At 40.9% G+C, this 57,671-nt stretch carries 41 protein-coding genes, 2 tRNA genes, 3 rRNA genes and 1 riboswitch (2 of these 47 running past the window's edge); of the genes, 19 read left to right on the forward strand and 27 right to left on the reverse strand.

The features are described from left to right. From PMI_RS13525 to uvrA, 3 genes are all read right to left on the reverse strand, one after another. Nucleotides 1-213, reverse strand: the beginning of a protein-coding gene (locus tag PMI_RS13525; RefSeq protein ID WP_012368491.1) for an L-cysteine desulfidase family protein. The gene continues 1,137 nt to the left of window position 1, outside the view; only the first 213 of its 1,350 coding nucleotides appear in the window; the start codon lies at nt 211-213; its stop codon lies beyond the left edge, outside the window. 61 nt (nt 214-274) lie between these two features. Continuing rightward, a complete protein-coding gene (locus tag PMI_RS13530; protein WP_004249166.1) occupies nt 275-1,606 on the reverse strand; it encodes an SLC5/6 family protein in 1,332 nt (443 codons plus the stop codon). A 652-nt stretch (nt 1,607-2,258) separates the two neighbouring features. Further along, nucleotides 2,259-5,093, reverse strand: a complete 2,835-nt coding sequence (gene uvrA / locus PMI_RS13535; RefSeq protein ID WP_004249165.1) for an excinuclease ABC subunit UvrA — start codon at nt 5,091-5,093, stop codon at nt 2,259-2,261. A gap of 252 nt (nt 5,094-5,345) precedes the next feature. Between uvrA and ssb1 the strand changes: the two genes are divergently transcribed. Together ssb1 and zur are read left to right on the forward strand one after the other, a co-directional pair. Beyond that, nucleotides 5,346-5,870, forward strand: coding sequence for a single-stranded DNA-binding protein SSB1 (gene ssb1, locus PMI_RS13540; RefSeq protein WP_004249162.1), 525 nt, complete (start codon nt 5,346-5,348; stop codon nt 5,868-5,870). A 355-nt stretch (nt 5,871-6,225) separates the two neighbouring features. Then, on the forward strand, nt 6,226-6,756 hold the full coding sequence (gene zur, locus PMI_RS13545) for a zinc uptake transcriptional repressor Zur (protein WP_004245904.1): 531 nt from the start codon (nt 6,226-6,228) through the stop codon (nt 6,754-6,756). 188 nt (nt 6,757-6,944) lie between these two features. Here zur and lexA read toward each other — a convergent pair whose 3' ends face one another. Continuing rightward, the gene (gene lexA, locus PMI_RS13550; RefSeq protein ID WP_004245906.1) at nt 6,945-7,556 is read right to left on the reverse strand and encodes a transcriptional repressor LexA; all 612 of its coding nucleotides are present in this window, start codon (nt 7,554-7,556) and stop codon (nt 6,945-6,947) included. A 127-nt stretch (nt 7,557-7,683) separates the two neighbouring features. Further along, nucleotides 7,684-8,055, reverse strand: coding sequence for a diacylglycerol kinase (locus tag PMI_RS13555; RefSeq protein ID WP_004245908.1), 372 nt, complete (start codon nt 8,053-8,055; stop codon nt 7,684-7,686). Nucleotides 8,056-8,185: 130 nt separating this feature from the next. On the opposite strand from PMI_RS13555, the gene plsB reads away from it, so the two are divergent. Next, the gene (gene plsB, locus PMI_RS13560) at nt 8,186-10,669 is read left to right on the forward strand and encodes a glycerol-3-phosphate 1-O-acyltransferase PlsB (protein WP_012368492.1); all 2,484 of its coding nucleotides are present in this window, start codon (nt 8,186-8,188) and stop codon (nt 10,667-10,669) included. A gap of 113 nt (nt 10,670-10,782) precedes the next feature. On the opposite strand, the gene ubiA is transcribed toward plsB, so the two are convergent. The 3 genes from ubiA to pgi all read right to left on the reverse strand — a co-directional run bounded on the left by ubiA (nt 10,783) and on the right by pgi (nt 14,043). Further along, nucleotides 10,783-11,637 carry a 4-hydroxybenzoate octaprenyltransferase gene (ubiA, locus tag PMI_RS13565; protein WP_004250107.1) on the reverse strand — a complete coding sequence of 285 codons (855 nt, stop codon included), beginning with the start codon at nt 11,635-11,637 and terminating at the stop codon, nt 10,783-10,785. A 28-nt stretch (nt 11,638-11,665) separates the two neighbouring features. After that, complete coding sequence (ubiC, locus tag PMI_RS13570; protein ID WP_004245914.1) at nt 11,666-12,175, reverse strand: chorismate lyase; 510 nt, start codon at nt 12,173-12,175, stop codon at nt 11,666-11,668. A 221-nt stretch (nt 12,176-12,396) separates the two neighbouring features. Beyond that, on the reverse strand, nt 12,397-14,043 hold the full coding sequence (gene pgi / locus PMI_RS13575) for a glucose-6-phosphate isomerase (RefSeq protein ID WP_004250104.1): 1,647 nt from the start codon (nt 14,041-14,043) through the stop codon (nt 12,397-12,399). A gap of 264 nt (nt 14,044-14,307) precedes the next feature. Here pgi and lysC point away from each other — a divergent pair, with 264 nt between their 5' ends. Both lysC and PMI_RS13585 read left to right on the forward strand, forming a co-directional pair. Further along, the gene (gene lysC, locus PMI_RS13580) at nt 14,308-15,678 is read left to right on the forward strand and encodes a lysine-sensitive aspartokinase 3 (protein ID WP_012368493.1); all 1,371 of its coding nucleotides are present in this window, start codon (nt 14,308-14,310) and stop codon (nt 15,676-15,678) included. Nucleotides 15,679-15,904: 226 nt separating this feature from the next. Then, nucleotides 15,905-16,588: a hypothetical protein gene (locus PMI_RS13585; RefSeq protein ID WP_012368494.1), complete on the forward strand. Its 684-nt coding sequence runs from the start codon at nt 15,905-15,907 to the stop codon at nt 16,586-16,588. Between the two features lie 84 nt (nt 16,589-16,672). Here PMI_RS13585 and PMI_RS13590 read toward each other — a convergent pair whose 3' ends face one another. Continuing rightward, nucleotides 16,673-17,251 (reverse strand): hypothetical protein, encoded by a 579-nt coding sequence (locus PMI_RS13590; RefSeq protein WP_004249153.1) that lies wholly within the window; start codon nt 17,249-17,251, stop codon nt 16,673-16,675. A gap of 133 nt (nt 17,252-17,384) precedes the next feature. Further along, a complete protein-coding gene (gene metH / locus PMI_RS13595; RefSeq protein ID WP_012368495.1) occupies nt 17,385-21,056 on the reverse strand; it encodes a methionine synthase in 3,672 nt (1,223 codons plus the stop codon). A gap of 263 nt (nt 21,057-21,319) precedes the next feature. On the opposite strand from metH, the gene iclR reads away from it, so the two are divergent. From iclR to PMI_RS13610, 3 genes are all read left to right on the forward strand, one after another. Then, nucleotides 21,320-22,156 carry a glyoxylate bypass operon transcriptional repressor IclR gene (iclR, locus tag PMI_RS13600; protein ID WP_012368496.1) on the forward strand — a complete coding sequence of 279 codons (837 nt, stop codon included), beginning with the start codon at nt 21,320-21,322 and terminating at the stop codon, nt 22,154-22,156. A 305-nt stretch (nt 22,157-22,461) separates the two neighbouring features. Next, on the forward strand, nt 22,462-24,318 hold the full coding sequence (gene edd / locus PMI_RS13605; RefSeq protein ID WP_004249150.1) for a phosphogluconate dehydratase: 1,857 nt from the start codon (nt 22,462-22,464) through the stop codon (nt 24,316-24,318). Between the two features lie 78 nt (nt 24,319-24,396). Beyond that, on the forward strand, nt 24,397-25,038 hold the full coding sequence (locus PMI_RS13610; protein ID WP_004245923.1) for a bifunctional 4-hydroxy-2-oxoglutarate aldolase/2-dehydro-3-deoxy-phosphogluconate aldolase: 642 nt from the start codon (nt 24,397-24,399) through the stop codon (nt 25,036-25,038). Nucleotides 25,039-25,110: 72 nt separating this feature from the next. On the opposite strand, the gene aceK is transcribed toward PMI_RS13610, so the two are convergent. The 3 genes from aceK to aceB form a co-directional block, all read right to left on the reverse strand. After that, nucleotides 25,111-26,829: a bifunctional isocitrate dehydrogenase kinase/phosphatase gene (gene aceK / locus PMI_RS13615; RefSeq protein WP_012368497.1), complete on the reverse strand. Its 1,719-nt coding sequence runs from the start codon at nt 26,827-26,829 to the stop codon at nt 25,111-25,113. Between the two features lie 71 nt (nt 26,830-26,900). Then, complete coding sequence (gene aceA, locus PMI_RS13620) at nt 26,901-28,208, reverse strand: isocitrate lyase (protein ID WP_012368498.1); 1,308 nt, start codon at nt 28,206-28,208, stop codon at nt 26,901-26,903. Nucleotides 28,209-28,283: 75 nt separating this feature from the next. Continuing rightward, nucleotides 28,284-29,876, reverse strand: a complete 1,593-nt coding sequence (aceB, locus tag PMI_RS13625; protein ID WP_012368499.1) for a malate synthase A — start codon at nt 29,874-29,876, stop codon at nt 28,284-28,286. 342 nt (nt 29,877-30,218) lie between these two features. Here aceB and metA point away from each other — a divergent pair, with 342 nt between their 5' ends. Next, the gene (gene metA / locus PMI_RS13630; RefSeq protein WP_004245927.1) at nt 30,219-31,148 is read left to right on the forward strand and encodes a homoserine O-acetyltransferase MetA; all 930 of its coding nucleotides are present in this window, start codon (nt 30,219-30,221) and stop codon (nt 31,146-31,148) included. Nucleotides 31,149-31,205: 57 nt separating this feature from the next. On the opposite strand, the gene PMI_RS13635 is transcribed toward metA, so the two are convergent. Continuing rightward, nucleotides 31,206-32,309, reverse strand: a complete 1,104-nt coding sequence (locus tag PMI_RS13635; protein WP_004245929.1) for a glycerol dehydrogenase — start codon at nt 32,307-32,309, stop codon at nt 31,206-31,208. A 359-nt stretch (nt 32,310-32,668) separates the two neighbouring features. On the opposite strand from PMI_RS13635, the gene idi reads away from it, so the two are divergent. Then, nucleotides 32,669-33,214 carry an isopentenyl-diphosphate Delta-isomerase gene (gene idi, locus PMI_RS13640; RefSeq protein ID WP_012368500.1) on the forward strand — a complete coding sequence of 182 codons (546 nt, stop codon included), beginning with the start codon at nt 32,669-32,671 and terminating at the stop codon, nt 33,212-33,214. Between the two features lie 122 nt (nt 33,215-33,336). On the opposite strand, the gene rrf is transcribed toward idi, so the two are convergent. The 5 genes from rrf to PMI_RS13665 form a co-directional block, all read right to left on the reverse strand. Continuing rightward, nucleotides 33,337-33,452 (reverse strand): 5S ribosomal RNA (gene rrf / locus PMI_RS13645). Between the two features lie 113 nt (nt 33,453-33,565). Next, nucleotides 33,566-36,468, reverse strand: a 23S ribosomal RNA gene (locus PMI_RS13650). Between the two features lie 336 nt (nt 36,469-36,804). Beyond that, nucleotides 36,805-36,880, reverse strand: a tRNA-Ala gene (locus PMI_RS13655). A 133-nt stretch (nt 36,881-37,013) separates the two neighbouring features. Then, a tRNA-Ile gene (locus PMI_RS13660) sits at nt 37,014-37,090 on the reverse strand. A gap of 71 nt (nt 37,091-37,161) precedes the next feature. Beyond that, nucleotides 37,162-38,704, reverse strand: a 16S ribosomal RNA gene (locus PMI_RS13665). Together the 16S, 23S and 5S rRNA genes with 2 tRNA genes alongside form the textbook arrangement of a ribosomal RNA operon. Nucleotides 38,705-39,321: 617 nt before the next feature. Here PMI_RS13665 and purH point away from each other — a divergent pair. Next, the gene (purH, locus tag PMI_RS13670; protein ID WP_012368501.1) at nt 39,322-40,911 is read left to right on the forward strand and encodes a bifunctional phosphoribosylaminoimidazolecarboxamide formyltransferase/IMP cyclohydrolase; all 1,590 of its coding nucleotides are present in this window, start codon (nt 39,322-39,324) and stop codon (nt 40,909-40,911) included. 12 nt (nt 40,912-40,923) lie between these two features. After that, nucleotides 40,924-42,213 (forward strand): phosphoribosylamine--glycine ligase, encoded by a 1,290-nt coding sequence (gene purD, locus PMI_RS13675; protein ID WP_012368502.1) that lies wholly within the window; start codon nt 40,924-40,926, stop codon nt 42,211-42,213. Between the two features lie 23 nt (nt 42,214-42,236). On the opposite strand, the gene PMI_RS13680 is transcribed toward purD, so the two are convergent. The 6 genes from PMI_RS13680 to nudC form a co-directional block, all read right to left on the reverse strand. Further along, entirely contained in the window at nt 42,237-42,929 is a 693-nt protein-coding gene (locus tag PMI_RS13680) for a DUF1481 domain-containing protein (protein ID WP_004246923.1), read from the reverse strand. A 14-nt stretch (nt 42,930-42,943) separates the two neighbouring features. Then, the gene (locus PMI_RS13685; RefSeq protein ID WP_004246922.1) at nt 42,944-43,216 is read right to left on the reverse strand and encodes an HU family DNA-binding protein; all 273 of its coding nucleotides are present in this window, start codon (nt 43,214-43,216) and stop codon (nt 42,944-42,946) included. 190 nt (nt 43,217-43,406) lie between these two features. Further along, the gene (locus PMI_RS13690) at nt 43,407-43,997 is read right to left on the reverse strand and encodes a YjaG family protein (protein ID WP_004246921.1); all 591 of its coding nucleotides are present in this window, start codon (nt 43,995-43,997) and stop codon (nt 43,407-43,409) included. A 74-nt stretch (nt 43,998-44,071) separates the two neighbouring features. Further along, entirely contained in the window at nt 44,072-44,740 is a 669-nt protein-coding gene (gene nfi / locus PMI_RS13695) for a deoxyribonuclease V (protein WP_012368503.1), read from the reverse strand. Further along, nucleotides 44,733-45,806 carry a uroporphyrinogen decarboxylase gene (gene hemE, locus PMI_RS13700; RefSeq protein ID WP_004249140.1) on the reverse strand — a complete coding sequence of 358 codons (1,074 nt, stop codon included), beginning with the start codon at nt 45,804-45,806 and terminating at the stop codon, nt 44,733-44,735. Before hemE ends, nfi begins: the two co-directional genes overlap by 8 nt. A gap of 88 nt (nt 45,807-45,894) precedes the next feature. Then, nucleotides 45,895-46,680 carry an NAD(+) diphosphatase gene (gene nudC, locus PMI_RS13705; protein ID WP_004246918.1) on the reverse strand — a complete coding sequence of 262 codons (786 nt, stop codon included), beginning with the start codon at nt 46,678-46,680 and terminating at the stop codon, nt 45,895-45,897. A gap of 147 nt (nt 46,681-46,827) precedes the next feature. Between nudC and PMI_RS13710 the strand changes: the two genes are divergently transcribed. From PMI_RS13710 to thiH, 7 genes are all read left to right on the forward strand, one after another. Then, nucleotides 46,828-47,508: an HAD family hydrolase gene (locus tag PMI_RS13710; protein ID WP_012368504.1), complete on the forward strand. Its 681-nt coding sequence runs from the start codon at nt 46,828-46,830 to the stop codon at nt 47,506-47,508. A gap of 44 nt (nt 47,509-47,552) precedes the next feature. Next, nucleotides 47,553-47,675, forward strand: a riboswitch (TPP riboswitch). A gap of 131 nt (nt 47,676-47,806) precedes the next feature. Beyond that, nucleotides 47,807-49,759, forward strand: a complete 1,953-nt coding sequence (thiC, locus tag PMI_RS13715) for a phosphomethylpyrimidine synthase ThiC (protein WP_004246916.1) — start codon at nt 47,807-47,809, stop codon at nt 49,757-49,759. Next, the gene (gene thiE / locus PMI_RS13720) at nt 49,743-50,390 is read left to right on the forward strand and encodes a thiamine phosphate synthase (protein ID WP_004249137.1); all 648 of its coding nucleotides are present in this window, start codon (nt 49,743-49,745) and stop codon (nt 50,388-50,390) included. The genes thiC and thiE overlap by 17 nt, the downstream gene beginning before the upstream one ends. Beyond that, nucleotides 50,384-51,133, forward strand: a complete 750-nt coding sequence (locus PMI_RS13725) for a HesA/MoeB/ThiF family protein (RefSeq protein WP_012368505.1) — start codon at nt 50,384-50,386, stop codon at nt 51,131-51,133. Before thiE ends, PMI_RS13725 begins: the two co-directional genes overlap by 7 nt. Then, entirely contained in the window at nt 51,130-51,330 is a 201-nt protein-coding gene (gene thiS, locus PMI_RS13730; RefSeq protein ID WP_004250087.1) for a sulfur carrier protein ThiS, read from the forward strand. Before PMI_RS13725 ends, thiS begins: the two co-directional genes overlap by 4 nt. Nucleotide 51,331: 1 nt before the next feature. Then, on the forward strand, nt 51,332-52,111 hold the full coding sequence (locus tag PMI_RS13735; RefSeq protein WP_012368506.1) for a thiazole synthase: 780 nt from the start codon (nt 51,332-51,334) through the stop codon (nt 52,109-52,111). Further along, nucleotides 52,111-53,229, forward strand: a complete 1,119-nt coding sequence (gene thiH / locus PMI_RS13740; RefSeq protein WP_004246910.1) for a 2-iminoacetate synthase ThiH — start codon at nt 52,111-52,113, stop codon at nt 53,227-53,229. Before PMI_RS13735 ends, thiH begins: the two co-directional genes overlap by 1 nt. Before the next feature lie 158 nt (nt 53,230-53,387). On the opposite strand, the gene PMI_RS13745 is transcribed toward thiH, so the two are convergent. Beyond that, the gene (locus tag PMI_RS13745; protein WP_012368507.1) at nt 53,388-54,356 is read right to left on the reverse strand and encodes an Rpn family recombination-promoting nuclease/putative transposase; all 969 of its coding nucleotides are present in this window, start codon (nt 54,354-54,356) and stop codon (nt 53,388-53,390) included. A gap of 193 nt (nt 54,357-54,549) precedes the next feature. After that, nucleotides 54,550-57,671, reverse strand: the 3' portion of a protein-coding gene (gene rpoC / locus PMI_RS13750; RefSeq protein ID WP_004246908.1) for a DNA-directed RNA polymerase subunit beta'. Its footprint extends 1,108 nt past the window's final position; only the last 3,122 of its 4,230 coding nucleotides appear in the window; its start codon lies off the right edge, out of view; the stop codon is at nt 54,550-54,552.

The following is a 57,671-nucleotide window of genomic DNA, read 5'->3' on the forward strand; positions in this document are numbered from 1 at the left end:
CGTTCCTGGTACTGTTACGCCCATTCCGTTTTTCATTAAATTAGGCGAAACCCACGCTTCAATACCAACAACAGGCTCAGCTAATAACGCGGTTGCTTTTGCCGCAGCTAATGCCAATGAAATCGGCTCAGTGCAACCTACTGCTGGCTTAACACCTTCACGTAATTGACGAATAAACTGCGACCATAAATGAGAATTATTGTTCTGGCTCATAATCTAACACCTTGGATTAATATCGTTTTTAATAACAGCTAACTCGAACCGCAGTTGACGACTATGAGAATGCCAAGAACGGAGAAACACAAAGTAGCAGACCCGTAAAGATAATCAGATAAAGTGATGCGCCTTTGTATTTATGTAACATCGGTACTTTGTACACTAGGTATGCAGGGATAAGACAACCGACCATACCAAAGATAGGACTACAAATTGAGGTAAAGCTCAGTACTGGTGCATTGAGAATAATGGCGCCCCAAGCTAACAGCACAGCAAAGATCATAATGCCGTTTTGTACCCATTTTTCATTGATTTTTTCAACGGGCATCATGCGCTGCAGAATATTCATCACAATCCCTTGTGTGGCTTCACGGAAACCGAGATAGACACCAAAGAATGCGGTCATTACTGCGAAAATATTCAACATTACACTCACTACGGTTACCCAACCGCCAGGGAAGAATTTTGCCGCAATCGCTAATGCAGAGATATTTTGCTCATAAGCTTTTACTGCTTCATCATGTCCCATTGCTAATGTGAAGGAGATTGCATAGAAAAACACCGTACAGAACAACACACCGAAAGCGATATTCATTGCACGTAATGCTTTATGACGCGCTACTTCACGATTTTGGTTACGACTACGATAAGAGATAACCATTGGGCTTAATGTTTGGATAAACAAAATAGAAGTTAATGTAAAAGGTAGTGTGATAATGGCTTCTTTAATTAAACGTCCGGCAGGGGGTAATGCGCCAACATTATACAGATGCCACATACCAATCATTGAAAGACCTAATGCCGCAACAACCAGTAGTTTTGTCATTACCATAAAGCTTGATAGCTTAAACAGTAATTGTTCACCACGAGAAGAAATAGCCACTAACGCACAGATTAAAATCAGACCATAGAATGGATTTTCTGATAATAAACTGTCAGTCACACCAAAAGTTTGTAGATAAGAAGCACTGTCATTCGTGATAGCTGTGGAATAGACAAACATCCAAATCACTAACATCACAAAATAGAGTGCACCTAATAAAATACCCCAGTTTTTACCGAGATAACCGGTGATAACGCTTGGGTAGTCTTTACACTCAGGAGATTCAGCCAACGTATTAATAAATAGGCGTTGGAAAAGGTACATTGCGGGGTAACCAATCACGGAGGAAAGTAAGAAAACCCACAATCCCATTAAGCCAACCTGTACAGGTAAAAAAACAATCCCTGCACCGATAGCCATACCGATACTCATGATAACCCAGCCCACATCATTGCCGTCAAATTTAATTGCTGCACGCCATTGTTCTTCTGTCATACCTGCTCGGCGAGCGCCAGCACTAGTTGCGGGATAGCTTGTTGTCTCTGTTTTTGAGGAAGCCGTTTCCATATTAGTACTCACTTTTTATATTGTAATTGTTAATAGCAAAACGAATTTTGGGGGTAAAAAGAACTATCTAACTTTGCGATGACCTAATAGCCTTACTTTTTGCAGGTATTTTTATTATGGGTAAATGATAGGAAATATTGCGGAGAAAAAAGTTGTTATAAATCGTGATAGCTGAAAACGTTTTGGGAAATAATTCTCTCACAAGGAGAAAAGTAGGATTATCTGTTCAAAGGGAACAGTAAATAATAACCTTCCCCCTACGGCAACCTTTTGATTTACATAACACTTTGAAATATAACAAAATATCACTATTGTTATACAATAATAGTCAAGTATAACAAATGAAACAAATCCATGAATAAACTGTGCTATGCATCACGATATACTATGATAATCCTTTCTATTTAGCTTTGTTATCTCGTATTTAGTTAAAATAATGTAATAAAACAGCAGAATTAACTATTTATTCTTTTTTTTATAAAAAGAGTGTTAATTATATAAAAAGCGGCTATCAGCGTGACTGACGAAAAAAGAATAGTTTTATCTAATAGAATTAATTTCTCTAATAAAATATCAAATTCCTTTTTATAAAGAAAAACGCTACAAACAAAATTTGTAGCGTTTAGACAAGAAGTGCGTAAACCGAGTGCTATTAATAACCGCGCTCTAAAATTGGTTTCAAAAACCTTGCCGTGTGGGAGCCTTCAAAGTCAGCAACTTGCTCTGGCGTACCGGATATCAAGATCTGACCACCCCCACTGCCCCCTTCAGGCCCTAAATCAACGATCCAGTCAGCGGTTTTGATCACATCGAGATTATGCTCAATCACCACAATCGTATTACCCTGATCACGCAACTGATGGAGCACATCAAGAAGTAACTCAATATCGGCAAAGTGTAAACCCGTGGTCGGTTCATCCAAAATATAGAGGGTTTGGCCTGTACCCCGTTTTGACAACTCTTTGGCTAATTTAACCCGTTGTGCTTCACCACCCGATAACGTAGTGGCAGATTGTCCTAAACGAATATAAGAGAGTCCCACATCAATCAATGTTTGTAGCTTACGCGCTAATGCAGGCACCGCATCAAAAAACTCTCTTGCTTCTTCGATTGTCATATCTAGCGCTTCGTGAATATTTTTCCCTTTATATTTAATCTCAAGGGTTTCACGATTATAACGTTGCCCTTTACACTGATCACAAGGCACATACACATCAGGTAAAAAGTGCATTTCAACTTTTAATACACCATCGCCTTGGCAAGCTTCGCAACGCCCCCCCTTCACATTAAAACTAAAGCGCCCCGGCGTATAACCGCGAGTTCGTGATTCTGGTACACCAGCAAAAAGTTCACGGATCGGGGTAAATACTCCGGTATAAGTCGCAGGGTTGGAACGTGGCGTACGACCGATAGGACTTTGGTTAATATCAATCACTTTATCAAAATGCTCTAATCCCTCAACGTCTAAATAAGGTGCTGGCACGCTATTAGTGGCGCCATTTAATTGACGTTGGGCAATGGGGAATAACGTATCATTAATTAAGGTTGATTTACCCGAGCCAGATACACCGGTAATACAAGTAAATAAACCAACAGGTATTTTTAAATTAACGTTTTTTAGGTTATTACCTTTCGCCCCTAAAATAGTGAGCATTTTTTCGCGATCAACAGGAACACGCTTTTCAGGGATAGCAATACGGCGTTCGCCACTTAAGAATTTACCGGTTAATGAGTTGGGATTATTAACAATATCTTCCAGTGTACCCTGAGCGACTATCTCACCACCATGAACGCCAGCACCCGGCCCAATATCAATAATATGATCAGCGGCACGGATAGCGTCTTCATCATGCTCAACGACGATCACCGTGTTACCTAAATCACGCAAGTGGATCAAGGTTTCCAGTAGGCGATCGTTATCGCGTTGATGCAAACCAATTGAAGGCTCATCAAGTACATACATTACCCCAACTAATCCAGCACCAATTTGGCTTGCTAGGCGAATACGCTGCGCTTCGCCGCCTGATAATGTCTCCGCTGAACGAGAAAGAGTGAGGTAATTTAATCCCACATTGACCAAGAATTTTAATCTGTCACCAATCTCTTTTAATACTTTTTCGGCAATCTTCGCTCGCTGACCACTGAGTTTTAGATTTTGGAAAAAGCTCATCGCATGACCAATACTGTAATCCGCAATTTCAGGTAACGTGGTATTTTCAACATACACATGGCGAGCTTCGCGACGTAAGCGAGTACCTCCACAAGAGGCACAAGGACGATTGCTAATATATTTAGCTAACTCTTCACGCACCGCACTCGATTCTGTTTCACGATAGCGGCGCTCCATATTATTTAATACCCCTTCAAAAGGATGATGGCGGACCACAACATCCCCTCGATCATTGGTGTATTTAAATTCAATATTTTCTTTACCTGAACCGGATAAAATCACTTTCTGGATCTTGTCGGGTAATGAGTCAAAGGGGGCTTCAACATCAAAATGATAGTGCTCGCCTAATGAGCGCAACATTTGGAAATAGTAAAAATTGCGCCGATCCCACCCTTTAATCGCACCACCGGCCAGAGAAATTTCTCGATTCTGGATCACCAAATCAGGATCGAAAAATTGTTGAACACCTAAACCATCACAAGTAGGACACGCACCTGCGGGGTTATTAAAAGAGAATAACCGTGGCTCTAGTTCACTCATGCTATAACCACAAATAGGACAGGCAAAGTTTGCAGAAAAAACAATATCTTCAGCACTGCTATCGTCCATATCAGAGATAACAGCAGTACCGCCAGAAAGCTCTAATGCGGTTTCAAAAGATTCCGCTAAACGTTGAGCCAGATCGTCACGAACTTTAAAGCGATCAATGACCACTTCAATGGTGTGCTTTTTCTGTAACTCCAAGGTAGGGGGATCTGATAAATCACACACTTCACCATCGATACGAGCACGAATATAGCCTTGTGCAGCAAGATTATTGAGTAATTTTACATGCTCACCTTTGCGCTCTTTTACGATTGGCGCCAATAACATTAAGCGTTTACCTTCAGGTTGCGCTAAAACATTATCCACCATTTGGCTTACCGTTTGAGCCGCTAAAGGGATATCATGATCAGGACAGCGCGGTTCACCCACACGTGCAAATAATAGACGTAGGTAATCGTGGATCTCGGTAATGGTGCCGACCGTTGAGCGCGGGTTATGTGATGTCGATTTCTGCTCAATCGAAATAGCGGGCGATAACCCTTCAATATGATCAACATCAGGCTTTTCCATTAAGGAAAGGAACTGACGAGCATAAGCTGAAAGCGATTCAACGTAACGCCGTTGGCCTTCCGCATAAAGCGTATCAAAGGCTAAAGAGGATTTACCTGAGCCAGAAAGTCCCGTAATAACAATAAGTTTATCGCGAGGAATGACCAAATTGATATTTTTTAGGTTATGGGTGCGAGCGCCCCGTACTTCGATTTTATCCATGAATATATCCCGGATTAAGTGAGTCGCCGAAAAAGAAAGAATCGGATAATTATGACACAAAACTAGCTGAATGGATATACAGTATATATATTGAAACTGAATGATAATGAAAATTTGCCATATTAAGACAATAAAATGTCGATCCTGTTCTCAATGGAGAAATTCATTACTCATCATATTCAAATTTTAGCTTACGTGATAAACTTCATCGCTTATGATTTCAAAAAATTTACTTTCGCAGGAGTACCTCACATGGCGAGCAGAGGCGTTAACAAAGTTATTCTTATCGGTAATTTAGGGCAGGATCCAGAAATCCGTTATATGCCAAGTGGTGGTGCAGTGGCAAATCTGACACTAGCAACTTCAGAAAGCTGGCGCGACAAACAAACCGGTGAAATGAAAGAGAAAACCGAATGGCACCGTGTGGTCATTTTCGGCAAACTAGCAGAAATTGCTGGCGAGTATCTGCGTAAAGGTTCACAAGTTTATATTGAAGGTCAATTACAAACACGTAAATGGCAAGATCAAAGTGGTCAAGATCGCTACAGCACTGAAGTTGTGGTGAATATCGGTGGCACAATGCAGATGTTAGGTGGCCGTGGTGGTCAAGATAATGCACCTTCACAAGGCCAAGGCGGTTGGGGTCAACCTCAGCAACCACAAGCATCACAACAGTTTAGTGGTGGCGCACCATCTCGCCCAGCACAACAACCCGCAGCGGCACCAGCGCCAAGTAATGAACCACCAATGGACTTTGATGACGATATTCCGTTCTGACGGTTACTTAAGAACTCACCTTATCTTCTAAGTCATATAACATCAAACGCTAAAGCCTGTTATACCATTAACGGGCTTTTCTTTGTTTCATGCTTATCCCGCATTTGCCAATCATATTGTCACACCTTGTCTATTTCCCATTGTCTATTTCCCATTGACTATTACTCGTTCATCATTGGCGTTAAGGTAAGTCTTGTGAATGAGTATTAGCCCCTTTCACCATGGTTAGATTTGATTTACTGATAATGACAATTTATAGCGTTATTTTCTCAAAATCCCACTTTCCACAAAGGTTTGCTCAAAAAAAATATGGTAAGATCATCGCAATTAATCACGTCTGAGAGCATCCTATCCTATGAATGAAGAGAAATTGCTCGCTCAGGCAGAAAAGATCTGCCAGAAACGAGGTGTTCGCCTGACTTCACAACGTCTGGCAGTATTGCGTCTGATCATGCAACAACCTACCGCAATCAGCGCTTATGATTTATTAGATTTATTACGCCAAGTAGAGCCTCAAGCTAAACCACCTACCGTATATCGTGGATTGGAATTTCTACTTGAACAAGGTTTTATTCACAAAATAGAATCCACCAATAGCTATGTGCTTTGTCATCATTTTGATGATGCTGAGCATACATCGGTGATGTTAATTTGTGATCGTTGCTTATCAGTCACAGAAAAAAGTAGCCATAAAATTGAAGGGGCGATCACCACACTCGCTAAAGATAATGGCTTTCATTTACGCCATAGTGTGATTGAAATTCATGGGCTGTGCGCTCAGTGCCATGAAGCCCAAGCCTGTACACATCCGGAAGGTTGTCACCATGATCATAGTATGGATGATAATCTTAAGCAGAAAAAAACCGGTGACTATAAGCCTCGTTAAGCAGATAAAAGATAAAAGTCAGCGGAACATATGTTTTTTTGTATAAATTAAAAACAGAAAATGCAGATGATTTTATGTTTTTACACATCATCTGCATCTTTTTGACGTTCTCCCCGCCCTGATGAACTGGAGGACGAGGTTTCGGCGCATCTGGTACAATAATTTGTATTGAATGAATTAGATACAAATTACAGCCATTCGCCGTTACGGATAACCCCTACTGCTAATCCTTCCACAGTAAAGCTCTGCTCACGTAAATCAACGATAATAGGTGAAAACTCTGGATTTTCTGCGTGCAGTTCTATCTTACTACCGACTTTCTTAAATCGTTTTACAGTTACTTCATCTTCAATACGTGCGACAATCACTTGGCCATTATGGACATCTTGTGTTTTATGCACAGCAAGTAGATCGCCATCCATAATACCGATATCTTTCATCGACATACCATTAACACGCAGTAAAAAATCTGCGCTCGGTTTAAAAAGCATAGGATCAACTTGATAATGGCTTTCGATATGCTCTTGCGCTAAAAGTGGTTCACCGGCTGCAACTCGTCCAATTAATGGTAAGCCTTCAGGCTCTTCTTCAAGTAGCAAACGGATACCTCTAGATGCACCAGAGACAATTTCTATCACGCCTTTGCGAGCAAGTGCTTTTAAATGCTCTTCTGCCGCATTAGGTGAGCGAAAACCAAGTTGGGAAGCGATTTCCGCCCGTGTTGGTGGCATACCCGTTTGCGAAATGTGATCACGAACCAAATCGTAAACCTGCTGCTGCCTTGCAGTTAATGCTTTCATTCCGCCCCCTGTTTGTTTATACAGTCAGACTGTGAGTATATACAGGTATATGCCGATTGGGAACTACAAATGCATATAAAACACGCATCTTTGCATTATTTTTCGACAATTGTCGATTTTTTTTACTTTATGCAAAAAAATGATGCCAAAGAATGGTTCCCCAAGTAAATAATCCCAATATAATAGCGACGAGAACGGCAGCTGATCCCATATCCTTTGCTCGTCCTGATAATTCATGACGTTCTGTACCAATGCGATCGACGACAGCTTCTATAGCACTATTGACCAGTTCTAAAATAACGACAAGGACGACTGAACCAATCAATAAAATGCGCTCTAGAACACTGACATCGATAAAAAATGCAAGGATAATTGCTATTAAGGTCACAATAGCTTCTTGTCTAAAAGCGGCTTCATTGATCCAAGCGGCGCGTAAGCCCTGATATGAATAGCCACCAGCTTTAATGATTCGGGTAAGACCTTTATTTTGATTAGCCATAATAAACTCTATCGAAAACAAACGATTATTTTGCCACTTTTCTCTATTAATATTGTCACAGCACCACAGATCTACGAAAGACTTTCTGTTATGCTTTCGAAGTATTGCTAATAAGAGGCTACAACTATTTATGTCAGCTTGGCGTAAACTATATTATAACACATTGAATTTACCACTGAAATTGTTGGTAAAAAGTAAACGAGTTCCGACTGATCCTATCACTGAGTTAGGCTTAGATACGTCGCGATCTTTCCTTTATGTTCTGCCTTATCACTCTAAAGCAGACTTACTGACATTACGTCAGCAATGTTTATCTCTTGGCTTGCCAGATCCTCTGCAACCCATAGAAATTAACGGAACCAAACTGCCAGCCTACGTCTTTATTGACGATGGTCCTAGAGTATTCCGTTACTACTCTCCCGATCCGCGTAAAGATTCAGTGAAAACATTCCATGCTTATCTTGATGCTCATCGTAACAATCCGCATCTTGATATTGAAATGTTACCTGCTTCAGTGATGTTCGGTCGCTCACCGGGTCGAGAAGGTCATAATGGTGTCCCCCATTTGCGCTTATTAAATGGGATCCAAAAATTTATTGCCATCCTCTGGCTAGGTCGAGATAGTTTTGTCCGTTTCTCGCCGACCGTATCCATGCGCCAAATGGCGAATGAACATGGAACCGATACCAGCATTGCTCGAAAACTTGCGCGTGTGGCACGTATTCACTTTTCACGTCAGCGTTTAGCAGCAGTTGGCCCAAAACTACCTGCACGCCAAGATCTCTTCAATAAACTATTGGCATCCAAAGCCATTGAAAAAGCCATTGAAGATGAAGCAAAAGCGAAAAAAATTACGCTTGATAAAGCACGTAAAAATGCCACTGATATCATGGAAGAGATCGCCGCTAATTTCTCTTATGAAGCGGTACGAATGACTGATCGTGTATTAAGCTGGACATGGAATAAGCTCTATCAAGGTATCAACGTTTTTAATGCAGAACGTGTGCGCCAACTTGCGCAAGATGGACATGAAATTGTCTACGTACCTTGTCACCGTAGTCATATGGACTACTTATTGCTTTCCTATGTACTTTATCATCAAGGATTGGTTCCCCCACATATTGCTGCGGGTATTAACCTTAATTTCTGGCCAGCAGGACCGATTTTCCGCCATTTAGGGGCTTTCTTTATTCGTCGAACCTTTAAAGGAAATAAACTTTATTCAACCATCTTCCGGGAATATTTAGGTGAATTATTCTCTCGAGGCTACTCTATTGAATATTTTGTTGAAGGTGGACGCTCCCGTACAGGTCGACTGTTAGATCCTAAAACAGGGACGCTGTCAATGACCGTGCAAGCCATGTTACGTGGTGAGACACGCCCTATTTCCATCGTTCCCATTTATATTGGCTATGAGCATGTCATGGAAGTTGCCACTTATGCCAAAGAGTTGCGTGGTGCGACAAAAGAGAAAGAAGGTTTTATGCAGATGATCAGAGGATTGCGTAAACTACGTAACCTTGGTCAAGGCTATGTCAATTTTGGTGAACCTATTTCGCTATCACAATACCTTAATCAGGCAGTGCCTGACTGGCGCGATGATATTGATCCCATTGAGCCACAACGTCCAAGCTGGTTAAATCCTGCAGTTAGTGCGTTAGCGGATAATATTATGGTCAATATTAATAATGCCGCTTCGATTAATGCGATTAACCTTGTCTCTACGGCGTTGCTAGCGTCCCGTCAGCGAGCATTAACTAAAGAACAATTATTAGAGCAAATAGATTGTTATCTACAGTTACTGCGTAATGTGCCTTACTCATCAGATATGGTTGTCCCCGATAAAAGCTCAGAAACATTATTAGCACACGCCTTGCAAACAGATAAATTCCAAGTTGAGCAGGATAGTCTTGGTGATATTATTATATTGCCTCGTGAAAGTGCCGTATTGATGACTTATTATCGCAATAACACCATTCACTTAATGGTTACACCATCATTAATTGCGAGCATTGTCTTGCATCACGAGCGTATACACCGTGATGACTTAATGAAACAGGTAGAATTAATTTTCCCTCTTATCAAAGCTGAGTTGTTTATTCGCTATGAAAAAGAGGAGTTACCTGATGTGGTTAATACACTGATTAGTGAGCTTTGTCGCCAACGTCTAATTTGCTGTGCTGATGATGGCATATTACGGATCAATCCAGCACGTATTCGCCCATTACAGCTTTTAGCAGCAAGTGTTAGAGAAACGCTACAGCGTTATGGTATTACGCTCTCTCTACTCAATTTTGCTCCTGAAATTAGCCGTGCACTATTAGAAAGAGAAAGCCGCATTTTGGCGCAACGACTTTCTGTATTGCATGGTATTAACGCACCTGAGTTCTTTGATAAAGCGGTTTTCTCCACTTTAGTTTCTACACTGCGTGAAGAAGGTTATCTCAAAGATAATGAAGATATCCTCAAAGCAGATGCCTCTGCACTTTACCAAGTTATTGCGAAATTAATGTCACCAGAAATTCGTTTAACCATTGAGAGTGTAGGCGTTACTGAAGATAACAATTCAGCACAAGCGATTGAGGAAAACCCTGAATCCAACATGGATAAGTAGTTGCTTAATAGCAAATCGCGCTATAATCAGTAATAGAAAAGGGATAAGCAATTGGCTTATCCCTTTTATTTTTATGCAACTTCAGTGCTCAGCTAGTGCTGGTAATATATTTATTAGAAATAATTAAATAAAATACCTGCGAATAAAACAAAACCGACATAATTATTATTCATAAACGCTTGAAAACAAGGGGCTCTTTCCCGTTCAGCAATTAATTTCTGTTGATAAATAAACAGGGCTGTCACGAGTAACAATGACCAATAATAGATCCCTTTCATATTCAGCAAAACGCCAATCGCCACTAATAATGCCAACATCACTAACTGTAAAATACCAATAATGATTTTATCGTAACGACCAAACAGAATGGCTGTCGATTTCACCCCTATTTTTAAATCATCATTGCGATCGACCATGGCATATTGAGTGTCATACACAACAGACCAGATAATATTGACCAAAAAGAGTAACCAACATACTAAAGGTAGTGTTTCAGAAACTGCAGCAAATCCCATAGGGATAGACCAACCAAAGGCCATACCTAAAATTAATTGAGGCAAATTACTAAAACGTTTTACAAAAGGATAAAACCATGCGAGTGCAAGTGCGGCAATAGATAACCAAATGGTCATGGTATTTAACGTAAGCACTAATCCAAACGAAAACAGCACCAAGACAATAAAGATAATCTTGCTCTCTTTCTCCGTTACAGCACCACTAGGTAATGGTCTATTTTTAGTTCTTTCAACGTTGCCATCAATTTTTCTGTCAGCAAAGTCATTTATTACACACCCAGCGGCACGCATGGAAAACACACCTAGAGTAAATACAATCAGGATATGCCAGTCAGGAAAGCCTTTAGCGGCGATCCATAATGCCCAATACGTTGGCCAAAGTAATAATAGCGCTCCAATAGGCTTATCTATACGCATTAAACGGCTATACGCCTGCCATTTATTGTGCGTCATACTTCCCTCCAATTTTAGCTCCCCCTAACTACTGCTTATATACAGGTGATGCAGGCAAAAACACCTCAGTTAATAATAAAGGTTTATCTGAAAGCTGGAAACGGGAACGACGTAACCAATGTCCATTTTGTTGCCCAATATGAATAAAATCACGACTTAAGGTTGTTTCCTGGAACAGATAACGTCCTAATGGCACCGTACGCAAATTCACTAATTGGCGATCTTCACCCGTTAATGTCTCTTCCGGCACTAATGTTCGCCCTAATAACCAAGGTACATTATCCCCACAAAGGACGATTTCTCTTAGCCAATAGCGTCGGCTATAAGGTAAACACTTTTGTTCATCAGCAGGCTCGATATATTCAATAAAACCTTCTTGATATGGCATTACCGTCACTTGATGGCAATGTTGCTCAAAACGTCGTGTCATTGAACCTAATTCCAGCAGCCAACTTAAGGTATTTTCTGCGACTTCTTCACGCTCTTCATCTGATAACCAGTGAATAGGTGCGTGAGTAATTATGGATTTTTTAAACATTCTTTCATCATCACAACTATGATGATCCTAACTTTATAAATCATTATGCACTAAGGATATCATGATGTAGCGATAGGAAGTTAAAAGCTGATAACATTTCGTATAAATAATCTAAAAAAACGTTAAAAGATAATCAGAATTCACTCAAATTGAGAAAAAACAAAGGAGGTCACCATCAACCTCCTTGGTTATAAGCGCTTAATCACACTTAATTTATTCTCTTAACGCCATGCTTTGTAACGATTAATTAAATTATTTGTTGAACTATCATGACTGTTAACACTTTCCTTACCTTTTAACTCTGGCAATATGCGATTAGCTAATTGTTTGCCCAACTCAACGCCCCATTGGTCAAAGGTGAAGATATTGAAAATTACACCTTGTACAAAGATTTTATGTTCATACATCGCAATTAACGCGCCTAATGAATAGGGAGTGATCTCTTTTAAAAGAATGGAGTTGGTGGGACGATTCCCTTCAAACACTTTAAATGGTGCCACATACCCCATGGTTGCAGGATCTTTTCCTGCTGAGGCAAACTCTGCATCGACTTGCTCACGAGTTTTACCAAATGCTAATGCTTCGGTTTGTGCAAAGAAGTTCGACATTAGTTTTGCATGATGATCAGATAATGGATTATGGCTGATCGCTGGTGCAATAAAATCACAAGGGATCAGTTTGGTTCCTTGATGAATTAATTGATAAAACGCATGCTGGCCATTAGTCCCCGGCTCTCCCCAAATAATAGGTCCGGTTTGGTAACTGACTTTGTTTCCATCACGGTCGATATATTTACCATTGGATTCCATATTACCTTGTTGGAAGTAAGCAGCAAAACGGTGCATATATTGATCGTATGGCAGAATCGCTTCAGTTTCGGTACCAAAAAAATTGTTATACCAAATGCCAATAAGCGCCAATATCATCGGAATATTATTTTCAGCTTCAGTGGTTCTAAAGTGATTATCCATAGCATGAGCACCAGACAGTAACTGCTCAAAGTTGTCATAACCAATAGATAATACAATGGATAAACCAATTGCTGACCATAATGAGTAGCGGCCACCAACCCAATCCCAAAACTCAAACATATTTGCGGTATCAATACCAAATTTTTCTACTTCAGCACTATTAGTTGATAACGCAACAAAGTGTTTCGCGACAAAAGCACTCTCTTTAGCCGCAGATAAGAACCAATCTCTTGCAGAGTGTGCATTAGTCATGGTTTCTTGTGTGGTAAAGGTTTTTGAAGCAATCAAGAATAGCGTTGTTTCTGGATCGCATTTTTTCAAGGTTTCTGCAATATGTGTACCATCAACATTAGAAACAAAATGCATGGTCAAGTGGTTTTTATAAGGGCGCAGTGCTTCTGTCACCATATACGGGCCTAAATCAGAACCACCAATACCGATATTGACCACATCAGTAATCGCTTTACCTGTGTAACCTTTCCATTCACCACTAATCACACGCTCACTAAATACTTTCATTTTATGCAATACAGCATTGACTTCTGGCATCACATCTTTGCCATCGACCATAACCGGTGTATTGCTACGGTTGCGTAATGCGGTGTGGAGTACCGCACGATCTTCCGTACAGTTGATTTTTTCACCGCTAAACATGCTCTTTATCGCACCAGCAACATCACACTCTTTAGCCAGAGCCTGTAATTTATCTAATGTTTCTTGGGTGATACGGTTTTTTGAAAAATCGACTAGAATTTGGTCTGAAAACGTTCTTGAAAAGGTGTTAAAGCGTGATGGATCTTGAGAGAACAGTGTTTTCATTTCTGTATCTTTCATCACGGCAAAATGGTCTTCTAATGCCTTCCAAGCTAAGGTATGAGTTGGGTTTACATTTTTCATTCACAATACTCTCTTAAGATTACAATCCGATACTCTCAGATTGTAGCCTGTCATTTAATAGTTACGGTCAATTCTTTCTTATTTGATGATATTCGTCAAAACCATTCAACAAATCTAGTATTAATTACTTACATAGGCAAAACCGATAATCTTTGAGTGATTATTAATTAAATTGATTATCCTTCACTCTTGATTGACTCTTTTGGCAATAACCGATATTCCTAACTGTGTTTAACATCTCACTGGGACTAAAGGAATACAACAATGAAAGATAATACTGCAACACCTTCATCACCTTTTACTATCGCCAAATTTGGTGGCACTAGCGTGGCAAATTTTGCGGCGATGGAAAAGTGTGCAGATATTATCTTAAAACAGAAATCAGTCCGTGTGGTGGTTCTTTCTGCTTCAGCGGGGATCACCAATTTACTTATCGAACTTGCGACAGGTGTTGACGCAACACAACGAGCCGCTTTATTGGCTCAAGTTCGTGATATTGAATACGCCATCATCAATCAACTATCACAAGCAGAAATTATTTCTCAAGAAATAAACCGCTTATTGGACAATATTGAAATGCTGTCAGAAGCGGCAGCCTTGGCAACTTCTGATGCGTTAACCGATGAGTTAGTCAGCCACGGTGAATTGATGTCAACGTTATTGTTTGTTGAACTGTTACGTGAAAAAGGAATAAGTGCAGATTGGTTTGATGTCAGAAAAGTAATGAAAACCAACGATCTGTTTTGTCATGCTGAGCCAGATATGGCGCAATTAACTGAGTTAACACAAAGTTTAATTCAGCCCCGCTTAACAGAAACCGTGATTGTTACCCAAGGTTTTATCGGACAAGAGCCTAAAGGAAAAACCACCACCTTAGGACGTGGCGGAAGTGATTATACTGCGGCACTGATTGGTGAAGCATTAGGGATGTCACGTGTCGATATTTGGACTGATGTACCTGGTATTTATAGCACTGATCCAAGAATAGTCCCACAAGCACATCGTATTGATCATATTGCCTTTGATGAAGCGGCTGAAATGGCAACCTTTGGTGCTAAAATTCTCCATCCCGCAACGTTATTACCTGCAGTGCGTAGTGGCATTCCTGTGTTTGTCGGCTCAAGCAAAGCACCAGAAGAAGGTGGTACATTGGTTTGTGCACAAACTGATAATCCTCCTGTGTTTCGTGCCATTGCACTACGTAGAAACCAGACACTACTTACCCTGCATAGTTTGAAAATGCTTCATGCCCGTGGTTTTTTGGCAGAAATATTTACCATTTTATCACGCCACCATATTTCGGTTGATGTGATAACCACATCAGAAGTCAGTATTGCTTTAACATTGGATACCACAGGTACCACTAGCTCATCAGGCAGTCTGTTAACTAATGCTTTATTAACAGAATTATCCGCATTATGTCGCGTGGAAGTAGAAGAAGATCTGGCATTGGTCGCTATCATTGGTAATTCACTATCGCAAGTAAATGGCTTAGGAAGCCAGATTTTTGGCACTTTAGAGGATTATAATATTAGAATGATAAGTCATGGTGCGAGTACCCATAACTTATGTTTATTAGTGGATGGCAAAGATGCAGATAATATTGTCAGAAAACTACACGACACCTTATTTTAACTTATTACTTAGTAAATATTTATAGAATAAATATAAACAACATAAGATTAAGATATGGAAATAGAATAACAACATTTCAATGACTTTAGAATTTAACATAGGCTTCTTGCAATAAGGAGCCTATGTTATTTATTTTTACAGTAAAAATGACTTATATTTAAAATTATTATATTTAAAAATAATATAGAGTATTTTTAATTTATTTTATCATCTTTAAGAGGGAGTTATGTCTATAAAATTAAGCTATGATATTTGTAAAACTGTCCAATATATGCATGTGAACGTTATAAATAAGAGTAAAAAATTAAAAGAACTACGAAATGAAATAAAATCACTATATAATCTATCACAACCTTTTCAAAATTCATGTGTTAATACTCATACTTTTTATAAACCACAAAATAGCATCACAGCCTCAATAGCAAATATCAATAATAGAATTAATAAAAATCAACACGCACTTACAGGAATAGAATCAAAATTAAAAGAAAAATACAATGATATAAAATCAATTAATGATTTAATTAAAAATAGATATAAATCAGGTTTAGTTACAAATGAGCATGACTATAAAAACATGAAAAATGTTTTAACAAACAATTTTAAAAGTGAAATAAATGATTTAAATCAACAAAAAGAAATACTAAAAATTAGATTAAATGAAAATGAAAATACACTTGCATATTTTAACAATAAATCAGATTTTCTTTCATATCCTAATCAAGAAACTCTCAATTTTTTGTTCTATACTGAAGTTTTCCCCAACAGAATCGAAAGAGAATCAATACCAAAAGAAAAAATCAATATTGATTGTATCAACAATATGATAAACATCCATAAAAAGAGTTTGTTTATCAGTTCAGAGAACAAAGAAAAAATAAACACATATAAAGAATTTTTAAAAAAATAAATATACCTTTCTAACAATATCCAACCCTATTACAGTATTAACGTAAGCGGATGCCTTTCGATAGAAAGATCCGCTTTTTATTTTTTAATAAACTCGATAACCACCATATTTTTTAGCAAATTGATTAAATTTACCAAAATCAATCAACGCGATTTCTAACGAGCGATAGGCAATATGAGACATCTTAGCCACTTGTTCCACAAATACATGGTTATCTTCAAGAAGCTTAGCTGTAAGTGCTGAGGCAATAATCTCACACTCTTTCGGTGTCACAATCCAACCATCATTTGTAGCAAACTTATAAATTGGAATACACCCTTCTTTTTCACTCTCTTTAGCTAACAATGCCTCTTCTTCTTGCATAGCTTGCTTAAATAGTGTGATCTCTTCTTCTAGGGGGGCTGGATGTGTAGGAATATGATGATAAATATAGTCACCAATTTCTTCCATGCGCGCCGGTGTCATTTCAGCCTTAAGCCAAATCTTATCAAACATTTTTTCATCTAATAATGCATCTGTATCCAAATTCCCTGTTAATTGCATCAGATTTAAAAACGCATTAATGATAACTTCATTTAATGGGTAATTTCCTTTGGCTAAAGAAGGAAAAGGAACTTTAGTGCCAACTGTTGGGGTTTGCTGAAGATACAAAGTATAACTCATCATCATGTCCTTTTTTCTGATACAGGCTTACAGCTTATACATCTTTAATGGGAACTGCGAGAGAAAATAACAAGGGGATATGATTATCACCTTGTTATTTATTACATTATTATAATCTTCAGATACCGTTTAATTAAGGCTCATAGCCTAAATTAGGGGCTAACCAACGTTCCACTTCACTTATACTCATACCACGACGTTTGGCGTAATCTTCTACCTGATCTTTTTGAATTTGAGCGACGGCAAAATATTTACTTTCAGGATGACTAAAATACCAACCCGATACCGAAGCCCCCGGCCACATCGCATAAGCATCAGTAAGCTTCATACCAATGCGATTTTCTACATTTAACAGTTGCCAAATTTTTGCTTTTTCTGTGTGCTCTGGGCAAGCTGGATATCCCGGTGCAGGTCGTGTTCCTTGATATTTTTCTCTAATCAACTCGTCATTAGAGAGCGCTTCGTCAGGACTGTAACCCCAAATCTTGGTTCTCACTTGTTGATGCAAATATTCGGCAAAAGCTTCTGCAAGACGATCGGATAGCGCTTTTACCATAATTTTATTGTAATCATCATGAGCATTATCATACCCATTAGCGAGTGCATCTTCTTCTAGACCGCCGGTAACTGCAAAAGCACCAAAATAGTCAGCAAGACCACTATCCACAGGGGCAATAAAGTCTGCTAAGCAATAGTTAGGGTACTCTTTTTTTTCTGTTTGTTGGCGTAAATGACAACAACGTAATAGCTCATGCTGTCGCGTTTCATCTTGGTAAATAATAATGTCATCACCAAGGCGATTAGCAGGGAATAAACCAACGATACCTTTCGGAGTCAGTAATTTTTCACGACTGAGTTTATCCAACATGGCATTCGCATCTGCAAAAACGCGTCTTGCCTCTTCTCCGACAACCTCATCTTCTAATATACGTGGATATTTCCCCGCCAATGACCAAGTCATAAAGAAAGGTGTCCAGTCGATATACTTACGTAAAGTTTCAATATTGGCTGTAACTTGTTGTACCCCTAATTGGTTCGGCTTAGGTGGCGTATAGTGTTGCCAGTCAAGCTGCAATGCATTGGCACGAGCTGTCGCTAAGGAAACGGGAGGCGTACGCGGTTTTTTTCTCGCATACTGCTGACGTACCACTTCATATTCATGGCGTGTTTTAGCGACAAAATCAGCCTTTTGTGTGGCCGATAATAATGCAGCGACCACCCCGACCGTTCTTGACGCATTCTGCACATAAACGGTTGGGTGGCTGTAATTAGGTTCAATTTTTACTGCCGTGTGCGCTTTCGATGTTGTCGCACCACCAATCATTAAAGGAAGAGAAAAACCGCGTCTTTCCATCTCCTTAGCAACATTCACCATCTCATCCAGTGATGGAGTGATCAATCCAGACAATCCAATAATATCAACATTTTCGTCAATGGCTGTTTGCAAGATTTTATCGCAAGGTACCATGACCCCCAGATCGATAATTTCATAGTTATTACATTGCAACACCACTCCGACAATATTTTTGCCAATGTCGTGGACATCTCCCTTTACTGTCGCCAGTAACACTTTTCCTGCCGAGCTGCCTGCTTTTTTTGTCGCTTGAATATAAGGTTCAAGGTAAGCTACGGCCTGTTTCATCACCCGTGCCGATTTTACTACTTGGGGTAAAAACATTTTACCTTCACCAAACAGATCGCCCACTGTGTTCATGCCATTCATTAATGGCCCTTCTATCACTTCGATAGGACTCGAAGCTTGTTGGCGGCACGCTTCGGTATCTTCAATGATAAATTCGGTGATCCCTTTCACTAACGCGTACTCTAGGCGCTTTTCGACCTCCCATTGTCGCCATTGCGCAAGCGTAGAGTGCTGTTCCTCACTTTTAGTACCACGATAACGCTCTGCGAGTGCCAGTAAATTATCAGTACTCTCTGCATGGCGATTTAAAATAACATCCTCTACCGCATTACGTAGTTCATCCGGTAATGAGTCATAAATAGCGAGCTGCCCAGCATTGACAATCCCCATATCCATACCATTTTTTACAGCGTAATAGAGAAAAACGGAGTGGATAGCTTCCCGAACGGGATCATTGCCCCGAAAAGAGAATGACACATTAGAAACACCGCCAGAAATTAAAGCATAAGGCAGTTGAGATTTAATATCCGCACAAACTTCTATAAAATCAACTGCATAATTATTATGTTCAGCAATACCCGTTGCTACAGCAAAAATATTGGGATCAAAAATAATATCTTCTGGTGGAAATCCAGCTTTTTCAGTTAATAGATAATACGCACGCCGACAAATTTTTATTTTTCGCTCTCGAGTATCTGCTTGCCCTATTTCATCAAACGCCATCACGACAACCGCAGCACCATACTTACGAACTAATTTTGCATGCTCAATAAAAAGGGCTTCCCCTTCTTTCATCGAAATCGAATTGACTATTCCCTTACCCTGAATACATTTCAATCCTTCCTCAATGACTTGCCATTTTGACGAATCAATCATAATCGGGACTTTGGCAATATCGGGTTCACCCGCAATAAGATTAAGAAAACGTGTCATTGCTTCTATCGCATCTAACATGCCTTCATCCATATTGATATCGATGATTTGAGCACCGTTTTCAACTTGCTGACGAGCAACATCAAGGGCTTCTTGGTAATTACCTTCTTTTATTAAACGTTTAAATTTAGCCGAACCTGTCACATTCGTTCGTTCCCCCACATTGACGAACAGCGAATTATCATCAATGACCAAAGGCTCAAGACCTGAGAGTCGACAGGCTTTTTTAATGACAGGTAATGTTCTAGGTGCTATGCCATCAACCGCTTGAGCAATAGCCTGAATATGGGCAGGGGTTGTGCCACAACAACCACCGACAATATTAAGAAACCCAGCTTGCGCCCACTCCTTGATTTGTTCCGCCATCTCATTGGCATCTAAATCATATCCGCCAAAGGCATTAGGTAAGCCAGCATTAGGGTGAGCACTGACATAAGTTTCTGATATTTGGGAGAGAGTTTGAATATATTGGCGTAATTCTTTTGGCCCTAGCGCACAATTTAAACCAAATGATAACGCGTCGGCATGACGTAGTGAGTGATAAAAGGCTTCTGTGGTTTGCCCTGTTAATGTTCTACCTGACGCATCAGTGATAGTCCCTGAGATCATCACCGGTAATTCAATATTAAGATTATCAAACTCACATTTAATCGCAAAAATAGCCGCTTTAGCATTTAGGGTGTCAAAAATGGTTTCCACCATAATTAAATCCACCCCTCCTTTAATGAGTCCGCAGATCGCCTCTCGATAAGCCATCACCAATGTATCAAATGAGATATTACGAAACGCGGGATCGTTAACATCCGGAGAAATGGATGCTGTTCTATTGGTTGGCCCTAATACCCCTGCAACATAACGTGGTTTATCTGGCGTTAATGCACTCCATTTATCAGCACAGGCTCTGGCAAGTTTAGCAGCCTCTTCATTCAATTCTGCACATAACCCTTCCATCTGATAATCAGCCATGGCAATAGAGGTTGCATTAAAGGTGTTTGTTTCCACGATATCTGCACCGGCTTCAAAATAAGCATTATGAATTTCAGTAATGATCTGCGGCTGCGTCAAGACTAAAAGGTCATTATTCCCTTTAACATCACATTGCCAATGGGCAAAACGTTCACCTCGGTAATCTTCTTCTGCCAGCTGATATTGCTGGATCATGGTTCCCATTGCGCCATCAAGGACTAAGATACGTTTGGCTAATGCTTGCGTAAGCTGCTGAGTTATCATGGTCACATTGCTTCCTCTACCAAAGAATATTGTGTTGTTGTTATTTTCGTTATATAGCAAGTTCGTTGTTTTTTTATCCTATCATATCTCTTTGCAAAGATTCCTAAGAGGAATATGAGAGATTTTCACCTAACCATAACCCGATAACATCAATATTTGTTTTCATATGCTTTGTTTTGAAAAATATACAGATCAGAGGAGTTTTATTACGTTATATAGGTCATAATAGAGGATAATATGGACAGTATTTCTGGAGTGTAAGTATGACCGTCTTCCCTACCAATAAAAAAGCTCGTAAGCCAAAAACACCCGCAACTCAAAGTACTGCACAAGGTGGCCCCGTTCAGTCATTAAGCCGTGGCTTAACATTATTGGAATATATTTCCGAATCTCCAGGCGGTATTGCTTTAACTGATTTAGCTTTTCAAGCAGGACTACCCAATTCCACTACTCACCGCTTACTTACTACTTTGCAACAACATGGTTTTGTACGCCAAGTAGGTGATTTAGGTTTATGGGTAGTGGGCACTCATGCCTTTATTGTCGGTAGTAGCTTTCTGCAAACCCGTAACCTACTGGTTATGGTGCACCCTATATTGCGTCAATTAATGGAAGATTCTGGTGAAACCGTTAATTTGGCTATTCTTGATCAAGTTGAATTTGATGCGGTGATTGTCGACCAAGTACAATGTAATGCATTAATGAGAATGTCTGCCCCAATTGGCGGCAAGTTGCCAATGCATGCATCTGGTGCAGGTAAAGCATTTCTATCCACTTTACCGGAAAATAAGTTACTCCCCCTTTTACAGAAAAAAGGTCTGATGGCCTATACCCCTTATACCAAAACCTTACCTTCCGCATTAAAAGAGAATTTAGAACAAGCTCGTAAACAAGGTTTCTCTTTTGATGATGAAGAGCATGCATTAGGTTTACGTTGTATTGGCGCTTGTATCTATGATGAACACCACCAGCCTTTTGCCGCTATTTCACTCTCTGGCCCCGTATCTAGAATGACAGATTCACGCATTACGGAATTAGGTGCACTGGTGATAAAAGCGGCTAAGCAGATCAGCCGTGAATATGGTGGTGTAAAAAGTTAACCCAGCTAGGCCTTTCTATTTATTTATGTACAAATTAGGAAGGCTTCTCCTTAAATAAAACGATTCAGCTTATGCAAAAATCGTTTTTTTTCATTTTTAGCCGTTAAATATTAAAAAACTGTTACTTATCATCTTAAAAAATTGATATCGATCACAGATGTTGTTTAAGCTTGGTTTAAGAGTATTGCAACTGAGCTTGTTACCCGTAACAATGTTACCGGTAACAAGTTATTGCTAAGCGCTTATATTTTTTCTTATAGCAATAAGTAATGCCGTCACCCTGTGTGAATAAAGGAAGCACTATTATGAACCCGAAAAATCATGACCAGTTTCAGAACAACTTCGCCGCATTAAACGAAACCGTACAACAAGTGACTGAACGTATTGTTGCTCGCTCACAAATAACTCGTCGCGCTTATCTGAAAAAAATTGAAGCTGCTAAAAGCCAAACCGTACACCGTGCCCAGTTAGCTTGCGGTAATTTGGCTCATGGTTTTGCCGCCTGTCAAAGTGAAGATAAAAATTTACTTAAGAATATGGTTCATAATGATATCGCCATCATTACTGCGTATAACGATATGTTATCCGCTCATAAACCTTATGAAGATTATCCACAAAAAATTAAAGCGGCATTGCATACTGTTGGTGCTGTAGGTCAAGTCGCTGGTGGTGTGCCTGCGATGTGTGATGGTGTGACACAAGGGCAAGATGGAATGGAGCTATCACTGCTAAGTCGCGATGTTATTGCCATGTCTGCAGCTGTAGGGTTATCTCATAATATGTTTGATGGCGCCCTTTATTTAGGGATCTGCGATAAAATCGTTCCAGGGCTTACTATGGCAGCACTGTCATTCGGTCATCTGCCTGCAATTTTTGTCCCTGCAGGTCCAATGACCAGTGGTTTACCCAATAAAGAAAAGGTGCGTATTCGCCAACTGTATGCAGAAGGCAAGGTCGATCGTAATGCTTTATTAGAAGCAGAAGCAGCCTCTTACCATAGTATGGGAACTTGTACTTTTTATGGTACAGCAAACTCCAATCAAATGGTGATGGAGGCAATGGGCTTACATTTACCTGGCTCCTCTTTTGTTCACCCAGATACTCCATTACGTGAAGCATTAACAGAAGCGGCAGCAAAACAAATTGTACGCTTAACAGAAAACTCGGGGAATTATTTACCTATTGGTCAATTAGTTGACGAAAAGGTGATTGTTAACGGTATTATTGTGCTGTTAGCCACAGGTGGCTCAACAAATCTCACCATGCATTTAGTGGCAATGGCACGGGCGGCGGGCATTATGATTAATTGGGATGATTTTTCTCAATTATCACAAGTTGTGCCATTAATTGCTCGTATTTATCCTAATGGTCCGGCAGATATTAACCAATTCCAAGCGGCAGGTGGTCTTGCTCTTATTATTCGTGAATTACTGAAAAAAGGCTTAATTCATCGCGATGTCAATACGGTGGCAGGATTTGGTATTGAACGCTATACCTTAGAGCCGTGGCTAAATGAAGGTAAACTTGATTGGCGTGAAGGTGCAATACAATCTTTAGATAAAGATGTGATTGCCGATATCAATACGCCATTCTCTTCACACGGCGGAACACAGGTGATGGAAGGTAATTTAGGTCGAGCAGTGATGAAAACGTCGGCGGTGCCTGATGAAAATAAAATTATTGAAGCACCTGCTGTTGTGTTTAATAGCCAACATGATATTGCCGCTAAATTTAGCGCCGGTGAATTGAATAAAGATTGTGTAGTCGTTGTGCGTTATCAAGGTCCCCAAGCCAATGGGATGCCAGAATTACATAAACTCATGCCTCCTTTAGGGGTATTGATGGATAAAGGCTATAAAGTGGCATTAGTCACAGATGGCCGTCTTTCTGGTGCATCAGGTAAAGTTCCTGCCGCTATTCATGTAACACCAGAGGCGGTAAACGGTGGACTATTAGCAAAAGTACAAGATGGTGACATTATTCGTGTTAATGGCAAAACAGGTGAATTAACACTCTTAGTTGATGAACAAACCTTAGAAGCTCGCCAAACCGAAATACCTGATCTCAGCGCAAACAATAGCGGTTGCGGTCGTGAGTTGTTCGTTAATTTACGTCGCCATTTATCAGGTGCTGAACAAGGTGCTTGCTGTATTGATTTTTAATACATAAAGTTTTCATTGCCTAATGAGGAGCAAGCCTATTTATTTGCTCTTCATTATTTCTGATTAGGAAAGATAAAGATGAATCATTGGAATACAAGTGCAGAGTCTGTACTAAAATCAGGGCCCGTTGTTCCTGTTATTGTTATTAATCATATTGAAGAAGCTGTACCTGTCGCAAAAGCGTTAGTCGCCGGTGGCGTAAAAGTTTTAGAAGTGACACTACGTACAGACTGCGCTATTGAAGCTATTCGTCGTATTGCTAAAGAAGTACCAGAAGCCATTGTTGGTGCAGGGACAGTGATCAACCCTCAACAATTAGCCCAAGTCACAGAAGCGGGTGCACAATTTGCCATTAGCCCAGGCTTAACCGATGCGCTATTAAAAGCTGCGGTAGCAGGCTCTATTCCTCTTATCCCTGGTATCTCGACTGTTTCTGAATTAATGCTCGGTATGAGTTACGGTTTAAATGAATTTAAGTTTTTCCCAGCAGAAGCTAATGGTGGCGTTAAAGCATTAAAAGCAATTGCAGGGCCATTCTCACAAGTACGTTTCTGCCCAACTGGCGGTATTTCGCCTGAAAACTACCGTAACTACCTTGCACTGGAAAGTGTACTTTGTATCGGTGGCTCTTGGTTAGTTCCAAGTGATGCCGTGAAAGCAGGAGATTATCAACGTATTACTGAGCTAGCAAAAGAAGCTGTTGCTGGCGCTCAACATTAATTTAATGCTTTAATTATTACCCAATAAAGATAGGTATATCATTCGATTATCTATCTTTATTACTCTGTTTTATTAACAGATATCGTTATCAATAAAACGTTTACTTTGTGGATAGGCGTAAACATCTTCAATATACCCTTGTTTAATTCTTTGCTGCTGTTGTTGCCAGTATTCAGGTGAAAGAAGATCACGATGTTGAGCTTCAAAATAATGACATACTTGCTTATCACAACATAAAAAGTAACGAAACTCTTCAGGAAAAACATCATTTTCAGCAACGCTATACCAAGGCTCACTGGCCAGTTCATCTTCAGGATAGCGAGAGGGAGGAATAGCACGGAAATTCATATCTGTCATATAACTTATTTCATCATAATCATAAAAAATAACTCGATGATGACGTGTCACGCCAAAATTCTTAAATAACATATCACCAGGAAAAATATTTGCGGCAATCAACTCTTTAAGTGCTTGGCCATAATCTTCAACCACGGCTTTTAACTGTTTATCGTCACACTGCTCCATATAGATATTAAGTGGCGTCATACGGCGTTCCATATACAGATGGCTGATCAGTAACTTATCACCTAGATCTTCTAATTTGTTGGGGATCTCCTGTTCTAAGATCGCCATTAAGTCGTTACTGATCCGCTTTTTATCAATAACAAAGTTCTCAAACTCTTGCGTATCCGCCATTCTCCCAACACGATCATGCTCTTTCACCAAGCGATAGCACTCTTTGACACGCTCTGCAGTCATTGTTTTTTGTGGCGCAAACCTATCTTTGATCACTTTAAACACTCTATCGTAAGTAGGCAGTGTGAAAACGAGCATCACCATTCCTTTTACCCCCGGAGCTTCAATAAATTGTTCCGATGAAAAATTCATAAAAGCAAGGTATTCACGGTAATATTCAGTTTTGCCATGTTTCTGACAACCAATCGACATATAGAGCTCAGCAATAGACTTTTCAGGGAGAATATCCCGTAACCATGTTACTAATGCCGCGGGAAATGGCGCATAAACCATAAAATAAGAACGAGCAAAGCCAAATACAATACTGGCTTCATCTGTTGTCGTTAAACAGGTATCAATAACTAAGTGCTGTTCAATATTATGAATAGGTAATAACAGGGGAATGAATTGATTATTTATCGCTATCTTACCAATCATCCATGCCGCTTTATTACGGTAAAATAGCTCATTAGCAATGTGAAATACCGCATTTTGTAATTCCTCATGGCTAAATTGCGCATAGAGCGTTTGGCAAATAAATTGAATATCTCGCGATTTATTTTGCCACGGTAAACGCAAAGGTAGGCGCGATAAAATATCTTGCAATAATGCGGGTAAATCACTTTGTATAACAAACGTTCTTGATAAAGGGCGAGGGGCTTGCGCAAAACGATACGCAGGTTGTGATGAAAAAACGAATAAGTTTTTTTTATTAAGCTCTCGATGATGAAATAGACGACAATAGACTGAATTAAAAAAACTTTCAGCAATTTCAAAACGGGGATAGTTAGGTAATAATTGTGTGTATCGCTCTTTGACTTTTTGTAAGAAAACACTTTCTTTATCAATATCATGTCGGATACATCTAAGTTGTTCCACAACTAATCCAACATGATTATCGTATAAGCGGATGCGCTCTTTCATCGCCAATTGAATACCATGCCAATCTGCTTGCTCAAAACGATATTGAGCACCTGACGTTATCTCAAGAAAACGCCCATATTGTGCATCAAAGCCTTGTAAGATCGTTTGAGCGACTAAGTCTTCAGCTGTCATCAACTGACCTCATGAAAAAGAGGAGCATCCTGCTCCTGAATTATCACCACAAAAGTGCATCACAGTAAGGACTAGAATTGTTGCTCTTCAGTAGAGCCAGTTAATGCCGTAACAGATGACATACCACCTTGAATAATCGTCGTCACTTTATCAAAATAGCCGGTGCCCACTTCTTGTTGATGAGATGAGAAGGTGTAGCCTTTCGATAGTGCAGCAAATTCTTTTTCTTGTACCTTTTCAACATAGTGTTTCATACCTTCACCTTTAGCGTAATCATGCGCTAAATCGAACATATTGAACCACATACTATGAATACCCGCTAAAGTGATAAACTGGAATTTATACCCCATCGCAGAAAGCTCATCTTGGAAATGGGCGATCGTGCTATCGTCAAGATTCTTTTTCCAGTTAAAAGATGGAGAGCAATTATACGCTAACATTTTACCGGGATATTTATCATGGATCGCTTCGGCAAATTTAGCCGCCATTTTCAGATCTGGCGTGGAAGTCTCACACCAGACCAAATCGGCATAAGGGGCATAAGCAAGCCCTCGACTAATGGCTTGCTCAATTCCTGCATGAGTACAGAAAAAACCTTCAGCGGTACGCTCACCAGTTAAAAATGAACTATCGTAAGGATCGCAATCTGAAGTTAAGAGATCGGCCGCATCCGCATCAGTTCTGGCAACCAATAAGGTAGGAACATCCGAAACATCTGCCGCTAAACGTGCTGCCACCAGCTTTTGCACAGCCTCTTGCGTAGGTACTAAGACTTTTCCGCCCATATGACCGCATTTTTTCACTGCGGCTAACTGATCTTCAAAGTGAACGCCTGCTGCACCCGCCTCAATCATTGCTTTCATTAATTCAAATGCGTTAAGTACACCACCAAAACCCGCTTCTGCATCAGCAACAATAGGAAGGAAAAAATCAATATAATCTTTATGCTGAGGGCCGATACCATTTGACCACTGAATTTGATCAGCTCGTCTAAACGTATTATTAATACGCTGAACAACATTGGGTACAGAGTCCACCGGGTATAAAGATTGATCAGGGTACATACTGGCAGCAGTATTCGCATCAGCCGCCACTTGCCAACCAGATAGATAAATGGCTTCTAATCCCGCTTTAGCTTGCTGTAATGCTTGCCCTCCTGTTAAAGCACCTAATGCATTGACATATCCCTTCTTCGACTTACCATTTAATGATGACCAAAGCCGTTGCGCACCACGTCTTGCTAAGGTATGTTCAGGGTTAACGGAACCTCGTAATTTAATGACATCTTCTGCGCTATAAGGACGTTTGATCCCTTTCCAGCGAGGTTGTTCCCACTCTTTTTCTAATTGGGCAATCTGCTCTGATCTACTCATAGACATAAAATAACTCCTATAAATCTGGTAGTGATGATGTTTTATATTTGCAGTTTATAAATACGTTATGACGTATCTTTTTTAATTTAAAAGTTGATAACCCGGTAAAGTCAGAAAATCGACTAATTCATCTTGGGTAGTAATGTTATCCATTAAGGTCGCTGCTTCTTTAAAACGACCTTGCTCAAAGCGGGTATCACCCACTTCTTGGCGAATTACCTCCAGCTCTTCTTTCAACATGTTGCGAAAAAGCGCTTTTGTTACAATCTGTCCATCCGATAATGGTTTTTGATGACGGATCCATTGCCAAATAGAGGTTCGAGATATCTCTGCCGTGGCGGCATCTTCCATTAGCCCATAAATAGGCACACAACCATTACCTGAGATCCACGCTTCAATATATTGCACAGCAACACGGATATTCGCTCTCATTCCTGTTGCTGTTCTTTCACCTTCACAAGGGGCCAATAACATTTCTGCGGTGATCTTTTCATGACGTTGTACATCAAGTTGGTTTGCTCGCTCTCCTAATACCGCATCAAACGCAGATAACACCGTTTCGGCTAATCCAGGGTGAGCTATCCAAGTACCATCATGACCATTAGTTGCTTCAAGCTCTTTATCCTCAAATACCTTTTGTAAAATGACACCATTTTGCTCCGCAGAGCGACTGGGGATAAAAGCAGACATTCCTCCCATCGCAAATGCACCACGTTTATGACAAGTTTGAATAAGTAGTCGGGAATAAGCACTTAAGAAAGGTTGAGTCATAGTAATACCCTGTCTATCCGGTAACACACGATCAGGGTAATTCTTCAACGTTTTGATATAGCTAAAGATATAATCCCAACGTCCACAATTAAGGCCCACAATATGCTCTTTCATATGGAATAAGATCTCTTCCATTTGAAATACCGCAGGTAAAGTTTCAATTAATACTGTGGCTTTAATAGTTCCGCTGGCTAAACCGAAGCGTTTTTCAGTGAAATGAAAAACATCACTCCACCATTTTGCCTCTTGCCAAGTTTGTAATTTAGGAATGTAAAAATAAGGCCCGCTGCCCTTTGCCTGTAATGTTTTATAGTTATGGTAAAAATATAAGGCAAAATCAAACAAGCACCCAGGAATAGGTTTTCCCTGCCATAGCACATGCTTCTCTGGCAAGTGTAATCCCCTGACTCGAGCAATTAACACCGCAGGCGATGCTTTTAGTTGATAGCACTTACCTTGTTCATTGGTGTAGGAAATTGTTCCTTTGACAGCATCACGTAAATTAATTTGGCCATCAATAACCTTATCCCATGTCGGGGCAAGTGAATCCTCAAAATCTGCCATAAATACTTTTACATTAGCATTTAATGCATTGATCACCATTTTACGATCTACGGGGCCTGTAATTTCGACCCGACGATCTTGCAAGTCTTTAGGAATTGGATTCACTTTCCATTCTGAGTTTATAATGGAATCTGATTCTGAAATAAAATCAGGAAGCATTCCATTATCCACTTTTTGTTTCCAAATTTCTCTTTCTGCTAATAAGGTGTCACGACGTTCTGAAAACTGACTGACCAAATTAGTCAAAAATGACTCAACATCATGATTTAATATCTCTTTTTCAGCTATCCCAAAAGGTTTTGTGAAGCTTAATGCTTCTGTAGTTAATGATTGTGACATTCTGCATTCCCCTAAAATCTTTTACACACCTGATTAAGATTAATGCAGTTTTTACAAAAATCAAAAATGAATTCCATTTTTATTTAAACATTTTTTAACAATGTGATTACACCAATGTTTTTTGGCTGAATAAAAATGGCTATTTCAAAAATAACTCGAGTGATCTTGGTTTGTTGAATGATTAAACAAACTAAGATCATGCGAAGATCACATAAAGCTCGGCTTATAACATTTACTTATATGAATATTCTTCATATACAGCATCTACACCTCGACTTTTAGATCTGAATTGGCTAAATTCAGGCTTCTAGATGTCTAGATGTTTTTTTAGAGGTTATTGAGATGCCAATCAGAGTACCAGACGAACTACCCGCAGTGAGTTGTTTACGCAATGAGAATGTCTTTGTCATGACATCAAGTAGAGCGAGTATTCAAGATATTCGTCCTTTAAAAGTACTGTTACTCAATCTGATGCCCAAAAAAATAGAAACAGAAAATCAATTTCTACGATTGCTCTCTAATAGTCCATTACAAATTGATATCCAATTATTGCGTATTGATTCTCGTGTTCCCAAAAATACACCTGTTGAGCATCTTGATACTTTTTATTGTGATTTTGCCCAAATTAAAGAACAGAATTTTGATGGCTTGATTGTAACGGGAGCACCATTAGGTTTAGTTGAATTTGAAGATGTGGCTTATTGGGAGGAAATAAAAGAAATCATTACATGGGCAAAAGAGCATGTTACTTCAACACTTTTTATTTGCTGGGCCGCTCAAGCGGGCCTAAATATTTTATATGACTTACCTAAATATACCTTAAAACAAAAAATTTCTGGGGTATATCGTCATACAACATGTGATCCTTTCGCGTTACTGACTCGTGGGTTTGATGAAACATTCTTTGCCCCTCATTCACGTTATGCTGGTTTTCCTGTTGAGTTTATTCAACAAAATACAGATTTAGAAATATTAGCAACATCAGAGCAAGCAGGGGCTTACCTATTCGCATCTAAAGATAAACGTGTTGTCTTTGCCACAGGTCACCCAGAATACGATCCCAATACATTAGCTGACGAATATCATCGTGATGTTAAAGCTGGATTAGCACCACAACTACCTGAAAATTATTTTCCCGATAATAATCCTAATAAAAAACCTCTTGTATCTTGGCGTAGTCATGGCCATTTACTCTTTGCAAATTGGCTAAATTATTATGTTTATCAAATTACACCATTTGATCTGGCACAGATGAACCCAACTTTAGATTAAAATAAAACCCCAAATTCAATTTATTTGGGGTTTTATATTCAAAAAAAATACTTGAGATTATTTATAGCGATGCGCTAATGCATTCGCTGCAATCATTGCGTTGTAGACATCTTCTTCAGTCACTTTCATAGGCATATTGCCCATGGTATCACCTTCTGCACAAGCAATTTTCGCTACATTACGCCATTCACTTTCAATAAACTCTTTCATTCCCATATCTTCAAGCGTTAATGGCAATTCAGCCGCTTTGATAATACGAATAACTTCATCAATTTCTTCTTGTGGCGCATTTTCTAACACTAATTGTGTTAATAATCCAAATACCACTTTTTCACCATGTTGCACATGATGTAAGGAAGCAACTGCAGACATACCATTATTGACCGCATGAGCGGCTGCTAAACCACCTGCTTCAGCCCCCACACCACTTAAATAAATAGTCGCTTCAATAGTTTGCTCTAAAGCTTGTGTGGTAATTTTATGGCGCACAGCATCCATTGCTTTATCAATATTTTCACTCAATATTTCAAAACACAATTGTGCTAGACCTAAACCTGTACGTGATGGACGTTGATTAACTAAATTAAGTCCATCAGCTTGATAGCAAGCACGTGCTTCAAAATAAGTGGCTAAAGCATCACCGACACCTGCAGAGAAGAAGCGTTGTGGTGCAGAAGCAATAATCGCGGTATCCGCAATCACCATATCAGGGTTCTGAGGTAAAAATAAGTATTTATCAAATTCACCATTTTCTTTATAAAGAACAGAAAGAGCCGTACAAGGCGCATCTGTAGAAGCAATCGTTGGGAATAAAATAACAGGGAGGTGATGATAATAAGCAACCGCTTTAGATACGTCTAATGTTTTACCGCCACCGATACCGATAATAACATTCGCTTTATTTTCAACAACAATTTTACCCAAGCGATCCACTTCAGCTTCTGTACATTCGTAATTAAATTTTTCAACGAAACCAGATAGCCCATTTTCTTTAATTGACGACAAAGCTTCTTTATTTACTTTTTCTAGGAAAAATTCATCGCTGATAATAAAAGCATTATCTCCGAAATCTTTCATATAATTACCAACAGAAGCAAGTAATTGACTACCAATAAAGAATTTTTTAGGGGATGTTACAGAGCGAGGTAATATAGAAGACATAACTAAATTCCTTTATTTAGATTTTGCTACAGTAAGTAGCAGAATTAACATTTATCTTACCCCTCATCAGAATTCGAATCTAGTAAACTCTGTAATAGATATTATCAATATATTCTATTTAGTTTAAAGAAAACAACATGTTAATAAAATAATAAATTTTATAGAATGGCAAGATAGCTTATCGTAAAGAAGATAATTTCCCTTAAAACTTCAATTAAACCTAGAAAACTAAACAACTATATTATGATGTTATCAGTAGCGTTACCCACTAATACCATTAAAGGAACAACACAATTAACCATTATTTGATATACATGCATGGTATATTCGCGTTATAACTCTCTTTTATTTTTACCAAGGTGATTTTTGTGAAAGACGCCGTGATCCTCGTTGATAAAAATGACAATGAGCTAGGAACCATGCCCAAGCTGGAGGCACATATTGCTGGTGCCTTACATAGAGCCTTTTCATTATTTATTTTCAATTCTAAGCAACAAATGTTGATCCAGCAACGAGCACTGACTAAATATCACTCTGGTGGTCTATGGGCGAATACTTGTTGTAGCCATCCTTTACCCAATGAACCTCTATCACAAGCAATACATCGGCGTTTAAATGAAGAATTAGGTATGCAGTGTGATATGCAACCTATTGGTACGATTTTATATAATGAGAAAGTCACGGATGATCTTATTGAGCATGAGTTTGATCATCTTTTTTTAGGCTTTAGTGATAAAACACCACAGTGTCATCCCGATGAAGTTATGGATCATCGTTGGATTTCATTAAACGAGCTTTATCATGATGTAGAAAAACATCCTGAAAACTATAGTGCATGGTTCTGCCATATATTAATGGCTCTTGGTATAGAGCAGTTTACTCGATGGAGTAAAAATATTACTTAGTTGCTCTCTTATTGAAATTGATACTTAACTATAAAAAAGTGTTAGCATGACTCAAGGTAAAATACGATCTTCTAAACGCAAAAAAGCCAACCCATTGGGTTGGCTTTCTCGTCTTATTTAATGCTTGGCAGTTCCCTACTCTCACATGGGGAGACCCCACACTACCATCGGCGCTACGGCGTTTCACTTCTGAGTTCGGCATGGGATCAGGTGGGACCACCGCGCTATGGCCGCCAAGCAAATTCTGTTTTAATCACTCGCTTCTTTCCTTTCGGTAAGTCGCCAGTAATTCAATCTTAAACAAGCTGACTTTATCGTTTCGTCTCTCTGACAAAACACTTTCGGTGTTGTCAGGTTAAGCCTCACGGTTCATTAGTACTGGTTAGCTCAACGTATCGCTACGCTTACACACCCAGCCTATCAACGTCTTAGTCTTAAACGTTCCTTTAGGTCACTTAAAGTGACAGGGAAGACTCATCTCGAGGCAAGTTTCCCGCTTAGATGCTTTCAGCGGTTATCTCTTCCGCACTTAGCTACCGGGCAATGCCATTGGCATGACAACCCGAACACCAGTGGTGCGTTCACTCCGGTCCTCTCGTACTAGGAGCAACCCCTCTCAATCTTCCAACGCCCACGGCAGATAGGGACCGAACTGTCTCACGACGTTCTAAACCCAGCTCGCGTACCACTTTAAATGGCGAACAGCCATACCCTTGGGACCTACTTCAGCCCCAGGATGTGATGAGCCGACATCGAGGTGCCAAACACCGCCGTCGATATGAACTCTTGGGCGGTATCAGCCTGTTATCCCCGGAGTACCTTTTATCCGTTGAGCGATGGCCCTTCCATTCAGAACCACCGGATCACTAAGACCTACTTTCGTACCTGCTCGAGCCGTCACTCTCGCAGTCAAGCTGGCTTATGCCTTTGCACTAACCGCATGATGTCCGACCATGCTTAGCCAACCTTCGTGCTCCTCCGTTACTCTTTAGGAGGAGACCGCCCCAGTCAAACTACCCACCAGACACGGTCCCCGACCCAGTTTATGGGCCTAGGTTAGAACATCAAACGTTAAAGGGTGGTATTTCAAGGTTGGCTCCATGCAGACTGGCGTCCACACTTCAAAGCCTCCCACCTATCCTACACATCAAGGCTCAATGTTCAGTGTCAAGCTATAGTAAAGGTTCACGGGGTCTTTCCGTCTTGCCGCGGGTACACTGCATCTTCACAGCGAGTTCAATTTCACTGAGTCTCGGGTGGAGACAGCCTGGCCATCATTACGCCATTCGTGCAGGTCGGAACTTACCCGACAAGGAATTTCGCTACCTTAGGACCGTTATAGTTACGGCCGCCGTTTACTGGGGCTTCGATCAGGAGCTTCGCCTTGCGGCTGACCCCATCAATTAACCTTCCAGCACCGGGCAGGCGTCACACCGTATACGTCCACTTTCGTGTTTGCACAGTGCTGTGTTTTTAATAAACAGTTGCAGCCAGCTGGTATCTTCGACTGGCTTCAGCGCCGTCCGCGAGGGACTTTACCTACCGCCAGCGTGCCTTCTCCCGAAGTTACGGCACCATTTTGCCTAGTTCCTTCACCCGAGTTCTCTCAAGCGCCTGAGTATTCTCTACCTGACCACCTGTGTCGGTTTGGGGTACGATTGTTGGTAACCTGAAGCTTAGAGGCTTTTCCTGGAAGCGGGGCATCAATTGCTTCACCACCTTAGTGGTTCGTCATCACATCTCAGCATTAAGTGACCGGATTTGCCTAATCACTCTGCCTACCTGCTTGAACCGGGACGACCGTCGCCCGGACAACCTAGCCTTCTCCGTTCCCCCATCGCAGTTACCACCAGTACGGGAATATTAACCCGTTTCCCATCGACTACGCTTTTCAGCCTCGCCTTAGGGGTCGACTCACCCTGCCCCGATTAACGTTGGACAGGAACCCTTGGTCTTCCGGCGTGCGGGTTTTTCACCCGCATTATCGTTACTTATGTCAGCATTCGCACTTCTGATACCTCCAGCATACCTCACAGTACACCTTCGCAGGCTTACAGAACGCTCCCCTACCCAACAACACTATGTGTCGCTGCCGCAGCTTCGGTGCATGGTTTAGCCCCGTTACATCTTCCGCGCGGGCCGACTCGACCAGTGAGCTATTACGCTTTCTTTAAATGATGGCTGCTTCTAAGCCAACATCCTGGCTGTCTGAGCCTTCCCACTTCGTTTCCCACTTAACCATGACTTTGGGACCTTAGCTGGCGGTCTGGGTTGTTTCCCTCTTCACGACGGACGTTAGCACCCGCCGTGTGTCTCCCGTGATAACATTCTTCGGTATTCGCAGTTTGCATCGAGTTGGTAAGTCGGGATGACCCCCTAGTCGAAACAGTGCTCTACCCCCGAAGATGAGTTCACGAGGCGCTACCTAAATAGCTTTCGGGGAGAACCAGCTATCTCCCGGTTTGATTGGCCTTTCACCCCCATCCACAAGTCATCCGCTAATTTTTCAACATTAGTCGGTTCGGTCCTCCAGTTAGTGTTACCCAACCTTCAACCTGCCCATGGATAGATCACCGGGTTTCGGGTCTATACCCTGCAACTCATTCGCCCAGTTAAGACTCGGTTTCCCTACGGCTCCCCTATGCGGTTAACCTTGCTACAGAATATAAGTCGCTGACCCATTATACAAAAGGTACGCAGTCACCCCATAAAGAGGCTCCTACTGCTTGTACGTACACGGTTTCAGGTTCTTTTTCACTCCCCTCGCCGGGGTTCTTTTCGCCTTTCCCTCACGGTACTGGTTCACTATCGGTCAATCAGGAGTATTTAGCCTTGGAGGATGGTCCCCCCATATTCAGACAGGATAACACGTGTCCCGCCCTACTCGTCGAGTTCACAATAACAGCATCTTCAGATACGGGGCTATCACCCTTTACTGCCGGACTTTCCAGACCGTTCTCCTGACACTGCTATTGATTAAGACTCTGGGCTGCTCCCCGTTCGCTCGCCGCTACTAGGGGAATCTCGGTTGATTTCTTTTCCTCGGGGTACTGAGATGTTTCAGTTCTCCCGGTTCGCCTCATTAACCTATGGATTCAGTTAATGATAGTATCCATTGGATACTGGGTTTCCCCATTCGGATATCGTCGGGTATAACGGTTCATATCACCTTACCGACGCTTTTCGCAGATTAGCACGTCCTTCATCGCCTCTGATTGCCTAGGCATCCACCGTGTACGCTTATTCGCTTAACCTCACAACCCGAAAGTGTCTCTTTCAAAGACTATCTGGGTGGTGATGGCTGCGCAGATTACATTTCTTCGTTGGGCAGTGCTCGCAATGCTCACATACTTAAGTATGCTGCGCTTGCTGTGCGCTGTCCGCCTCGAACTGTAAATTGCTCGCTCATCCCACTTTGATGTCAAAACACATTCAAAGTTTGAGATTTTGAGAGACTCATCAATATACCTCGGTGATATATTGATTTGTTTTCAATTTTTCAGCTTGTTCCAGATTGTTAAAGAGCATAATAATTCGCAGTATACTATTCCTAATATACTCTGAATCATTGTTTTATATCCAAGAGATTATGGTGGAGCTAAGCGGGATCGAACCGCTGACCTCCTGCGTGCAAGGCAGGCGCTCTCCCAGCTGAGCTATAGCCCCATAATGTTTTAATACCCGTATAACCACTCCTTTTTCTTCTTATAATAAGAAGCTTTTTCTTTAGGCAAGGCGTGGAGTAACGAAGTTTACTTAATGTAAACGAGTTGCTTCACAACACAGCATAAAGGAAAAGTGGTAGGCCTGAGTGGACTTGAACCACCGACCTCACCCTTATCAGGGGTGCGCTCTAACCACCTGAGCTACAAGCCTATACCGGTATCTCTGCTCGTTCTTCATCAGACAATCTGTGTGAGCACTTCACATAACACGTATCTCTTAGGTAAGGAGGTGATCCAACCGCAGGTTCCCCTACGGTTACCTTGTTACGACTTCACCCCAGTCATGAATCACAAAGTGGTAAGCGCCCTCCCGAAGGTTAAGCTACCTACTTCTTTTGCAACCCACTCCCATGGTGTGACGGGCGGTGTGTACAAGGCCCGGGAACGTATTCACCGTAGCATTCTGATCTACGATTACTAGCGATTCCGACTTCATGGAGTCGAGTTGCAGACTCCAATCCGGACTACGACAGACTTTATGAGTTCCGCTTGCTCTCGCGAGGTCGCTTCTCTTTGTATCTGCCATTGTAGCACGTGTGTAGCCCTACTCGTAAGGGCCATGATGACTTGACGTCATCCCCACCTTCCTCCGGTTTATCACCGGCAGTCTCCTTTGAGTTCCCACCATTACGTGCTGGCAACAAAGGATAAGGGTTGCGCTCGTTGCGGGACTTAACCCAACATTTCACAACACGAGCTGACGACAGCCATGCAGCACCTGTCTCAGCGTTCCCGAAGGCACTCCTCTATCTCTAAAGGATTCGCTGGATGTCAAGAGTAGGTAAGGTTCTTCGCGTTGCATCGAATTAAACCACATGCTCCACCGCTTGTGCGGGCCCCCGTCAATTCATTTGAGTTTTAACCTTGCGGCCGTACTCCCCAGGCGGTCGATTTAACGCGTTAGCTCCAGAAGCCACGGTTCAAGACCACAACCTCTAAATCGACATCGTTTACAGCGTGGACTACCAGGGTATCTAATCCTGTTTGCTCCCCACGCTTTCGCACCTGAGCGTCAGTCTTTGTCCAGGGGGCCGCCTTCGCCACCGGTATTCCTCCACATCTCTACGCATTTCACCGCTACACATGGAATTCTACCCCCCTCTACAAGACTCTAGCCAACCAGTTTCAGATGCAATTCCCAAGTTAAGCTCGGGGCTTTCACATCTGACTTAATTGACCGCCTGCGTGCGCTTTACGCCCAGTAATTCCGATTAACGCTTGCACCCTCCGTATTACCGCGGCTGCTGGCACGGAGTTAGCCGGTGCTTCTTCTGCGGGTAACGTCAATTGACAAGGGTATTAACCTTATCACCTTCCTCCCCGCTGAAAGTACTTTACAACCCTAAGGCCTTCTTCATACACGCGGCATGGCTGCATCAGGCTTGCGCCCATTGTGCAATATTCCCCACTGCTGCCTCCCGTAGGAGTCTGGGCCGTGTCTCAGTCCCAGTGTGGCTGATCATCCTCTCAGACCAGCTAGAGATCGTCGCCTAGGTGAGCCTTTACCCCACCTACTAGCTAATCCCATATGGGTTCATCCGATAGTGCAAGGTCCGAAGAGCCCCTGCTTTGGTCCGTAGACATTATGCGGTATTAGCCACCGTTTCCAGTAGTTATCCCCCTCTATCGGGCAGATCCCCATACATTACTCACCCGTCCGCCGCTCGTCAGCAAGAAAGCAAGCTTTCTCCTGTTACCGCTCGACTTGCATGTGTTAGGCCTGCCGCCAGCGTTCAATCTGAGCCATGATCAAACTCTTCAATTAAAAGTGTTTGATGCTCAAAGAAATCGAAAACTTAGCTTATTCATTATATGAATTAACTTGTTAGTCACTCTTCAAGACTTGATACATCTAATTTTTTAGAAGATATCGTCTCTGCGAGTGCCCACACAGATTGTCTGATAATTTGTTAAAGAGCAGTGCAACTGTCGCTGCCGTTTCCGGTCTTCTGCGTTGTTGCGAGGAGGTGCATTCTACATCTTCCTCATTCAGTGTCAAGCGCTAATTTATTAGGCTTTTCACTTTTTATTTTGTTCTCTCAGCCAGTTCGCTTAGCGCCCTGTGCCGTGACAACGAGGACGCATTATAGGGAGTTTTCTGAGGCTGGCAATAGTTTTTTTAAGAAAAAAATTCGTTTGCTTAATTCCACAGCAAAACCCTTAGTTATACGCAGTTATCAACAATTTTATCCACAAGCCATCTTTTCCCACAAATTTAGCATGTCAAACGCAAACGTTTGCGTTATTATAATACCCAAATGAGTGAGATTGATTTTGTCTTCATCTTCTGAAATGTTAGTGGTGCAAACACAATTTCACTGTATCAACGTGACTTTTCATCACAATGACTACTGTTATACAAAAACCCAAGGGATAAAACTCATGCAACACCTTCGTCCTATCCGCCGTGCTCTTTTAAGTGTGTCTGATAAAGCAGGTATTTTAGAATTTGCGAAAGCGCTTGTAGAAAGAAATGTAGAACTTTTATCAACAGGAGGGACAGCGCGTCTATTAGCAGAAGCTGGCTTACCCGTTATAGAAGTCTCTGACTACACCGGTTTTCCAGAAATGATGGATGGTCGTGTAAAAACACTTCACCCTAAAGTACATGGTGGTATTTTAGGACGTCGTGGACAAGATGATACCATTATGGAGGAACATGATATTCGTCCTATCGACATGGTTGTTGTCAATCTTTATCCCTTCGCTAAAACAGTAGCCCATCCCGATTGCTCATTAGCAGATGCTGTTGAGAATATTGATATTGGTGGTCCTACCATGGTTCGTTCCGCAGCAAAGAACCATAAAGACGTCACCATTGTGGTTAATAGCAATGACTATGAAAAAGTGATTGAAGAAATGGACAATCACCAAAACAGTCTGACTTTAGATACACGTTTTGATTTAGCCATTAAAGCCTTTGAGCATACCGCAGCTTATGACAGTATGATTGCGAACTACTTTGGCCAAAAAGTTGCACCTTATTATGGTGATACTTCACAACCATCAGGAACCTTCCCTCGTACCTTAAATCTTAACTATATAAAGAAACAAGATATGCGTTATGGTGAGAATGCTCATCAGCAAGCGGCTTTCTATATAGAAGAGAATATTGAAGAAGCCTCTATCGCAACAGCAAATCAATTACAAGGTAAGGCACTCTCTTATAACAATATTGCCGATACTGATGCTGCATTGGAATGCGTGAAATCATTTTCCGAACCAGCTTGTGTTATCGTGAAACATGCAAACCCTTGTGGCGTTGCTATTGCGGACACTCTCACACAAGCATATGACAATGCATTTAAAACTGATCCAACTTCTGCATTTGGCGGTATTATCGCTTTCAATAGAAGCTTAGATGCAAAAACAGCAAGTGCCGTTATAGAGCGTCAATTTGTCGAAGTCATTATCGCGCCTTCTATTAATGAAGATGCTCTACCTATTTTAGCAACCAAACCTAATGTTCGTGTATTAGCCTGTGGTGAATGGCAAGAAGCTAAACCTGCACTTGATTTCAAACGGGTTAACGGAGGCTTATTAGTACAAGATCGTGATTTAGGTATGGTTAAAGAAGAAAACCTAAGGGTTGTCACGCAACGCCAGCCTAGTGAACGAGAATGGAAAGATGCGCTATTTTGCTGGAAAGTTGCAAAATTTGTGAAATCCAACGCAATTGTGTATGCCAAAAATGACATGACGATTGGCATTGGTGCGGGCCAAATGAGCCGAGTCTATTCTGCTAAAATAGCAGGGATTAAAGCGGCTGATGAAGGTTTAGAAGTGGCAGGTTGCGCCATGGCATCTGATGCATTCTTTCCCTTTAGAGATGGTATTGATGCGGCAGCTATGGCCGGTGTAACTTGTGTTATTCAGCCAGGTGGTTCTATTCGTGATGATGAAGTAATTGCAGCAGCTAATGAACACAATATCGCGATGATTTTTACTAACATGCGTCATTTTCGCCATTAATAAGGGATTGCTATGAAAATTTTAATTATTGGTAATGGTGGTCGTGAACATGCACTAGCTTGGAAAGCAGCGCAATCGCCTTTAGCAACCCAAGTGTTTGTTGCCCCCGGTAATGCAGGAACAGCATTAGAACATGGCGTACAAAACGTTGATATTAGTGCCACTGATATTGCCGCATTAGTTGCATTTGCCCAGCAAAATCACATTGATTTAACCATTGTGGGGCCTGAGGCACCATTGGTAATTGGTGTAGTAGATGCGTTCAAACAAGCGGGACTGATGATTTTTGGCCCCACCAAAGGTGCGGCACAACTAGAAGGTTCGAAAGCATTTACAAAAGATTTTTTAGCCCGCCATCATATCCCAACGGCAGCTTATCAAAACTTTACTGAAATAGCGCCTGCACTTGAATATCTCCATAAAGTTGGCACACCTATTGTGATTAAAGCGGATGGCCTAGCTGCGGGTAAAGGTGTCATTGTTGCCATGACACATACCGAAGCAGAAAATGCGATAAAAGATATGTTAGCAGGTAATGCCTTTGGTGATGCAGGACACCGTATTGTTATTGAAGAATTTCTTGATGGAGAAGAAGCCAGTTTTATTGTCATGGTGGATGGTGAAAATGTACTTCCGATGGCAACAAGTCAAGATCATAAGCGCGTCGGTGATGGTGACTCAGGCCCAAACACCGGCGGAATGGGGGCTTATTCTCCTGCACCGGTTGTTACTCCTGAAATCCACCAGCAAGTCATGGATAACATCATTTATCCAACTGTCAAAGGCATGGCTGCCGAAGGACATCGCTATCAAGGTTTTCTTTATGCAGGCTTAATGATTGATAAGCAAGGTATTGCCAAAGTCATTGAGTTTAACTGCCGTTTTGGCGATCCGGAAACGCAACCTATTATGATGCGCATGCAATCAGACTTAGTTGATCTCTGTTTAGCGGGTGCAAAAGGCGAACTAGCAGGTAAAGACTCCATTTGGGATCCCCGCCCCGCTTTAGGTGTTGTAATGGCCGCCGGTGGCTATCCTGATAACTACCGCCAAAATGATATTATTGAGGGACTAACAGCAACATCTTCTTCAACAGCTAAGGTATTTCAAGCAGGAACAAAATTAACGGCTCAAGGTGAAGTTGTTACAGCAGGAGGCCGAGTATTATGTGCAACTGCTTTAGGGGAAAATATCGAACAAGCTCAAAAGAATGCCTATGCTTTAGCCAACAGTATTCACTGGTATGGCTGTTTCTATCGCCATGATATCGGCTATCGTGCCATTGCGCGTTTAAAAAAGTAAGTTAAAACAGCAAAAGGGAGTGATCACAAACTCTCTTTTGTTGGTTCCCATTTACAAAAATCGTGTTCTGCAACCATTAACAACTGGTTACCTTCGGGGGAATCCAACCAAGCAACATAAGCGGGACGAGTTAGATGCTGTGTTCTACGTTTTAGCCAACGTTGTTCTGGTGCTTCAAATGATACATTCACTTTTTCACCCGCACATGTTGTCAATGTATCTTGATACCAGGTTCCTTGAACTAGCTTTACCTGACCTATTGCCAATGCCTTACTGATCTCTCGTTCTCGACTGGCTGCAAATACCATTTTTAAACGTTCATCTTCTGTTAATGGGCGCTTTTGTCCTTGATACTCTTGTTGCATAAAGATAACTTCGCCACGTTTATTTAAACGTAAATGCCAAGAGGAAGGATGGGAGGGATTAACGATTTCACTGCGAATTTGCCATAATCTATTTTGGCGGTACTCATAAAAAGTGACAACAGTTTCAGGCTTTTGATAAAAGCTATAGACACTCATAATCACTTGAGGCTCTGATGTTTTGTTATTTAAACGCCAAAGCCGCACAACCCCTTCATCTGCAATATAGCCCGTTGCAGAAAATTCGGGTAGTTGTGGAGAAGAAGAGCAGGCGCTGAGCAAAAAAGAGAACCCTATTGCTAACAGCCCCTGTCGTCTCAACAAAAGGGGAGCAACTCCCCCTCTATTGTTCATTCCGTTCAAAGGAATTATTTTACTGCGTCTTTCAGTGCTTTACCGGCAGTAAATGCAGGAACGTTAGCTGCTGCAATTTTAATTTCTTTGCCAGTTTGAGGGTTACGACCAGTACGCTCTGCACGGTGATTCACTTTGAATGTACCGAAACCAACTAACTGGACAGAATCACCTTCTTTCAGAGCACCTGTTACTGAGTCGATAAACGCTTCAATAGCAGCTTTTGCCTGAGTTTTTGTCAGATCCGCTTTTTCAGCAACTGATTCGGTTAATTCAGCTTTGTTCATAAAATAGTCCTTAAAGTATGTTTTATCGTTTGAAAAACATCTGGTGAAAAAACTTAATTCATCTTTTTTAGAGAGTCAGTTAAGCAAAACACCTGAGCCACTTCTTTTCGTACCCAATGTAGAACATACACGGGGGTAATGTGAAGTCTTTAAACGTCGCTTTTCAAGCACTAAATCACGTTTTTCTGATTTAGTGCGTTAATTCTATACCGATATTGCTCATTCCAGATTCGCGCAGGTCTGTACGCAGACCTTTTATTAGTTCAATATCTCTTTCTTCGCACTCAACAAGTAGGCGATAAATTTCCCATTGAATATCGAACTCTTCAGTGACCGCAGCAAGAGATTTTAATTCTTCTTCAGACATTTCTCTTTCTGCTTGTGTCATTTCAAGTGTAGCAACAGTTCCAACCGAAATTTTGCTCACTTCAATAGCATGACTGAGTGACTCACCACTTAAACGAGAATGAATAAGCTCACTCAGTGCCACACAGGCGTCGATTGCAGGATAGACACCATAAATATCAAACTGAGATGCATCAGGAATAGCTTCTTCTAATTTCTCTAATTGAGAATCAAAATTCACCTTCGCATCTTTTACCGTTAAAGTTTCCCAAACTAGATCGAGAATACGACGATACAGGGTTGGATCAGTAAATCCTGTTTCGCGACAAAATACCTGATAATTTGGATACATTCTCTCACACAGGCACGCCATAAACGTTAAGTGTTGCCAACTTTCAAGCTTTTCTAAACGTAAATGGATTGGGTTCTTCAACATTAGTGATTACTCATTTTCTTAACTTAGCCGCAGTTTACCTGAAAATTGAAAATATCCACATATTTACCGCCGATTTAGAGCTTATTCTTATTCAATTGCTCAAATAATCGCCTATTTGAGGCAATACCATCGGCCCAACGAGTCGGTTCAGGTAATCGATATCCATTTATACAGCGTTTTACCCACGCTAATGCACTCTCCATACTCACTTTATAGCCTGGAGAAATATATAAAGGTTTACATCTTTTTTTACTACGATAAATCCAACCTAACTGCTCATCCTTATCCATTAATTTTTCCGTACTTCCTACATCGTCGTCTAATTTTTTATCATCACCACATAAACGACTTTTTGCCACACCGATGGTTGGAATATCGGCTAAGAGTCCAAAATGACTTGCCACCCCTAACCGTCTAGGATGTGCGATCCCTTGACCATCAACAAAAACAAGTTGCGGTTTTTGCTTGATGCCCTGCCAAGCTTTTAATAACGCAGGACACTCACGGAATGAAAGGAGTCCGGGAATATAAGGTAGTAATGTTGCAATACGGGCTATTTGATATTCAACAATTTCAAAGGAGGGATAATGCATAACAACAATAGCGGCACGAGTGACCGCACCGCTATTTTCAAATCCGACATCGGCACCTGCAATATAAGTTGGTGCCATAAATTGGTCGGTTAAGATAATCTGTTGAGCTTTCTCTGTCTGCTCTTGACGTAATTGCTGAGTATTAATCATTATCCTGATGATAAGGCTTCGATAGACGGTGAACCGCATCAATAAATGCTCCAGCATGCGCTGGTGGAACATCTTGATGAATACCGTGCCCAAGATTAAAGACATGACCAGTACCTTTGCCAAAGCCAGCTAAAATCGTAGCGACTTCTTGTTCTATTCTTGCTGGTGGCGCATACAACATAGAAGGATCCATATTACCTTGTAAGGCAACCTTATCACCGACTCGACGGCGAGCATCTTCGATATCAATCGTCCAATCAAGTCCTAATGCATCACAACCTGTGGCTGCCATCGCTTCTAACCAACGCCCACCACCTTTAGTAAATAAGGTGACCGGAACTTTTCTGCCCTCATTCTCACGAATAAGACCATCAACAATCTTATGCATGTATTGTAATGAGAACAATTGATAATCGCGTCCTGTTAGCACACCTCCCCATGTATCGAAGATCATGATGGATTGTGCCCCTGCTTTAATCTGAGCATTCAAATAAAGGATAACGCTATCCGCCAGTTTATCCAGTAATAGATGCAGAGCTTGTGGCTCGCTATACATCATTTTTTTAATTTTTGTGAACGCCTTACTACTTCCACCTTCAATCATATAAGTAGCTAGTGTCCATGGACTACCTGAAAAACCAATTAATGGCACATTACCTTGCAATGCATGACGAATTGCACGTACCGCATTCATGACATAACCTAATTCATCTTCCGGATCGGGAATAGGTAATTTTTTTATATCATCAAGGCTATTTATCGGTGTTTTAAAACGAGGACCTTCCCCTGTTTCAAAATACAGACCTAATCCCATCGCATCAGGGATAGTTAAAATATCAGAAAATAGGATAGCGGCATCTAAAGGAAAACGTCTTAAAGGCTGTAAGGTAACTTCGCATGCCAATTCGGTATTTTTGCACAATGAGATGAAGTCTCCCGCCTGTGCTCGTGTTTCCTTGTATTCAGGAAGGTATCTGCCTGCCTGACGCATCATCCAAACAGGGGTGACATCAACAGGTTGGCGCAACAGCGCACGTAAATAGCGGTCGTTTTTCAACTCACTCATGTCTAACTCCATTAATAGTAATAGGGCCGCAAAATAGCGTGTAGTGTAACATGTTGGAAAAATAACAGTTGGCAGGCAACACCTTTATTTAGCTATTTTCTTCATCTTGTCTAATATTCGCTATCGTATCTTCTATTAAACGTCGCGCAATAGTATCAGAAGGTGGTATTTGTGGTAACTCATCATAGCGATACCATGCTGCACTGATTAATTCCGAAGGATCATGTCGTAACTCTCCCCCTGCATAATCGGCAAGAAAACCCATCATAAGAGAATGAGGGAAAGGCCATGGTTGTGAAGAAACATAACGAATATTGCGAATATGAATATGACTTTCTTCAAAAACTTCGCGAGCTACCGCATCTTCTAAGCTTTCCCCTACTTCAACAAAACCAGCTAAAACGGTGTAGAGTGGTGAATGTTTATGCCTAACATGGTGTGCTAATAGAATTTTATCTTTATTACGAATACCAACAATAATACAAGGTGCTATTTGTGGGTAATAACGCTCATGACAGTTATCACATAAACATGCCCATTCACTCTCACTATGGCGCATTTTAGCCCCACAATAGCCACAAAACCGATGAGAACGATAAAATTCAGCAAGTTGAACACCACGACCGACTAATTTAAATAACTTTTCATCTTGAGATGCGATAAGCCTTGGTGAACACATATCGCTTTCCATTTTGTCATAAATCAGCCAGACATTTTCTCCTTGCCATTCCCCAACAATTTTGGCTTGTTTACCCACAAGTCCCCAATCTGTTGCTAAACCAAATGGAAGTTCACCTTTGGGTAACCAAACTCGGCCGCCTAGGCTGACTGTCCACCAGCCTTTTTCACCACCTGTTAGCGTATATAAATGCATAGTAATAATTCTATCTTAGTTAATGATATACAATAGAGGATACTCTCTTTCACAAGAGCCGCTCAATGAATTATGTCGCTACGCCAAAATTCATCTATACCTCCATGGTAAAAATATAAATTGTATTTATAAATAAGGTTCACTCGAATGACAAACATAACGAAACATAAGATCGCTATTTTTGATTTAGATGAAACACTGTTAGCCGGAGATTCTAGCTGTTTATGGACAAATTACTTGTGGGAGAAAAAGAGAGTCACTGATCCTGCTTTTTTAGCTTTAGATAAACAAATGATCGCTGACTATTACGCAGAAAGGCTCAATATAAATAAGTACTTACACCAACATTTATCTTATTTTAATCAGCATAATATTGAAGAAATAAATCAATGGGTTACTGATTTTACTCATACCATAATCAAGCCATTGCTCTATCCTCAAGGCATTAATACTATAAACCTATACCGACAACAAAATATCCCCGTTATCATTATCTCTGCAACTATGTCTTTTCTGGTACATGCGATTGCAAAACAACTTAATGCTGATATTTCTATGGGCATTGATATGCAGATAAAAAATAATCATTATACAGGCCATATTGAGGGTATTCCTACCTTTAGAGAGGGTAAAGTCACTCGACTCAATCAGTGGAAAGAACAAAACAACATTAAGGATTCTTATATTTATTTCTATACTGACTCAGCCAACGATCTCCCTTTATGCTATCAAGCAAATGAGGTTATCACCATTAACGCCGATGAAAGATTAAGCCAAATAGCAACAGAAAAAGAATGGCAACAGTGCTACTGGCAGTTAAATAAATAATCATTATCGGGCTTGTAGTTTTTAAGATCTTTAATATACTGTGGGCATTCTTGTCGGAGTGCCTAGTGTTTATAAGGCTATTTTTAACACAGGCTGAGACCGTTAATTCGGGATCCGCGGAACCTGATCGGGCTAATACCCGCGAAGGGAACAAGAGTCATTCGACCTTTAGATAGCTTCATTGTGTCTATTTTTTACACTCTTATCTGTCGATACTCCCTGCGACCTCCAGACAAGCATTTTTCTCAATATTCACCCGACAAGCCTTGTGCTTGATTGATATTTATTAGGAAATGCTATGTCCAAAAATCAAACTATCTCTATTAAAGATGTTTCGCCCACTGCGAATAAACAGCGCCCACGTAAAGAACAACGCGATGCAGCGCAATCCTTTATTAGCACTATTCAAGGTATTAATTTTCCCAATTCAAAACGTATTTATATCACTGGTACTCGTTCAGATATTCAAGTGCCAATGCGTGAGATCCAACTTGATAAGACCCTGATCGGTGGCTCAAAAGAAGATCCTATTTTTGAAGAGAATGAACCTATTCCAGTCTATGACACTTCAGGGCCTTATGGTGATCCAACTTCTCAACTTGACGTTAATCTTGGCTTAAAAAAAATTCGCCAACCATGGATTGATGCGCGTAATGATACCGAACCTCTTTCACACTTAAGTTCTGATTTCACTCAACAACGCCTTACTGATGCAGGATTAGAACATCTACGCTTTCCGTTAAAACCCAGCCCTAGAAAAGCGCTAAATAATAAGAGAGTGACGCAATTACATTACGCTCGCAAAGGTATTATTACGCCAGAAATGGAATTTATTGCCATTCGAGAAAATATGGGGCGAGAACGTATTCGTAGCGAAGTATTACGCCAACAACATGCCGGATTTAGCTTTGGTGCACATTTACCTGACAATATTACGCCTGAGTTTGTACGCCAAGAAGTTGCTGCTGGTCGTGCCATTATTCCTGCCAATATCAATCACCCAGAATCTGAGCCGATGATTATTGGCCGTAATTTCTTAGTTAAGGTGAATGCTAATATCGGCAACTCTTCGGTTACCTCATCTATCGAAGAAGAAGTAGAAAAACTGATTTGGTCAACACGTTGGGGGGCCGATACCGTGATGGATCTGTCAACTGGACGTTATATCCACGAAACACGTGAATGGATCATCCGTAATAGCCCAGTCCCTATTGGTACTGTTCCTATTTATCAAGCTCTCGAAAAAGTTAACGGTATTGCAGAAGATCTCACTTGGGAAATGTTCCGTGATACTTTATTAGAACAAGCGGAACAAGGGGTGGATTATTTCACTATCCATGCAGGTGTCCTATTACGCTATGTTCCTATGACCGCAAAACGTTTAACGGGTATTGTCTCTCGTGGTGGTTCAATTATGGCGAAGTGGTGTTTATCACACCATAAAGAAAATTTCCTCTATACCCACTTCCGAGAGATTTGCGAAATCTGCACCGCTTATGATGTTTCATTATCATTAGGTGATGGTCTAAGACCTGGCTCTATCCAAGATGCTAACGATGAAGCACAGTTCGCTGAATTACATACCTTGGGTGAATTAACAAAGATTGCTTGGGAATATGATGTACAAGTCATGATTGAAGGCCCAGGTCATGTACCAATGCAGATGATACGTCGCAATATGACGGAAGAACTAGAGCATTGTCATGAAGCCCCCTTCTATACATTAGGCCCTCTAACAACTGATATAGCACCGGGCTACGATCATTTTACTTCCGGTATTGGCGCTGCAATGATTGGCTGGTTTGGCTGTGCCATGCTCTGTTATGTCACTCCGAAAGAGCATCTCGGACTCCCCAATAAAGAAGATGTGAAACAAGGTCTTATTACTTATAAAATCGCCGCCCATGCTGCTGATCTTGCCAAAGGACATCCCGGCGCGCAAATTCGTGATAACGCCATGTCTAAAGCCCGTTTTGAGTTTCGATGGGAAGATCAATTTAATCTAGCACTTGATCCTGAAACTGCCCGTCAATATCACGATGAAACCTTACCTCAAGCATCGGGGAAAGTCGCTCACTTCTGCTCTATGTGTGGACCTAAATTCTGCTCAATGAAGATAACACAAGAAGTGCGTGATTATGCAGCAGGTATGGAGCAGATGTCGCAAGCCTTTAAAGCCCATGGTAGTGAGCTATACCACAGTGCAGAAATAGCCAGTTCCGAGGTAGCTGATAATGAACAGATCCTCTAATTCGGCTTTTGCCCCAACCGAAAAAAAGTTGGGGCTTTACCCTGTTGTCGATTCTATTGAATGGGTTGAGCGCCTGTTGAAAATAGGTGTAACAACGATCCAATTACGCATCAAAGATAAACAGCCCAAAGATGTTGAACAAGATATAATCACTGCAATCAAATTAGGTCGTAAGTATAACGCAAGATTATTTATCAATGATTATTGGCAACTCGCCATTAAACATCACGCTTATGGTGTTCATCTTGGACAAGAAGATCTCGACATTGCCGATCTTGATGCTATTAAACAGTCAGGTTTATGCCTTGGTATTTCCACCCATAATGACACTGAACTACAAAGAGCAAAAAGGTTACTTCCCTCTTATATTGCTTTAGGGCATATATTTCCAACGACGACGAAAGATATGCCATCAAAGCCACAAGGTTTAAGAGCACTCAAACATCAAGTAGAACAAACTCATGATTTTCCAACCGTTGCTATTGGCGGGATCTCTCTAGAAAAAGTCTCTGATGTCGTAGCAACTGGCGTTGGTGGAGTTGCTTTAGTGAGTGCAATAACAAAGGCATCAGACTGGCAACAGGTAACACTTAAATTATTAGAATTAGTAGAGGGAAAACCATCATGCTAAATGATAATGATTTTATGCGTTATAGCCGACAAGTGATGTTAGAAGATATAGGATTAAAAGGGCAAACCAAAATACAGCAAGCCAGAGTATTAATTATTGGCTTAGGTGGGTTAGGCTCTCCAGCATCACTTTATCTAGCAGGTGCAGGAGTGGGTGAACTTATTTTAGTCGATGATGATAATTTGCATGTCTCGAATTTACAGCGTCAAATTCTCTATCGCACTCAAGATATCCCAGATGCAAAATCAGACATCGCCAAACAGGCTCTACTTGCCTTAAATCCTGACATTAAAATCACCACCTATAAACAACGTGTTAATGATGATTTTCCCTCTACGTTGCTTCAAAACATCGATTTAGTTTTAGATTGCACTGATAACATGAGCACTCGCCAAGCAATCAATCGTATCTGTGTTAAACAACAAATACCGCTTATTAGTGGCAGTGCCGTTGGATTTAGTGGTCAGTTGATCGTGTTTGAGCCCCCTTTTATTCATGGTTGTTACCACTGTCTCTATCCTGATAACAAAGAGCCACAACGCAATTGCCAAACAGCTGGAATTCTAGGCCCCGTTGTAGGGGTCATTGGTACTCTGCAGGCACTTGAAGCAATTAAGTTACTTGCAGGTTTACCAAGTACGTTAAGTGGAAAACTACGTCTGTTCGATGGTAGAAAACAAAATTGGAGCACCTTGCGCTTAACACCATCAAAAAACTGTCCTGTTTGTCGAGGGTTAGCATGAATATTACCGTAAATGACGAACGTTATTCTCTGGATATGCCTGTCACGATAAGCCAGCTCCTTATTGAGTTAAAACAACCCTCTATGGGGGTGGCACTCGCTATCAACGACATCATTATTCCGCGTGAAAACTGGAATACACAAATGATCAATGAGGGTGACACAATTCTTCTCTTTCAAGCAATTGCGGGAGGCTGATATGTTGAAAATTGCTGATACTACATTCACATCAAGGTTATTTACTGGTACAGGTAAATTTGCGACACCAACACTCATGGCTGAAGCCATTAAAGCCTCTGGTAGCCAATTAGTCACAATGGCAATGAAGCGTGTTGATTTAAAAAATGGCAATGATGATCTAATCGCCCCTCTTAAATCATTAGGGATAAAATTATTACCTAATACTTCTGGTGCAAAAACAGCACAAGAAGCCGTTTTTGCTGCACGATTAGCAAAAGAGGCCTTTGATACCCATTGGATCAAATTAGAAATTCATCCTGATACCAAATACCTACTTCCTGATCCAATAGAAACACTTAAGGCGGCTGAACTTCTTGTTAAAGAAGGTTTTGTGGTTTTACCTTATTGCAGTGCTGATCCGGTATTATGCCGTCGCTTAGAAGAGGTAGGATGCGCAGCTGTAATGCCGTTAGGTTCACCTATTGGTTCCAATCAGGGTTTACAAACTCGCGATTTTTTGCGGATTATTATTGAGCAAACCTCAATACCCGTTGTTGTTGACGCAGGTATTGGCGCACCAAGCCATGCTCTTGAAGCTTTAGAATTGGGTGCGGATGCTGTACTCGTTAATACCGCCATAGCCGTAGCTAAAAATCCAGTTTTAATGGCTCAAGCTTTTAAAGCTGCAATTGATGCTGGAGAGCTTGCTCGACAATCTGGACTGGCTGTACCGACTTCAATAACACATATGCAAGCACAAGCCTCTAGCCCATTAACCCAATATTTAGAGGCTTTCTAATGAAAACATTTTCTGATTATTGGCAACAATTAGATTGGGATGACATCACGTTAAGACTGAATAGTAAAACTTGTGAAGATGTTGAAACTGCTTTATCTCATCATACTTTAACGCTTGATGATTTTATGGCGCTGATCTCCCCTGCTGGCCGACATTATTTAGAGCCAATGGCACAACGTGCCCAGCAACTAACTCGACAACGTTTTGGTAATGTTGTCGGTTTATATGTTCCACTGTACCTCTCTAATTTATGTGCTAATGATTGCACTTATTGTGGCTTTTCAATGAGTAATGCCATCAAGCGCAAAACATTAAATGAAAACGAAATCCTTGCTGAATGTCATAGCATTCGGCAATTAGGTTTTGATAGCCTGCTACTCGTTACAGGAGAGCATCAAAGAAAAGTTGGTATGGATTATTTCCGTCAATATATACCGCTTATTCGCCAGCAGTTCAGTTTATTAATGATGGAAGTACAACCTCTGGCGACAAATGAGTACGCTGAATTAAAAACGCTCGGTATTGATGGTGTAATGGTTTATCAAGAAACCTATCATGAACCCACTTATCAGTTGCATCATCTAAGAGGAAAAAAACAAGATTTTCATTGGCGGTTACAAACCCCTGATAGATTAGGGCAAGCCGGCATTGATAAAATTGGTTTAGGTGCACTAATTGGTTTATCTGACAGATGGCGTACCGATTGTTATATGGTGGCTGAGCATCTGCTATTTTTACAAAAACGTTACTGGAAAAGTCGTTACTCTATCTCCTTTCCTCGTCTACGCCCATGTGCTGGTGGGCTTAATCCTGCATCGGTAATGAGTGAAGCAGAATTAGTTCAGTTGATTTGTGCTTTTCGTATTTTAGCCCCCGATGTTGAGCTTTCCCTTTCAACACGTGAATCGCCTTACTTTCGCGATAATACAGTACCTTTAGCCATCAATAATATCAGCGCTGGCTCTAAAACTCAGCCCGGTGGTTATTCTGATAGTCATGAGGAGTTAGAGCAATTTTCACCTAATGATAATCGTCATGTCAGTGATGTAATTAATGCTCTCAAAACACGAGGATTACAGCCTGTATGGAAAGATTGGGATAACTATTTAGGTCGTTAATAGAGATAAAATAATACCGCGTTTTAATTTATTTTTTTAATAAATATAATCGCGGTTTTATTACATAACACATAGTAATAAATAATTAAAAATAATATCAATACGTTAGATATAACAATAAATTTTTCTTAAAAAGATTAAGTTAACTAACTATTTCATTAGGTTAAAATCAATATTTTAAGTTCTTGTATACTTAAACCAGTTATTCGTTCAATAAATTCTAACTCAACGTTTTCTTTTAATAAGTTTTTTGCTAATTGTATTTGTACTATCTTTTTACCTATTTCTATACCTTCATTTTTACCTATTTCTATACCTTCATTTTTACCTATCTCTATCCCCTCCATTTTTCCTAATTTAAATCCTTTATTTTCTAACCGCCATGCAATATTCATAATCGTCTCTCTATGGTTATCTACTTGTTCAGCTATCTTATTTATGATGGATTCAAAATCCGCCGCATCCATAATTGAGAATAAATATTGTACAACAGCGATAGTGTCTTCATCACTGCAGTTTTTCTGATTTATCGCTTTTGAGAGAAGCATCGCTAACTTATCAAGATCATCGCAACTGTTCACATGTTTCATTGCAATTTCCATTACAGCGGCTTTTCTATGTGTTAATAAAATTTCATCATCAATTGAATTCAAATCAATTAATGCAAAATTATTAAGATAGAGTTGATTTGCCAATGTAGAAAGCGGAAAACAATCTAACCAATTGACAGAAAAAGGATAAGGTTTGCGTTTGCCATGATAAAACAAGATAGGAACAACCAACGGCAAAGATGTGTAACCTTGCTGTAGATGCTGATTCATAGTGCAAAACGCATAGTGCATCATACGCCAAGCGATCATTTTATCTGGTCGAGATTGGTGCTCAATTAAGAAATAAATTGAGATATTCCCCTTTTTGGTTTTCACTGAGTAGAGAATATCTGACATACGAGAACGTAATTTAATATCGATAAAAGAGGAATTTTGTAGCTTTAAAGTTGAAAAATCACAATAGCTTTTTAATTCGTCTGATAAATGGATAAAAAAGAAATCCTTAGCATTACTAATATTCATCATGAAGCGTTTGAATGCAGCATCATGAGAAGAAATTAAAAGAGGTTTATTCATCGCTGACTCCGTGCTAAATGTGGACCGCCAGCTTACAGAAAAAAATGACCTTTTACTTAGTAAAAAATCATCATAAATATCTGAAAAATATAAACTTAATTATTTAACTTACCTATGCAAGTATAAAAAAGAGCAAAAAAATACCCTCGATAACTATCGAGGGTATTTATATTTAAAACTAATGCAGTATCAATTAGTTATTTGATGAACCGCCGAAACCCGCATTCAGCAATTCTGCTAAGTTAGCAGAAGCTTCATCTGCACTGATTGTTGCTTCAGTTTCATCCGTTGGCAGTTGTTGTTGACGACGTTGGATACGATCCTGATGGTACGCAAAACCAGTACCTGCAGGGATCAGACGACCCACAATAACGTTTTCTTTTAAACCACGTAATTCGTCACGTTTACCTGCAACAGCAGCTTCAGTCAGTACGCGTGTTGTTTCTTGGAACGATGCCGCAGAGATGAAAGACTCAGTAGCCAGTGATGCTTTCGTAATACCTAATAGGTCACGAGAGTATGTTGCTGGTACTTTACCTTCTTCCTCTAAAATACGGTTCGAAACTTTAACACGAGCGTATTCAACTTGTTCACCTTCAAGGAATTCAGAACTACCGGCATTTTCGATAGTCACTTTACGTAGCATCTGACGAACGATAACTTCGATGTGTTTATCGTTAATCTTAACCCCTTGTAAACGGTAAACTTCCTGTACTTCATTAGTGATATAGCGAGTAACCGCATGAACACCACGTAAGCGCAGAATGTCATGTGGTGATTCTGGACCATCGGAGATAACATCACCGCGTTCCACAACCTCACCTTCAAATACGTTAAGTTGACGCCATTTAGGGATCATCTCTTCGTATGCATCGCTGCCATCTAATGGAGAAATAACTAAGCGACGTTTACCTTTCGTTTCTTTACCGAAAGAAACAATACCGCTGATTTCAGCAAGGATTGCAGGCTCTTTCGGACGACGAGCTTCAAACAAGTCAGCAACGCGTGGTAGACCACCGGTAATATCTTTAGTACCACCAGATTCTTGAGGAATACGTGCTAACGTATCACCCGCATTAATAGCAACACCATCATCTAATTGAACGATAGCTTTACCTGGCAGGAAGTACTGTGCCGGCATATCTGTATTCGGGATTAATACATCATTACCTTGTGCATCGGTGATGCGCAATGCTGGACGTAAATCTTTACCGCTACCAGTACGCTCTGCAGTATCCAGAACAACCAGTGAAGAAAGACCGGTTAATTCATCCGTTTGACGAGTAATGGTTTGACCATCAACCATATCAGCAAAACGGATAATACCAGAAACCTCACTCACCACAGGCATGGTATGTGGATCCCAGTTAGCAACTGTTTCGCCACCGTTGACAGCTTCGCCATCACCTTTCGATAATTGAGCACCGTAAGGTACTTTATAGCTTTCTTTCGTACGACCGAATTCGTCAATCAGACGTAATTCTGTATTACGAGAAGTAATCACTAACTTACCAGCAGTGTTGGTGATAAATTTCGCATTGATCAATTTCAGAGTACCTTTATTACGTACCTGAATGCTTGATTCTGCTGCCGCACGGGATGCCGCACCACCGATGTGGAACGTACGCATCGTTAACTGTGTACCAGGCTCACCGATTGACTGTGCTGCGATAACACCGATAGCTTCACCTTTGTTGATGATATGACCACGAGCAAGGTCACGACCATAACATTTAGCACATACACCAAAGTCTGTGTCACAGGTTACAACTGAACGAACTTTAACGCTGTCTACTGAGTTTTCTTCTAACAGATCACACAGTTTTTCGTTTAACAGCGTATTACGTGGAACAAGGATATCTGCAGTACCTGGTTTCAGGATATCTTCTGCCGTTACCCGTCCTAATACACGCTCACGCAGTGGCTCTTTAACATCTCCACCTTCAATGACCGGAGTCATCATTACACCTTCGGTTGTACCACAGTCGCTTTCTGTTACGACAAGGTCTTGTGCAACGTCAACTAAACGACGAGTCAAGTAACCGGAGTTTGCTGTTTTCAGTGCGGTATCCGCCAAACCTTTACGAGCACCGTGGGTTGAGATGAAGTACTGGAGTACGTTCAGACCTTCACGGAAGTTCGCAGTGATTGGGGTTTCGATAATGGAGCCATCTGGCTTAGCCATCAGACCACGCATACCCGCTAACTGACGGATCTGAGCTGCAGAACCACGAGCACCGGAGTCAGCCATCATAAAGATGCTGTTGAAGGAAACTTGTTGTTCTTCTTCACCATCACGGTTGATCACAGTTTCTGTAGACAGATTTTCCATCATCGCTTTAGCGACGCGTTCATTCGCAGCAGCCCAAATATCGATGACTTTGTTGTAACGTTCACCCGCTGTTACCAGACCGGATTGGAACTGTTCCTGAATTTCTGCAACTTCTGCTTCTGCCTCGGCAATGATCTCTGCTTTTTTCGCAGGGATAACCATGTCATCGATACCTACTGAAGCACCAGAACGTGCTGCGTAAGCAAAACCGGTATACATGATTTGGTCAGCAAAAATAACTGTTGGCTTTAAGCCCATTACGCGGTAGCAGGTATTCAGCATTTTAGAAATAGCTTTTTTACCTAATGGTTGGTTAACCAGTGCGTAAGGTAGGCCTTTTGGTACAATCATCCATAAAATAGCACGACCAACTGTAGTGTCTTTTAAGCTAGTTTCAGTGGTGATATTACCTTCGCCATCTTTGATCTCTTCAGTGATACGTACTTTAACACGCGCGTGTAAAGAGGCTAAACCTGCGCGATAAACGCGTTCAGCTTCTTTTGGACCACTTAACACCATGCCTTCACCTTTGGCATTGATGCAATCACGAGTCATGTAGTAAAGACCTAATACCACGTCCTGTGAAGGAACGATAATTGGGTCACCACTTGCTGGAGACAGAATATTGTTAGTTGACATCATCAACGCGCGAGCTTCTAACTGCGCTTCTAATGTCAATGGAACGTGAACCGCCATTTGGTCACCATCGAAGTCGGCGTTATATGCCGCACAAACGAGTGGGTGTAACTGAATAGCTTTACCTTCAATCAGGATTGGTTCAAACGCCTGTATACCTAAACGGTGAAGTGTCGGTGCACGGTTTAGCATAACTGGGTGTTCACGGATAACTTCATCTAAGATATCCCAAACTACCGCTTCTTCACGCTCAACCATTTTTTTAGCGGCTTTAATTGTTGTCGCTAAACCACGGGTTTCCAGTTTTCCGTAAATAAATGGTTTGAATAATTCAAGTGCCATTTTTT

It is taken from the genome of Proteus mirabilis HI4320 (assembly GCF_000069965.1).
Taxonomy (GTDB): Bacteria; Pseudomonadota; Gammaproteobacteria; order Enterobacterales; family Enterobacteriaceae; genus Proteus; species Proteus mirabilis.

Bases quoted from the DNA above. Each gene is read 5' to 3' on its own strand.
- PMI_RS13680 (WP_004246923.1), bottom strand. From the start codon at position 42,929: ATGAACAATAGAGGGGGAGTTGCTCCCCTTTTGTTGAGACGACAGGGG.
- uvrA (WP_004249165.1), bottom strand. From the start codon at position 5,093: ATGGATAAAATCGAAGTACGGGGCGCTCGCACCCATAACCTAAAAAAT.
- metA (WP_004245927.1), top strand. From the start codon at position 30,219: ATGCCAATCAGAGTACCAGACGAACTACCCGCAGTGAGTTGTTTACGC.
- thiE (WP_004249137.1), top strand. From the start codon at position 49,743: ATGAACAGATCCTCTAATTCGGCTTTTGCCCCAACCGAAAAAAAGTTG.
- nfi (WP_012368503.1), bottom strand. From the start codon at position 44,740: ATGATTAATACTCAGCAATTACGTCAAGAGCAGACAGAGAAAGCTCAA.
- aceA (WP_012368498.1), bottom strand. From the start codon at position 28,208: ATGTCTATGAGTAGATCAGAGCAGATTGCCCAATTAGAAAAAGAGTGG.
- thiS (WP_004250087.1), top strand. From the start codon at position 51,130: ATGAATATTACCGTAAATGACGAACGTTATTCTCTGGATATGCCTGTC.
- plsB (WP_012368492.1), top strand. From the start codon at position 8,186: ATGTCAGCTTGGCGTAAACTATATTATAACACATTGAATTTACCACTG.
- edd (WP_004249150.1), top strand. From the start codon at position 22,462: ATGAACCCGAAAAATCATGACCAGTTTCAGAACAACTTCGCCGCATTA.
- PMI_RS13555 (WP_004245908.1), bottom strand. From the start codon at position 8,055: ATGGCTAATCAAAATAAAGGTCTTACCCGAATCATTAAAGCTGGTGGC.
- PMI_RS13530 (WP_004249166.1), bottom strand. From the start codon at position 1,606: ATGGAAACGGCTTCCTCAAAAACAGAGACAACAAGCTATCCCGCAACT.
- ubiA (WP_004250107.1), bottom strand. From the start codon at position 11,637: ATGACGCACAATAAATGGCAGGCGTATAGCCGTTTAATGCGTATAGAT.
- PMI_RS13745 (WP_012368507.1), bottom strand. From the start codon at position 54,356: ATGAATAAACCTCTTTTAATTTCTTCTCATGATGCTGCATTCAAACGC.
- PMI_RS13735 (WP_012368506.1), top strand. From the start codon at position 51,332: ATGTTGAAAATTGCTGATACTACATTCACATCAAGGTTATTTACTGGT.
- PMI_RS13690 (WP_004246921.1), bottom strand. From the start codon at position 43,997: ATGTTGAAGAACCCAATCCATTTACGTTTAGAAAAGCTTGAAAGTTGG.
- aceB (WP_012368499.1), bottom strand. From the start codon at position 29,876: ATGTCACAATCATTAACTACAGAAGCATTAAGCTTCACAAAACCTTTT.
- metH (WP_012368495.1), bottom strand. From the start codon at position 21,056: ATGATAACTCAGCAGCTTACGCAAGCATTAGCCAAACGTATCTTAGTC.
- thiH (WP_004246910.1), top strand. From the start codon at position 52,111: ATGAAAACATTTTCTGATTATTGGCAACAATTAGATTGGGATGACATC.
- ubiC (WP_004245914.1), bottom strand. From the start codon at position 12,175: ATGTTTAAAAAATCCATAATTACTCACGCACCTATTCACTGGTTATCA.
- PMI_RS13610 (WP_004245923.1), top strand. From the start codon at position 24,397: ATGAATCATTGGAATACAAGTGCAGAGTCTGTACTAAAATCAGGGCCC.
- PMI_RS13725 (WP_012368505.1), top strand. From the start codon at position 50,384: ATGCTAAATGATAATGATTTTATGCGTTATAGCCGACAAGTGATGTTA.
- zur (WP_004245904.1), top strand. From the start codon at position 6,226: ATGAATGAAGAGAAATTGCTCGCTCAGGCAGAAAAGATCTGCCAGAAA.
- hemE (WP_004249140.1), bottom strand. From the start codon at position 45,806: ATGAGTGAGTTGAAAAACGACCGCTATTTACGTGCGCTGTTGCGCCAA.
- purH (WP_012368501.1), top strand. From the start codon at position 39,322: ATGCAACACCTTCGTCCTATCCGCCGTGCTCTTTTAAGTGTGTCTGAT.
- aceK (WP_012368497.1), bottom strand. From the start codon at position 26,829: ATGACAGCTGAAGACTTAGTCGCTCAAACGATCTTACAAGGCTTTGAT.
- PMI_RS13685 (WP_004246922.1), bottom strand. From the start codon at position 43,216: ATGAACAAAGCTGAATTAACCGAATCAGTTGCTGAAAAAGCGGATCTG.
- lysC (WP_012368493.1), top strand. From the start codon at position 14,308: ATGAAAGATAATACTGCAACACCTTCATCACCTTTTACTATCGCCAAA.
- PMI_RS13590 (WP_004249153.1), bottom strand. From the start codon at position 17,251: ATGAGTTATACTTTGTATCTTCAGCAAACCCCAACAGTTGGCACTAAA.
- purD (WP_012368502.1), top strand. From the start codon at position 40,924: ATGAAAATTTTAATTATTGGTAATGGTGGTCGTGAACATGCACTAGCT.
- thiC (WP_004246916.1), top strand. From the start codon at position 47,807: ATGTCCAAAAATCAAACTATCTCTATTAAAGATGTTTCGCCCACTGCG.
- PMI_RS13585 (WP_012368494.1), top strand. From the start codon at position 15,905: ATGTCTATAAAATTAAGCTATGATATTTGTAAAACTGTCCAATATATG.
- iclR (WP_012368496.1), top strand. From the start codon at position 21,320: ATGACCGTCTTCCCTACCAATAAAAAAGCTCGTAAGCCAAAAACACCC.
- PMI_RS13710 (WP_012368504.1), top strand. From the start codon at position 46,828: ATGACAAACATAACGAAACATAAGATCGCTATTTTTGATTTAGATGAA.
- pgi (WP_004250104.1), bottom strand. From the start codon at position 14,043: ATGAAAAATGTAAACCCAACTCATACCTTAGCTTGGAAGGCATTAGAA.
- PMI_RS13635 (WP_004245929.1), bottom strand. From the start codon at position 32,309: ATGTCTTCTATATTACCTCGCTCTGTAACATCCCCTAAAAAATTCTTT.
- ssb1 (WP_004249162.1), top strand. From the start codon at position 5,346: ATGGCGAGCAGAGGCGTTAACAAAGTTATTCTTATCGGTAATTTAGGG.
- nudC (WP_004246918.1), bottom strand. From the start codon at position 46,680: ATGCATTTATATACGCTAACAGGTGGTGAAAAAGGCTGGTGGACAGTC.
- lexA (WP_004245906.1), bottom strand. From the start codon at position 7,556: ATGAAAGCATTAACTGCAAGGCAGCAGCAGGTTTACGATTTGGTTCGT.